This is a genomic window from Pseudomonas sp. FME51 (genome assembly GCF_014897305.1).
Genome location: NZ_JABUYN010000004.1, coordinates 286601 through 343761, shown reverse-complemented (window position 1 = coordinate 343761; position 57161 = coordinate 286601). Strand labels below are relative to the sequence as shown.

The 57161-nt window shown below is 59.2% G+C and carries 54 protein-coding genes and 1 other RNA gene (2 of these 55 running past the window's edge); 15 read left to right on the top strand and 40 right to left on the bottom strand.

Translation table 11 applies throughout. The annotated features are described in order from the left end of the window. The 3 genes from ileS to murJ form a co-directional block, all read right to left on the bottom strand. Nucleotides 1-2703: the 5' portion of an isoleucine--tRNA ligase gene (gene ileS / locus INT39_RS09905; RefSeq protein ID WP_193073732.1), read on the bottom strand. The gene continues 129 nt to the left of window position 1, outside the view; the window shows 2703 of its 2832 coding nt (coding positions 1-2703); the start codon lies at nucleotides 2701-2703; its stop codon lies beyond the left edge, outside the window. Nucleotides 2704-2714: 11 nt separating this feature from the next. Beyond that, nucleotides 2715-3653: a bifunctional riboflavin kinase/FAD synthetase gene (gene ribF, locus INT39_RS09900; protein ID WP_193073731.1), complete on the bottom strand. Its 939-nt coding sequence runs from the start codon at nucleotides 3651-3653 to the stop codon at nucleotides 2715-2717. 85 nt (nucleotides 3654-3738) lie between these two features. Beyond that, nucleotides 3739-5307 (bottom strand): murein biosynthesis integral membrane protein MurJ, encoded by a 1569-nt coding sequence (gene murJ, locus INT39_RS09895; RefSeq protein WP_193073730.1) that lies wholly within the window; start codon nucleotides 5305-5307, stop codon nucleotides 3739-3741. A 169-nt stretch (nucleotides 5308-5476) separates the two neighbouring features. On the opposite strand from murJ, the gene rpsT reads away from it, so the two are divergent. Further along, complete coding sequence (rpsT, locus tag INT39_RS09890; protein WP_193073729.1) at nucleotides 5477-5749, top strand: 30S ribosomal protein S20; 273 nt, start codon at nucleotides 5477-5479, stop codon at nucleotides 5747-5749. 104 nt (nucleotides 5750-5853) lie between these two features. On the opposite strand, the gene proB is transcribed toward rpsT, so the two are convergent. The 4 genes from proB to rplU form a co-directional block, all read right to left on the bottom strand. Continuing rightward, nucleotides 5854-6972: a glutamate 5-kinase gene (proB, locus tag INT39_RS09885; RefSeq protein ID WP_193073728.1), complete on the bottom strand. Its 1119-nt coding sequence runs from the start codon at nucleotides 6970-6972 to the stop codon at nucleotides 5854-5856. A gap of 20 nt (nucleotides 6973-6992) precedes the next feature. Continuing rightward, nucleotides 6993-8198, bottom strand: a complete 1206-nt coding sequence (gene cgtA / locus INT39_RS09880; protein ID WP_193073727.1) for an Obg family GTPase CgtA — start codon at nucleotides 8196-8198, stop codon at nucleotides 6993-6995. Between the two features lie 105 nt (nucleotides 8199-8303). Then, nucleotides 8304-8561, bottom strand: coding sequence for a 50S ribosomal protein L27 (gene rpmA, locus INT39_RS09875; RefSeq protein ID WP_090273807.1), 258 nt, complete (start codon nucleotides 8559-8561; stop codon nucleotides 8304-8306). Between the two features lie 20 nt (nucleotides 8562-8581). Continuing rightward, nucleotides 8582-8893 carry a 50S ribosomal protein L21 gene (gene rplU / locus INT39_RS09870; protein ID WP_193073726.1) on the bottom strand — a complete coding sequence of 104 codons (312 nt, stop codon included), beginning with the start codon at nucleotides 8891-8893 and terminating at the stop codon, nucleotides 8582-8584. A 294-nt stretch (nucleotides 8894-9187) separates the two neighbouring features. On the opposite strand from rplU, the gene INT39_RS09865 reads away from it, so the two are divergent. Continuing rightward, complete coding sequence (locus tag INT39_RS09865) at nucleotides 9188-10156, top strand: polyprenyl synthetase family protein (RefSeq protein ID WP_193073725.1); 969 nt, start codon at nucleotides 9188-9190, stop codon at nucleotides 10154-10156. Between the two features lie 58 nt (nucleotides 10157-10214). Here the strand turns inward: INT39_RS09865 and INT39_RS09860 are convergent, their stop codons facing one another. Next, nucleotides 10215-10829 carry an FKBP-type peptidyl-prolyl cis-trans isomerase gene (locus tag INT39_RS09860; protein WP_193073724.1) on the bottom strand — a complete coding sequence of 205 codons (615 nt, stop codon included), beginning with the start codon at nucleotides 10827-10829 and terminating at the stop codon, nucleotides 10215-10217. 165 nt (nucleotides 10830-10994) lie between these two features. Between INT39_RS09860 and INT39_RS09855 the strand changes: the two genes are divergently transcribed. Both INT39_RS09855 and trmA read left to right on the top strand, forming a co-directional pair. Beyond that, nucleotides 10995-12287, top strand: a complete 1293-nt coding sequence (locus tag INT39_RS09855) for an NCS2 family permease (RefSeq protein ID WP_193073723.1) — start codon at nucleotides 10995-10997, stop codon at nucleotides 12285-12287. After that, nucleotides 12287-13372 carry a tRNA (uridine(54)-C5)-methyltransferase TrmA gene (gene trmA / locus INT39_RS09850; RefSeq protein WP_193073722.1) on the top strand — a complete coding sequence of 362 codons (1086 nt, stop codon included), beginning with the start codon at nucleotides 12287-12289 and terminating at the stop codon, nucleotides 13370-13372. Before INT39_RS09855 ends, trmA begins: the two co-directional genes overlap by 1 nt. Before the next feature lies 1 nt (nucleotide 13373). Here the strand turns inward: trmA and INT39_RS09845 are convergent, their stop codons facing one another. Together INT39_RS09845 and INT39_RS09840 are read right to left on the bottom strand one after the other, a co-directional pair. Then, entirely contained in the window at nucleotides 13374-14246 is an 873-nt protein-coding gene (locus INT39_RS09845; protein ID WP_193073721.1) for a phosphate/phosphite/phosphonate ABC transporter substrate-binding protein, read from the bottom strand. Then, nucleotides 14243-16573, bottom strand: coding sequence for an EAL domain-containing protein (locus INT39_RS09840; RefSeq protein ID WP_193073720.1), 2331 nt, complete (start codon nucleotides 16571-16573; stop codon nucleotides 14243-14245). The genes INT39_RS09845 and INT39_RS09840 overlap by 4 nt, the downstream gene beginning before the upstream one ends. Nucleotides 16574-16881: 308 nt before the next feature. On the opposite strand from INT39_RS09840, the gene INT39_RS09835 reads away from it, so the two are divergent. Beyond that, nucleotides 16882-17412 (top strand): GspH/FimT family pseudopilin, encoded by a 531-nt coding sequence (locus tag INT39_RS09835; protein WP_193073799.1) that lies wholly within the window; start codon nucleotides 16882-16884, stop codon nucleotides 17410-17412. Between the two features lie 79 nt (nucleotides 17413-17491). Here INT39_RS09835 and argJ read toward each other — a convergent pair whose 3' ends face one another. The 3 genes from argJ to INT39_RS22810 all read right to left on the bottom strand — a co-directional run bounded on the left by argJ (nucleotide 17492) and on the right by INT39_RS22810 (nucleotide 22674). Beyond that, nucleotides 17492-18709: a bifunctional glutamate N-acetyltransferase/amino-acid acetyltransferase ArgJ gene (gene argJ / locus INT39_RS09830; RefSeq protein WP_193073719.1), complete on the bottom strand. Its 1218-nt coding sequence runs from the start codon at nucleotides 18707-18709 to the stop codon at nucleotides 17492-17494. A gap of 102 nt (nucleotides 18710-18811) precedes the next feature. Continuing rightward, nucleotides 18812-21553: a preprotein translocase subunit SecA gene (gene secA, locus INT39_RS09825; protein ID WP_193073718.1), complete on the bottom strand. Its 2742-nt coding sequence runs from the start codon at nucleotides 21551-21553 to the stop codon at nucleotides 18812-18814. Nucleotides 21554-21741: 188 nt separating this feature from the next. Continuing rightward, a complete protein-coding gene (locus INT39_RS22810) occupies nucleotides 21742-22674 on the bottom strand; it encodes a M23 family metallopeptidase (RefSeq protein WP_193073717.1) in 933 nt (310 codons plus the stop codon). A gap of 72 nt (nucleotides 22675-22746) precedes the next feature. Between INT39_RS22810 and INT39_RS09815 the strand changes: the two genes are divergently transcribed. Then, nucleotides 22747-23202 carry a DUF721 domain-containing protein gene (locus INT39_RS09815; RefSeq protein WP_193073716.1) on the top strand — a complete coding sequence of 152 codons (456 nt, stop codon included), beginning with the start codon at nucleotides 22747-22749 and terminating at the stop codon, nucleotides 23200-23202. 99 nt (nucleotides 23203-23301) lie between these two features. Here the strand turns inward: INT39_RS09815 and lpxC are convergent, their stop codons facing one another. The 18 genes from lpxC to rsmI all read right to left on the bottom strand — a co-directional run bounded on the left by lpxC (nucleotide 23302) and on the right by rsmI (nucleotide 42620). Beyond that, nucleotides 23302-24213, bottom strand: a complete 912-nt coding sequence (gene lpxC, locus INT39_RS09810; protein ID WP_193073715.1) for a UDP-3-O-acyl-N-acetylglucosamine deacetylase — start codon at nucleotides 24211-24213, stop codon at nucleotides 23302-23304. Between the two features lie 112 nt (nucleotides 24214-24325). Further along, nucleotides 24326-25495: a cell division protein FtsZ gene (ftsZ, locus tag INT39_RS09805; protein ID WP_193073714.1), complete on the bottom strand. Its 1170-nt coding sequence runs from the start codon at nucleotides 25493-25495 to the stop codon at nucleotides 24326-24328. A gap of 100 nt (nucleotides 25496-25595) precedes the next feature. Further along, a complete protein-coding gene (ftsA, locus tag INT39_RS09800; protein ID WP_193073713.1) occupies nucleotides 25596-26828 on the bottom strand; it encodes a cell division protein FtsA in 1233 nt (410 codons plus the stop codon). Nucleotides 26829-26830: 2 nt separating this feature from the next. After that, on the bottom strand, nucleotides 26831-27694 hold the full coding sequence (locus INT39_RS09795; protein WP_193073712.1) for a cell division protein FtsQ/DivIB: 864 nt from the start codon (nucleotides 27692-27694) through the stop codon (nucleotides 26831-26833). Between the two features lie 19 nt (nucleotides 27695-27713). After that, complete coding sequence (locus tag INT39_RS09790) at nucleotides 27714-28631, bottom strand: D-alanine--D-alanine ligase (protein ID WP_193073711.1); 918 nt, start codon at nucleotides 28629-28631, stop codon at nucleotides 27714-27716. After that, complete coding sequence (murC, locus tag INT39_RS09785) at nucleotides 28631-30049, bottom strand: UDP-N-acetylmuramate--L-alanine ligase (protein ID WP_226944686.1); 1419 nt, start codon at nucleotides 30047-30049, stop codon at nucleotides 28631-28633. The genes INT39_RS09790 and murC overlap by 1 nt, the downstream gene beginning before the upstream one ends. Before the next feature lie 22 nt (nucleotides 30050-30071). Next, nucleotides 30072-31145, bottom strand: coding sequence for an undecaprenyldiphospho-muramoylpentapeptide beta-N-acetylglucosaminyltransferase (murG, locus tag INT39_RS09780; protein WP_193073709.1), 1074 nt, complete (start codon nucleotides 31143-31145; stop codon nucleotides 30072-30074). Further along, nucleotides 31135-32313 (bottom strand): putative lipid II flippase FtsW, encoded by a 1179-nt coding sequence (gene ftsW, locus INT39_RS09775; protein ID WP_193073708.1) that lies wholly within the window; start codon nucleotides 32311-32313, stop codon nucleotides 31135-31137. Before ftsW ends, murG begins: the two co-directional genes overlap by 11 nt. Next, a complete protein-coding gene (gene murD / locus INT39_RS09770) occupies nucleotides 32310-33659 on the bottom strand; it encodes a UDP-N-acetylmuramoyl-L-alanine--D-glutamate ligase (RefSeq protein ID WP_193073707.1) in 1350 nt (449 codons plus the stop codon). The genes ftsW and murD overlap by 4 nt, the downstream gene beginning before the upstream one ends. Before the next feature lie 10 nt (nucleotides 33660-33669). Beyond that, complete coding sequence (gene mraY, locus INT39_RS09765; protein ID WP_193073706.1) at nucleotides 33670-34752, bottom strand: phospho-N-acetylmuramoyl-pentapeptide-transferase; 1083 nt, start codon at nucleotides 34750-34752, stop codon at nucleotides 33670-33672. A 5-nt stretch (nucleotides 34753-34757) separates the two neighbouring features. Then, nucleotides 34758-36131 (bottom strand): UDP-N-acetylmuramoyl-tripeptide--D-alanyl-D-alanine ligase, encoded by a 1374-nt coding sequence (locus INT39_RS09760; protein WP_193073705.1) that lies wholly within the window; start codon nucleotides 36129-36131, stop codon nucleotides 34758-34760. After that, a complete protein-coding gene (locus tag INT39_RS09755) occupies nucleotides 36124-37572 on the bottom strand; it encodes a UDP-N-acetylmuramoyl-L-alanyl-D-glutamate--2,6-diaminopimelate ligase (protein WP_193073704.1) in 1449 nt (482 codons plus the stop codon). The genes INT39_RS09760 and INT39_RS09755 overlap by 8 nt, the downstream gene beginning before the upstream one ends. After that, complete coding sequence (locus INT39_RS09750; RefSeq protein WP_193073703.1) at nucleotides 37572-39317, bottom strand: peptidoglycan D,D-transpeptidase FtsI family protein; 1746 nt, start codon at nucleotides 39315-39317, stop codon at nucleotides 37572-37574. Before INT39_RS09750 ends, INT39_RS09755 begins: the two co-directional genes overlap by 1 nt. After that, a complete protein-coding gene (ftsL, locus tag INT39_RS09745; RefSeq protein ID WP_193073702.1) occupies nucleotides 39314-39628 on the bottom strand; it encodes a cell division protein FtsL in 315 nt (104 codons plus the stop codon). The genes INT39_RS09750 and ftsL overlap by 4 nt, the downstream gene beginning before the upstream one ends. Next, entirely contained in the window at nucleotides 39625-40566 is a 942-nt protein-coding gene (rsmH, locus tag INT39_RS09740; RefSeq protein WP_193073701.1) for a 16S rRNA (cytosine(1402)-N(4))-methyltransferase RsmH, read from the bottom strand. Before rsmH ends, ftsL begins: the two co-directional genes overlap by 4 nt. Continuing rightward, nucleotides 40563-41018 (bottom strand): division/cell wall cluster transcriptional repressor MraZ, encoded by a 456-nt coding sequence (mraZ, locus tag INT39_RS09735; protein WP_193073700.1) that lies wholly within the window; start codon nucleotides 41016-41018, stop codon nucleotides 40563-40565. Before mraZ ends, rsmH begins: the two co-directional genes overlap by 4 nt. A gap of 307 nt (nucleotides 41019-41325) precedes the next feature. After that, nucleotides 41326-41676: RNase P RNA component class A (rnpB, locus tag INT39_RS09730), an RNA gene on the bottom strand. Between the two features lie 95 nt (nucleotides 41677-41771). Then, on the bottom strand, nucleotides 41772-42620 hold the full coding sequence (gene rsmI, locus INT39_RS09725) for a 16S rRNA (cytidine(1402)-2'-O)-methyltransferase (protein ID WP_193073699.1): 849 nt from the start codon (nucleotides 42618-42620) through the stop codon (nucleotides 41772-41774). 91 nt (nucleotides 42621-42711) lie between these two features. On the opposite strand from rsmI, the gene INT39_RS09720 reads away from it, so the two are divergent. The 4 genes from INT39_RS09720 to INT39_RS09705 are packed head-to-tail and all read left to right on the top strand — an operon-like array spanning nucleotide 42712 to nucleotide 46125. Next, a complete protein-coding gene (locus tag INT39_RS09720) occupies nucleotides 42712-44580 on the top strand; it encodes a penicillin-binding protein activator (protein ID WP_226944682.1) in 1869 nt (622 codons plus the stop codon). Between the two features lie 5 nt (nucleotides 44581-44585). Further along, nucleotides 44586-44951 (top strand): YraN family protein, encoded by a 366-nt coding sequence (locus INT39_RS09715; protein WP_413468917.1) that lies wholly within the window; start codon nucleotides 44586-44588, stop codon nucleotides 44949-44951. Nucleotides 44952-44965: 14 nt separating this feature from the next. Next, a complete protein-coding gene (locus INT39_RS09710) occupies nucleotides 44966-45559 on the top strand; it encodes a phosphoheptose isomerase (RefSeq protein WP_090273861.1) in 594 nt (197 codons plus the stop codon). Next, nucleotides 45556-46125: a BON domain-containing protein gene (locus INT39_RS09705; RefSeq protein ID WP_193073696.1), complete on the top strand. Its 570-nt coding sequence runs from the start codon at nucleotides 45556-45558 to the stop codon at nucleotides 46123-46125. Before INT39_RS09710 ends, INT39_RS09705 begins: the two co-directional genes overlap by 4 nt. Nucleotides 46126-46189: 64 nt before the next feature. On the opposite strand, the gene INT39_RS09700 is transcribed toward INT39_RS09705, so the two are convergent. From INT39_RS09700 to rplM, 7 genes are all read right to left on the bottom strand, one after another. Continuing rightward, the gene (locus tag INT39_RS09700) at nucleotides 46190-46582 is read right to left on the bottom strand and encodes a ClpXP protease specificity-enhancing factor (protein WP_193073798.1); all 393 of its coding nucleotides are present in this window, start codon (nucleotides 46580-46582) and stop codon (nucleotides 46190-46192) included. A gap of 42 nt (nucleotides 46583-46624) precedes the next feature. Continuing rightward, nucleotides 46625-47254: a glutathione S-transferase N-terminal domain-containing protein gene (locus INT39_RS09695; protein WP_193073695.1), complete on the bottom strand. Its 630-nt coding sequence runs from the start codon at nucleotides 47252-47254 to the stop codon at nucleotides 46625-46627. Between the two features lie 168 nt (nucleotides 47255-47422). Then, the gene (locus tag INT39_RS09690) at nucleotides 47423-48205 is read right to left on the bottom strand and encodes a cytochrome c1 (RefSeq protein WP_193073694.1); all 783 of its coding nucleotides are present in this window, start codon (nucleotides 48203-48205) and stop codon (nucleotides 47423-47425) included. Continuing rightward, a complete protein-coding gene (locus INT39_RS09685; protein ID WP_193073693.1) occupies nucleotides 48205-49428 on the bottom strand; it encodes a cytochrome b in 1224 nt (407 codons plus the stop codon). The genes INT39_RS09690 and INT39_RS09685 overlap by 1 nt, the downstream gene beginning before the upstream one ends. Then, entirely contained in the window at nucleotides 49428-50024 is a 597-nt protein-coding gene (gene petA, locus INT39_RS09680; protein WP_193073692.1) for a ubiquinol-cytochrome c reductase iron-sulfur subunit, read from the bottom strand. The genes INT39_RS09685 and petA overlap by 1 nt, the downstream gene beginning before the upstream one ends. A gap of 268 nt (nucleotides 50025-50292) precedes the next feature. Then, nucleotides 50293-50685, bottom strand: coding sequence for a 30S ribosomal protein S9 (gene rpsI / locus INT39_RS09675; protein WP_193073691.1), 393 nt, complete (start codon nucleotides 50683-50685; stop codon nucleotides 50293-50295). A 12-nt stretch (nucleotides 50686-50697) separates the two neighbouring features. Next, nucleotides 50698-51126: a 50S ribosomal protein L13 gene (gene rplM / locus INT39_RS09670; RefSeq protein WP_193073690.1), complete on the bottom strand. Its 429-nt coding sequence runs from the start codon at nucleotides 51124-51126 to the stop codon at nucleotides 50698-50700. Between the two features lie 312 nt (nucleotides 51127-51438). Here rplM and INT39_RS09665 point away from each other — a divergent pair, with 312 nt between their 5' ends. Then, the gene (locus INT39_RS09665) at nucleotides 51439-52482 is read left to right on the top strand and encodes an NADP(H)-dependent aldo-keto reductase (protein WP_193073689.1); all 1044 of its coding nucleotides are present in this window, start codon (nucleotides 51439-51441) and stop codon (nucleotides 52480-52482) included. Nucleotides 52483-52547: 65 nt separating this feature from the next. On the opposite strand, the gene zapE is transcribed toward INT39_RS09665, so the two are convergent. Then, nucleotides 52548-53642, bottom strand: a complete 1095-nt coding sequence (zapE, locus tag INT39_RS09660) for a cell division protein ZapE (protein ID WP_193073688.1) — start codon at nucleotides 53640-53642, stop codon at nucleotides 52548-52550. A 59-nt stretch (nucleotides 53643-53701) separates the two neighbouring features. Continuing rightward, nucleotides 53702-54334 carry an alpha/beta hydrolase gene (locus INT39_RS09655; protein WP_193073687.1) on the bottom strand — a complete coding sequence of 211 codons (633 nt, stop codon included), beginning with the start codon at nucleotides 54332-54334 and terminating at the stop codon, nucleotides 53702-53704. Between the two features lie 178 nt (nucleotides 54335-54512). On the opposite strand from INT39_RS09655, the gene INT39_RS09650 reads away from it, so the two are divergent. The 4 genes in view from INT39_RS09650 to INT39_RS09635 are tightly spaced (at most 43 nt apart) and all read left to right on the top strand, a layout consistent with a single transcriptional unit that may run on beyond the window. Continuing rightward, a complete protein-coding gene (locus tag INT39_RS09650; protein ID WP_193073686.1) occupies nucleotides 54513-54968 on the top strand; it encodes a YhcB family protein in 456 nt (151 codons plus the stop codon). Between the two features lie 43 nt (nucleotides 54969-55011). Continuing rightward, entirely contained in the window at nucleotides 55012-56148 is a 1137-nt protein-coding gene (locus INT39_RS09645; RefSeq protein ID WP_193073685.1) for an MlaE family ABC transporter permease, read from the top strand. Continuing rightward, nucleotides 56145-56954 (top strand): ABC transporter ATP-binding protein, encoded by an 810-nt coding sequence (locus INT39_RS09640; RefSeq protein ID WP_193073684.1) that lies wholly within the window; start codon nucleotides 56145-56147, stop codon nucleotides 56952-56954. The genes INT39_RS09645 and INT39_RS09640 overlap by 4 nt, the downstream gene beginning before the upstream one ends. Continuing rightward, nucleotides 56954-57161: the beginning of an MlaD family protein gene (locus INT39_RS09635; protein ID WP_193073683.1), read on the top strand. 710 nt of this gene lie beyond the right edge of the window; 208 of the gene's 918 nt are visible here — the first part of the coding sequence; the start codon lies at nucleotides 56954-56956; its stop codon lies beyond the right edge, outside the window. Before INT39_RS09640 ends, INT39_RS09635 begins: the two co-directional genes overlap by 1 nt.

Here is a 57161-nt window from a genome sequence, read left to right as displayed (position 1 = left end):
TGACTTGACGATGCTGAGCTTCAGCTCCGGCAGCTCGGTTGCCACAGCATCTTCACCGGCGTCGGCTAGCGGTGCGACCCGAGCGGCAGAAGTGATCAGAACAAAACGCAGCTCATCACCCAGCCTGCCCAAAGTGGCACTGAGCTGATCGTCCGCATACAGGGTCACTTCAGCCTGCAGGTTGCCACCCAGCACCTTGGCGTTGCGCAGGTTCTCCAGTTCCTTGTTGACGGCGATCTTCACCGCCAGCACCTGATCCCAGAAAGCACGATCCAGTTTGCTGTTATCTGGCAGCGCGGTCAGGCCGTCGTACCAGGTGTTGAGCATCACGGACTCGTTACGCTCGCCCGGCAGATACTGCCAGAGCTCTTCGGAAGTAAAGGCCAGGATCGGCGCGATCCAGCGCACCAGCGCCTCCGCAATGTGGTACATGGCGGTCTGACAGGAGCGCCGCGCAGTGCTGTTGGCACCGGTGGTGTACTGGCGGTCCTTGATGATATCCAGATAGAAGCCGCCCAGCTCCTGCACGCAGAAGTTATGCACCTTCTGGTAGACGTTCCAGAATTTGTAGGTGTCGTAGGCTTCGCTGATTTCCTGTTGCAACAACAGCGCACGATCCACTGCCCAGCGGTCCAGATCGAGCATCTGCTCGGGTGCCAGGGCGTGCTGCTTGGGGTCGAAACCGTTGAGATTGGAGAGCAGGAAGCGCGCGGTATTGCGGATACGACGATAGGCATCGGCGCTGCGCTGCAGAATCTGCTTGGAGACAGCCATCTCACCGGAGTAGTCGGTCGAGGACACCCACAAACGCAGAATGTCGGCGCCCAGGCTGTCGTTGACCTCCTGCGGAGCGACCACGTTGCCCAGCGACTTGGACATCTTGCGGCCATTCTCATCGACCACGAAGCCGTGGGTCAGCAGGCCCCGATAAGGCGCGTGCCCGTCGATCATACACCCAGTCAGCAGGGACGAATGGAACCAGCCACGATGCTGGTCGGAGCCTTCCAGATACAGGTCGGCACGCGGACCTTCATCGTGACCCATGGGGTGCGAGCCACGCATGACGTGCCAGTGGGTGGTACCAGAGTCGAACCAGACGTCCAACGTGTCACTGATCTTGTCGTATTGCGCCGCTTCATCACCCAGCAGCTCTGCAGCGTCGAGCTTGAACCAGGCTTCGATGCCCTCCTGCTCGACGCGTTGCGCCACCTCTTCCATCAGCTCGGTGGTACGCGGGTGCAGCTCGCCGCTTTCCTTGTGCAGGAAGAACGGGATAGGCACACCCCAGTTGCGCTGACGGGAGATACACCAGTCCGGGCGACCGGCAATCATGCCGTGCAGGCGCGCCTGACCCCAGGCGGGGACAAAGTGCGTGTTCTCGATAGCATCCAGAGCGCGACGACGCAGGGAACTGCCATCATGCGCAACCTTGTCCATACCGACGAACCACTGCGCTGTGGCGCGGTAGATCAGCGGCGTCTTGTGGCGCCAGCAATGCATGTAGCTGTGCTCGATCGGCTCATGCTTGAGCAGCGCACCGACTTCTTCCAGCTTGGCGACGATATTGGCGTTGGCTTTCCAGATAAACTGGCCGCCGAAGAACGGCAGGTCACTGACATAGACACCGTTGCTCTGCACCGGCGTGAGAATGTCATCATTTTCCATGCCGTACTGTTTGCAGGTACGGAAGTCTTCCTCGCCATAGGCCGGGGATGAGTGGACGATACCGGTACCAGCACCGGTCTCAACGTAATCCGCCAGGTTCACCGGCGAAAAGCGCTCATAGAACGGGTGGCGGAAGCGGATGCTCTCCAGCGCCACACCTTCACAACGGGCGATGATCTCACCGCTCAGACCGTAGCGCTGCAGGCTGGACTCAACCAGCTCTTCGGCCAGTACCAGCAGCTTGTCGCCGGTATCAACCAACGCATAGATGAATTCTGGATGAACGTTCAGCGCCTGGTTGGCCGGGATGGTCCAGGGGGTGGTGGTCCAGATGACGACGCTGGTGGCCTTGGGCAAACTGTCCAGACCAAAGGCGGCGGCCAGCTTATCGGCATCCTCGACGGCAAAAGCCACATCGATGGCGTCGGATTTCTTGTCCTGATATTCGACTTCCGCTTCGGCCAGCGCCGAGCCGCAATCAAAGCACCAGTTGACCGGTTTCAGCCCCTTGAACACATAGCCGCCTTCAACCATTTTCGCCAATGCACGGATTTCGCCCGCTTCATTGGAGAAGTCCATGGTCTTATAGGGATTGCTCCAGTCACCCAGCACGCCGAGGCGGATGAAGTCGTCCTTCTGCCCCTCGATCTGCTTGCTGGCGTATTCGCGGCTGCGTTCACGGGTCTTGTCCGCCGGCTGGTTCTTGCCGAAGGTGGTTTCAACCTTGTGCTCGATCGGCAGGCCGTGGCAATCCCAACCCGGGACGTAGGGCGCATCAAAACCGGACAGGGTCTTGGACCGGGTGATCATGTCCTTGATAATCTTGTTGACCGCGTGACCGATGTGAATGCTGCCGTTGGCATAGGGCGGGCCATCATGCAGCACAAACTGCGGGCGACCCTGGCTGACTTCCCGGATTCTCTGGTAGAGACCGAGACTGTCCAGACGTTTCAGGGTTTCCGGCTCGCGGACCGGCAGGCCGGCCTTCATCGGAAAGTCCGTGGCGGGCAGGTTCAGCGTCGCTTTGTAATCAGTCATCTTGTCCTGGCTCATTTGTTCAGTTCGGCGGCCCACTGGGCCCGTGCGGTGGCAAAATCGGCCTTGATGGCAGCTTGCAGATCATCCAGCGAGCCGAACTTCTGTTCGTCACGCAGTTTTTCATGGAATACCACGGTAATACGGCGCCCGTAGAGGTCACCATTGAAATCCAGCAGGTGGACTTCCAGATGCGCCTGACCATCCCCATTCACCGAGGGACGGGTACCAATATTGGCCACACCGATCTGGTTGATACCGTCCAGCTCGACGCTGACCCGATATACCCCGCTCAGCGGCGCACTGAGGCGCTTGAGCTGGACGTTGGCAGTCGGTGCGCCCAGAGTCCGACCCAGCTTCTGGCCATGCAACACCCGGCCGGTAATACTGAACGGGCGACCCAGCAGGCGCTCGGCCTGGGCAAAGTCACCTTCAGCCAACACCTGGCGTACACGACTGCTGCTGATACGCTCACCACTTTCGGCAACGGTATTGGCCGACTCGACGGTAAAGCCGCTGCGCTTGCCGCTGGCTTTCAGCAACTCGAAATCACCGGCGCGATCACAGCCAAAGCGAAAATCGTCACCGACTTCGAGGTGCTTGACGCCAAGACCTTCGATCAGCACCTGCTGGATGAATTCATCGGCGCTGAGCTCTCGCAAGCGACGGTTGAAGGCCAGACACAGCACCCGGTCGACGCCCTGCTCTTCCAACAGCGCGAGCTTGTCGCGCAAACGCGTCAGGCGTGGAGGCGCACCGTGCGGAGCGAAGTACTCTCTGGGTTGCGGCTCGAAAATCACCACGCAACCCGGCAACCCCAGGCGCGCAGCATGACGACTCAGGCGCTTGAGAATTGCCTGATGCCCGGCATGTACGCCGTCGAAATTACCAATTGTCGCCACGCACCCACGGTGACGGGGGCGCAGATTATGCAGGCCGCGGACCAGTTCCATAACACTCGTTATCGGCAGATGAGTCAAAGCCGTGAAGTATACAGGGTTACGAGGGCTGGCGTCATTGGGGAAGACTGGCAGTCTCCTAAGACCGCAGATGCCTCATTCGCAACCCACTCACTACAAGAGTGGCGACAAAGACGCCGATACCTGCCGCCACCAGAATGGTCATCTGCCAGACCTTCTGCTGCCAACCCCAAAGGAACCATTGCTCCACGGCCGGTGCCAACCACAGCACCACCACCGCCAACGCCATACAAGCCAGGACCAGCCGCAGCATGAACAGCGGCCAGCCGGGCTGAGCCTGATAGATACCCGCCTTGCGCAGCCCCCACCAAAGCAACCCGGCATTGAGCAGAGCCGACATCGACGTTGCCAGCGCCAGCCCGGCATGTGCCAGCGGCCAGACCAGAATCAGATTGAAGACCATATTTGCACCCATGCAGAAGATGGCAATTTTCACTGGGGTTTTCATATCCTGACGAGCGAAATAACCGGGCGCCAGCACCTTGATCAACATGAAGGTCATCACTCCCACCGCGTAGGCCCGCAGGGCGTTGGCCGACTGCACTACGTCACGCTCGGTCATGGCCCCGTAGTGAAACAGGGTTGCGATCAATGGCTCAGCCAACAGCAGCAATGCCAGGGCTGCGGGAACCCCCACTAACAAGACCATGCGCACAGCCCAATCCAGGGTGGCAGCAAAGGCCCTGGGGTCTTCCCCGGCATGCTGGCGGGACAGGGCCGGCAGAATCACCGTGCCGATGGCGATACCAAAGGCACCCAGTGGCAGCTCCGACAGCCGGTCGGCGTAGTACAACCAGGAAATACTGCCGGTCTGCAGAAATGACGCCAGAACCGTATCCAGCAGCAAGTTGATCTGGCTTACCGAGACACCGAACAACGCCGGCACCATCAGCGTCATGATGCGCTTCACACCTTCATGATGCCGGTCCGGACGCGGCACCGGCAGCAATTTGATCTGCGCCAGGAACGGCAGCTGGAACAACAGCTGCGCGACGCCAGCAATAAATACACCCCAGGCCAGCGCCATGATCGGCCGATCGAAATACGGCGTCATGAACAAAGTCGCGCCGATCATGCTCAGGTTAAGCAATACCGGCGTAAAGGCCGGCACCGCAAAACGGCCATAGCTGTTGAGAATGGAGCCACACAACGCCGTCAGCGAAATCAGAAACAGGTAAGGGAAGGTGATGCGCAGCATGTCCGTGGCCAGCGCGAGCTTTTCCGTCTGACCATGAAAACCGGGTGCAAACAGCATGATCAGCAGCGGCGCGCCGGCCACCCCGAGCAGCGTTATTCCCGCCAGCGTCATACCCAGGGTACCGCTCACCCGGTTCACCAGATTCTGCACTTCAGCAAGAGTGAAGCGGGTGCGGTACTCCGACAGCACAGGTACAAAGGCCTGGGCAAACGCACCCTCGGCAAATAAACGTCGAAGGAAGTTGGGAATCTTGAAAGCGATGAAAAAAGCGTCCGCTTCGGACTTTGAACCGAAGTACGCTGCCACCACCACATCACGCACCATTCCCAGCACGCGAGAGAGCATGGTCATGATGCTGACCACCATGCCGGATCGCAGCAGACTGGGCGCCTTGCGCTCTGGTGCGGCAGGGGGAGTTGTATCAGTCATGTATTTCGCCAGATAAAAGCGCGATGATAGCGCTAACCGGGTAGAATTGGACACTTCGACGGGGAGACCGATGTTTGATCACTCCGGCGCTTGACATTATCCGAGGTCTGCGGCACAGTACGCGACCTTATTTATACCCTAATTCACTGATTTTCTGAGGAGCACGACGGTGGCCAACTCACCTCAAGCCAAGAAACGCGCCAAGCAGGCCGAGAAGCGCCGCGATCACAATGCAAGCCTGCGCTCCATGGTTCGTACGTACATCAAAAACGTAGTCAAGGCGATTGACGCCAAAGACCTCGAAAAAGCACAGTCTGCCTACACCGCTGCCGTTCCGGTCATCGACCGCATGGCTGACAAAGGCATCATCAACAAGAACAAGGCCGCTCGCCACAAGAGCCGTCTGAACGCACACATCAAGGCCATGGCTACCGCCGCCTGATTCGCGTTCTGCGTTGATGCAAAAAAACCGACTCACTGAGTCGGTTTTTTTATGCCTGGGCCGTGGCGTGTCGAACTCCATCTCGACACAAAACATACCAGAAACTACACCAGCACCAGATTCTCCCGATGCACCAGCTCAGGCTCATCGACGTAACCCAGCACCCCGACGATCTCTTCACTGCACCGACCAATGATGCGCGCCGCCTCCTGGGCGCCATAATTGACCAGGCCGCGGGCAACCTCCCGCCCATCGAGCCCGACACAGACGACCATCTCGCCGCGACGAAAATTACCCTCCACCGCCTTGACGCCAACCGGCAGAAGACTGGAGCGCCCACCCTGCAGGGCACGCACCGCACCCTCATCGATCAGCAAGCGACCACGCGTCTGCAGATGACCAGCCAGCCACTGCTTACGCGCCGCCAACATACCTTTCTCGGGCAGCAACAGGGTCCCCAGCTGCTCTCCCACCTTCAGTCGGGCGATCACCTGATCGATGCGACCACCAACAATGATGCTGCTGGCACCCGAGCGGGCCGCCAGCCGGGCCGCACGCAACTTGGTCTGCATACCACCACGCCCCAGCGCACCAGAACTGCCACCCGCCATCGCATCCAACCTGGGATCATCAGCCATGGCCTGAGAGATCAGCTCGGCATCAGGATCGCTGCGCGGATCAGCAGTAAACAGCCCATCGCGATCAGTGAGAATCACCAACAGATCCGCCTCGACCAGATTAGCCACCAGCGCACCGAGAGTGTCGTTATCACCAAAGCGGATCTCGTCGGTGACCACAGTGTCGTTCTCATTGATCACCGGAATCACACCCAGATCCAGCAATCCGCGCAAGGTACTACGCGCATTGAGATAACGCTTGCGGTCTGACAGATCATCATGCGTGAGCAACACCTGAGCGGTCGTCAACCCATGGGCTTCAAAACTTGCCTCCCAGGCCTGAACCAACCCCATCTGACCCACCGCTGCCGCCGCCTGCAACCTGTGTATGCTTTTGGGCCGCTCGGTCCAGCCCAGCCGCGTCATGCCTGCGGCCACGGCGCCAGAGGAGACCAGCACCACGTCCACGCCACTGTCACGCAACGCAGCCAGCTGGCGAACCCAGACTGTCATGGCCTCACGATCCAGAGCGCGACCATCTCCCGTCAGCAATGCACTTCCGATCTTTACCACCCAACGCTGGGCAGCCACTACCTTGTCACGCATGCCTGTTCAGCTCCGCTGCTTCACTGCACGTAGATAATTTCCGGACCATCTTCATCATCGTCGTCGAAGTCATCGTCATCACCCTCTTCGGCAAGACCTGCCTTGCGGCGCGCCCGACGATCGTCCAGCTCCTGGATGTGCGCACGCGCCTCTTCTTCGATCTGCCGATCCAGTTCAGCCACCTGCGCAGCATACTCCTCATCTTCCTGCATCCGCAGTCCGCGCTCATCAAGCCAGTTCATGACCGCCTTGGCCAGCTCCTGAGTGCCCTGGCGCTCAGCTGCGGAAATGACGAACACCGGACCTTCCCACTCAAGGCGCTCGACCACGTCATCAAGAATTGCCTGCTGCTCATCTTCCAGCAGCTGGTCGCACTTGTTGAGCACCAGCCAGCGCTCACGCAAGGTCAACGCCGGACTGAACTTGCCCAACTCGTGAACGATGGTCTCGACCGCCTCAACCGGATCAGCCTGATCCAACGGAGCCATATCCACGAGGTGCAGCAACAGCCGGGTGCGCGACAAATGCTTCAGAAAGCGCGTTCCCAACCCTGCCCCCTCAGCAGCGCCGGCAATAACCCCCGGAATGTCAGCGATAACAAAGCTGCGCAGCTGGCCGACATCCACCACACCCAGGTTTGGCACCATGGTGGTGAAGGGGTAGTCAGCCACTTTGGGCTTGGCTGCAGAAACAGCACGAATAAACGTACTCTTGCCGGCATTGGGCAGTCCCAGCAGACCTACATCCGCCAGCACCTTCAACTCCAACTTGAGGTCACGCAGCTCACCAAGACTGCCGTTCGAGGTCTGCCGGGGAGCGCGATTGACACTGGATTTGTAACGGGTGTTGCCGAGACCATGAAAGCCACCCTGAGCCACCAGCAAACGCTGGCCCGGCTCAGTCAGATCACCGATGATCTCCTGGGTTCCGGCATCGACCACGGTGGTACCCACCGGCACTGCCAGGACCATCTCTTCGCCCTTGGCACCAGTACAATCGGAACCACGACCATTCTCACCACGCCTGGCGTTGAAACGCCGCGTATAGCGATAATCGACCAGGGTATTCAGATTCGGATCGGCTTCCAGAAAGATGGAACCGCCATCGCCGCCATCACCACCATCGGGACCACCTTTGGGAATGAACTTCTCCCGCCGAAAACTCATGCACCCGTTACCACCATCACCGGCCTTTACCGTAATGGATACTTCATCTACGAATTTCATTGCGCTCCCCCTGAAGGGGTTGATTGAGAGGCCATAGAGCCTGACCCTAAGCTACAAACAAAAAAGCCCCGTCGCAAGACAGGGCTTTCTGAAACCGGGAAACTATCAGCCGGCTACGACACTGACGTAGCGACGGTTGAACTCACCCTTGACTTCAAACTTGATCACGCCGCCCGCCTTAGCAAACAGAGTGTGATCCTTGCCCATACCAACGTTCTTGCCGGCGTGGAACTGAGTGCCACGCTGACGGACGATAATATTGCCGGGTACGATGGTCTGGCCGCCGTACATTTTCACGCCAAGGCGTTTGGCTTCTGAATCGCGACCGTTACGTGTGGAACCGCCTGCTTTTTTGTGTGCCATGAGTCTTTACTCCTCAATACTTAGGCAGAGATGCCGGTGATCTTGATTTCGGTGTACCACTGACGGTGGCCCATGCGCTTCATGTGGTGCTTGCGGCGACGGAACTTGATGATGCGGATCTTATCGCCACGGCCATGAGCGCTGACTTCAGCAGTCACCTTGGCACCTTCGACAACCGGCGCACCGATAGTGACGTCATCACCGTTACCGATCAGCAGTACGCGATCGAATTCAATGCTGGCGCCGGTTTCGGCTTCCAGCTTCTCTACTCTCAGGTATTCGCCTTCGGCTACCTTGTACTGCTTGCCACCAGTAACAATTACTGCGTACATGTTGCTTTCTCCGTAATCCTGCTCACCCGGCGCTTAGGTATAATCGTTAGTGGCCGGCATGGCTGCAAGTGAACCCGCCATCGGGCCCGAGCTTGCCATTGTCAAAACAGGGATGCTATAAATCGGGTTTTCAGGGGCGGGGATTCTACCGACAATTCATCTATAGCGCAATGCCGAACTTCGCTTTCAGAAAGGCCCATCGCACTTATTGCGCATGCAGATCCGCGCACTTCCTTGACAGCACGCAAGCCGCCGCCTAGCATGCCGCGCAACCCTTCTGAAAGCGTGCTGTAGATGACGACCCTGCCTTTTTACAATGCAGTCGCGGATGATTTCGAGGCTGTAAACCAGTTGATCATGCATCAACTGCACTCCCGCGTCCCTCTCGTCGAGAAAATCGGCAGCTATATCATCAGCGCCGGCGGAAAACGACTGCGCCCCCTGGTGGTGCTGCTGGGTGCTCGCGCCTGCGGCTTGACCGATGCTCGCCCACATACACTGGCCGCCATCATCGAATTCATGCACACCTCGACGCTACTGCACGACGACGTGGTCGACACTTCCGATCTGCGCCGGGGCCGCTCCACCGCCAACGCCCTGTGGGGTAACGCTGCCAGTGTGCTGGTCGGCGACTTTCTGTATTCACGCTCCTTCGAGATGATGGTCGCACTGAACGACATGCGTATCATGCAGGTACTGGCCAGCGCCACCAACGTGATCGCCGAAGGCGAAGTGCTGCAACTGTCCAAGATACGTGATGCCAGCACCGACGAAGCAATCTATATGGAAGTCATCCGCAGCAAGACCGCCATGCTGTTCGAAGCTTCGACCCACACCGCCGCCATCCTGGCCGGAGCACCGGCGGAGCAGGCCGAAGCCCTGCGCCGCTATGGCGACTCCCTGGGTATCGCCTTCCAGCTGGTGGACGACTTGCTGGACTACAGCGGCAACGCAGAAGCCATGGGCAAGAATGTCGGCGATGATCTGGCGGAGGGCAAACCTACCCTGCCGCTGATCTATACCATGCGCGAAGGTACAGCCGAACAAGCCGCCCTGGTACGCAAGGCCATCCAGAAAGGCGGCACTGATGATATCGCGCCGATCCGTGAGGCTGTGGAAAACAGCGGCGCGCTGGAATATACCGCCAATCTTGCCCGCCAGCACGCCGACGAGGCGATCAACCTGCTGCAGACTCTGCCGCCGTCGATCTATCGCGAAGCACTGGAACAGCTGGCCCGGTTTTCGGTAGACCGGTCGTTCTGATTCCGACTCTAATTGCTGTGACCAACCCGGGACGCCTTGGGCGCCCCGGGTAAATCATTTACAGAACCGCAATCAACTCGATATCGAAAATCAGCGTGCTGTGCGGCGGAATGCTGCCAGCTGCGCGTTCGCCGTAGGCCAGATTGGAAGGAATGTACAAGCGCCACTTGGCCCCTTCCTGCATCAGTTGCAGCGCCTCGGTCCAACCAGCGATAACACCACCCACCGGAAATTCAGCTGGCTGACCGCGCTTGTAGGAGCTGTCGAACACCTCGCCGCTGATCAGCGTGCCTTCGTAATGGGTACGTACGGTTGAGCTTGCGGTCGGCGTGGCACCGGTGCCGGCATTGACCACTTCGTACTGCAGACCCGATGGCAGCGTCACCACGCCGTCACGCGCTGCGTTGCGCTCGAGAAACTCCAGACCAGCCTTGCCGGCAGCACGGGCGGATTCTTCGCCAAGCGCCTGCATCTTCTCCTGCAGCGTCTGAAAAGCCGCCTGCATGGCCACTTCGTCAACCTGGCTGGGTTGCTGGGTATAGGCATCACGCAGACCAGCCATGACCAGATCAACGGCCAGATCGGGAATATTACTGGACAGCAGCTGGTCGCCCATCTGGCGGCCAATGCCGTAGCTGACGCGTTGCTCATCGGTGTCGAATGTAGTGCTCATGGCGGCTCTCCGCAAAAAAGGGGCGTAAAGCCTGACACAACAATTGCAAAAATTCACCCTCGGCGCGGCTTCGCCGACAACCACCTCCCCCAGCAATGCTGCGCCGGGCGCTCGAATAGGCTAAAATGCCGCGCTTTTCGGCCCCACCCTAACCGAGATTGCCCCATGCTGGATAAACTGTTCCAACTCAAAGCCCATGGCACCACTGTTCGCACCGAGATAATTGCCGGCGTCACCACCTTCCTGACGATGGCTTACATCATCTTTGTCAATCCGGTGATGATGGCGGATGCAGGCATTGATCCAGGCGCCGCGTTCGTCGCCACCTGTCTGGCAGCGGCCATCGGCTCACTGATCATGGGCTTGTGGGCCAACTACCCGATCGCGCTCGCACCGGGCATGGGCCTGAATGCCTTCTTCAGTTACACGGTGGTCGGCTCGATGGGCTACAGCTGGCAGGTGGCACTGGGTGCGGTGTTCATTTCCGGCCTGATATTTTTTCTGCTGAGCATTTTCAAGATCCGAGAGTGGGTGATCAACAGCATTCCCTTGCCGCTGCGCTCAGCAATTGCCGCAGGTATCGGCCTGTTTCTGGCGCTTATTGCCCTGAAAAGTGCCGGCATCGTGGTCGACAACCCCGCCACCTTGGTCGGCGCCGGTGATATGACCCAACCTGGCCCGATACTGGCCTCACTGGGCTTCGCTGTCATCGTTGCGCTGGCCTACCGCCGGGTGACTGGCGCAGTGATGATCGGCATTCTGCTGGTTACTCTGATCAGCCTGATGCTCGGCCTGACCACCGCCAGCGGCTTCGTCTCGGCGCCACCGAGCTTGACCCCTACCCTGTTGCAGCTGGATATCAAGGGCGCCATGGAAGTCGGTCTGATCAGCGTGATCTTTGCCTTCCTGTTTGTTGATCTGTTTGACACCTCCGGCACCTTGATCGGCGTCGCGCAGAAGGCCGGGCTGGTCGACAAAGACGGCAAGCTGCCACGTCTGGGTCGCGCGCTCATGGCGGACAGCACTGCCACCATGGCCGGCTCGCTGATGGGCACCTCCACTACGACCAGTTATGTTGAGTCCGCCGCCGGCACCGCTGCTGGTGGCCGTACAGGCCTCACCGCCTGTGTGGTTGCCGTGCTGTTCCTGCTTAGCCTGTTTCTTTCACCGCTGGCTGGGGCAGTACCTGCATTTGCCACCGCTCCGGCACTGTTTTTTGTTGCGGTACTGATGACCAGCGGCCTGGTGCAGGTTGACTGGGAGGACCTGACCGAGGCCGCCCCGGTCGTGGTGACGGCACTGGTCATGCCCCTCACTTTCTCCATCGCCAACGGTATCGCTCTGGGCTTCATTTCCTGGACCGCAATCAAGCTGCTGTCCGGCCGCTGGCGCGAACTCAACCCGAGCCTGTATGCGCTGTCAGCACTGTTCATCGTCAAGCTCGGGTTCTTCAGCTGATGGGCCTGGCATTCGATCCCGCCGGCTATGAACGCCAGCTCGAGGAAAAGCGCCAGCAGTTGATTGCACTGCTGCAGCCTTTCGCCGCACCCGCCCCCGAGGTGTTCACTTCACCGCTGGAGCACTTCCGGTTACGGGCGGAGTTCCGCCTGTGGTATGAACAGGGCCAACCGCATTACGCCATGTTCGAGCCGGGCAACAATCGCCAGCCGATTCTGATCGAACAACTGCCCATCGCCAGCAAGCGCATCAACGCGTTGATGATGCCGCTGCTGGAAGCCTGCAAAGCCGACCCGGTACTGGGTCGCAAACTGTTTCAGGTGGAGTTTCTCACCACGCTGTCCGGTGAGGCACTGGTTACCCTGTGCTATCACCGCCCTATCGATGAGCAGTGGGATATCGCCGCCCAGCAACTGGCCGATCAGCTGGATATCCTGCTGATCGGACGCAGCCGCGGCCGCAAGCGAGTACTGCAGCGTGATCACGTATTGGAAGAGCTGACCGTCAACGGGCGCACCTGGCGGTACCAGCAAGCCGAAGGCGGCTTCACCCAGCCCAATGGGCAGGTCAACCAGCATATGCTCGGCTGGGCACTGGATGCGGCCGGCGACAACCCTGATGACCTGCTGGAACTGTATTGCGGCAATGGCAATTTCACCCTGCCGCTGTCCACCCGTTTCCGCCGGGTACTGGCCACAGAGCTGTCCAAGAGCTCAGTGCGCTCCGCGCTAGAGAACATTGCCCTCAATCAGGTGGATAACGTCACTCTGGTACGCCTTTCCAGCGAAGAAGTCACCCAGGCATTGACCGGCGTACGCGAGTTCCGCCGCCTGCAAGGCGTCGATCTGAGCGGTTATGAGTTCGGCACCGTATTCGTCGACCCACCCCGCGCCGGGCTGGATCCGGCTACACTTGAGCTGGTCAAGGGTTACCGCCGCATACTCTACGTATCCTGCAATCCGCTGACCCTGGCGGCCAACCTCGACGAACTGCACAAGACTCACCGCATCGTCCGCTGCGCCCTGTTTGATCAGTTCCCCTACACCCATCACATGGAATCAGGGGTATTGCTGGAGCGCCGCTGATTCAGCGCGGCGTCATCAGCTGGAGTAGTGGCTCGTAGGCCTGATGGCTGACAGGAATGATCCGGACAGCGCGCCGCGAGCGCAGAAAGGCGCTCATCCGGGGTGATTGTTCGAGCAGCAGCTCACGAACCCGAGCCTTCAGCTGCGGGCATACTTCGCTGCTGAAGACAAAGGGGTCATAGTGAATAGGTGCCGAGCGCCAGAGCACCCGCAATGCATCAACGCTGATCAACCCACGTCTGAGATATTCATCGGCGCGCACGCTGGATACAAAAGCCGCATCAACCCGCCCCTCCAACAAGGCATCCAGCGTCTTGTCGTGAGACCCTGTATAGACCTGTCCGGCGAAATGCTGATTCAGCGGGATGCCCGCGCTTGCCGGAAACTCCTTGTTGGGTATCAGCGCGCCGGACGTACTGGCAGGGTCATTCAGCGCCACTCGTCCGCCGCGGGTATCGCCAAGACTCCGCATTGCGCTGTCGCCCCGCACCACCAGCAGGGCCTGGTAGTAGTCCCCGGCCGGGGAGAAGTGGCCACCCTGCAGCACCATGGAAGCAAAGGCCTCAACCCGGTTGTTCTGTTGATGTGCCATCAGATAGGAGGCAGGCCCGAGCAGGGCAATATCTGCACCACCGGATACGACGGCATCAATCACGGCTTCATAAGAGCTGGATCGAAGAATCTGTACCGGCATATTCAAGCCGTCACTGAGCAATTCGGCCAGGGGCTGATACTCCTTGATCAGCTCGTCGATATTCTTCACCGGCACCGCACTGATGCGCAGACCGCCCTCACCACACAGTGATGCCTCCGCCAGCATGACTGGCGAATAAAGGCAGAGCAGCATTTGCAGAATACGGATGAATATTCTCATGTTGTGACAACCCTGGCAGTCTGAAAATCGCGCTCGAAATCGCCAACCAGTTCGGCGGCCATCGGCCGGCTGAAGTGATAGCCCTGAACGATGTCGCAACCGGCGAGGCGCAGATACACCAATTGCTCCGGCGTTTCCACCCCTTCTGCCACGACGCGCAGCGACAGGCGTTTGGCCAGTGTGATGGTGGAAGATACGATGAGACTGTCATCAGGGCTGTTGGACAGTTGTGCGATCAGGCTGCGGTCGATTTTCAGCTTGTTCACCGGCAGCGATTGCAGGTGCGCGAAGCCAGCATACCCCTTGCCGAAATCATCCAGGCTGATATTCAGTCCGACCGCCCTGAGCGCTTCCAGGCTGGCTATGGCCAGGCTTTCATGCTCCAGAATGGCAGTCTCGGTAATCTCCAGCTCCAACCGCCATGGCTCAACTCCAGCTCGCTCCAGCTCGTCCAGCACCATGTCACCGAACTGCGGCTGGCTCAGTTGCAGCGCTGACACATTCACCGCGACCCGAGCAGTAATGTCGGTTTCGGTCCAGGCAGCCAGCTGGCGGCAGGCCATGGAGATGACTTCCACGCCCAGCCCAATGATGAAGCCACTGCGCTCGGCTATCGGGATGAAGCGATCCGGATAGATCAGCCCGAACTCCGGATGTTGCCAGCGTACCAAGGCTTCATAGCCCACAATCGACATCGAATACAGGTCAACCTGCGGCTGGTAGTGAAGAACAAATTGATGCGTGGACAGCGCCTCCCCTAAAGCCTGCTCGAGATAGAACTCCTGCACATCCGCGACGTTCAGCGATGGGTCGAAGAATCGATATTGGCCGCGGCCAGCCCGTTTGGCCGAATACATGGCCGCATCGGCATGTCGGATCAGGCTGTCGACATCCTGACTATCGCGCGGACAGATACTGATGCCTATGCTGGGGCTGGTATTGACCTCGCTGTCCTCCAATTGATAAGGGGCAGACAGATGCTGGCTCAGTCTGTCCACCCAGTCGACGATTTCCTGCTCGGAACGATTGCCGGCCAGCAACACAACGAACTCATCTCCGCCAAAGCGCGCAGCCTCATCACTGGGCTCAAGCATATGGGTGACTCGTCCAGCCACCGCCTGCAACAGCAAGTCACCCACCCGGTGTCCCAGGGTATCGTTGATCGACTTGAAACGATCCAGGTCAATGAACAGCATGGCCAGCAATCGCCTTTTGTTACGCTGCATTACCAATGACCGCTTGGCTACCTTGATGAATTGCCGACGGTTGAACAGGCCGCTCAGGTGATCGGTGGAAGCCGCCCGACTGCTGCGCTCATGTTCAGTTTCCAGGCGACTGATGAGCTGCTGATTTTCCTTCTGCGACCGCTGCAGGGTATTGAGTACAGCCTGCTGCCCCTGCAGCACTCTGAACATCCAGAAGACACCGGCCACCACCGTCAGCGTCATGATGCTGTTGAGCAGAAAATGACGTAGCTGCGCCGCATGGAATGGCTGCAGAATCTCGTCATATTCTTTACTGATCACCACCGTGAAGCCGTATTGCGGCATACTGTGGAAGGCGCTCTGGTAACGCACGCTGCCCGCTCGAGAGGTATATACCGCACTCTCCTCACCGTACCCGGGCAAAGGCTCCAGAGTCGGTCCGTCGATTATCACACCGGCAGAATCAGCGCGCATGCGTTCCACCCCATTGATATCCAACAGCTGGATGAAGCCAGTTTTCCCCAGATCGATGTAGTGATAGAGACTGACCAGATAGCCGATATCCATCTCGACCAGCATTGTTTGCATACCAAGCTCATCGTTACCCGGCATAGGCACGAGAAACGGCAGACGCCAATCCGGAAATGGCCCATGCACTTGATTGCGGCTCGGCGCCGGCGGGATAACCGGCTCGCTGCCGGTGCTGCCGGGGGCGTTCTGCATGCGCTCAAGCCACGTCGGCGGTAATGCAGCCAACGCACTCTTGTGGCTGGCGAACAACAACCTCCCCTCGGCATCAAAAACGCTCAGCCGGTTGAACACCGGATCACCAGCGAGGATAGGAGACAGCCTGTTAGCCAACTGCTCCCCGTCCTGGCCCAGCTCGCTACTGTATATGCCTCCGGCGGCCTTGGCTCGGTCAGCCATCTGCCGCAGGTTCTCCGCAATGATGACGGCAATATTCAGATGCCCGGCCGCCTCACCCTCCAAACGCTCATCGTATACCTGCTGGCTGTGGTAGTGGAACACCATCCAGAGGAACAGAACGATCAGCCCACCCAGCACAATAACTGCGCTCTGAATGAAGCCAACGGAAACGGGAAGACGGTGATGACTGATCATGGGCTACCGGGGGAGTAAAACAGACAAACAGAATGATAGCACTTGGACATTACAACGAGATGACCACCGGGGCAGGTGCGAGGGAAGGCGGTTGGAGTGAAGATGATGGTAATGATGACGCGGTTACACCGGGAATCGCTCAATTGACGTGGTCCGGATATCTTTAAGCGTGAACCCTCTCGCATATTTCAGCTGTACTGGGCCGATACCCACAGACTTGCAGTATGATTTCAACCTGGACGACCCGAATCGTTCATCATTCAACGGGCAGCATAGGCAGTAGCCCCTTTTCCAGGGAGGACTACGCCATGCGTTGTCGTGGATTTACCTTGATTGAAATCATGGTGGCTCTCGCCGTGCTGGCGATCCTGCTGGCGGTAGGCCTGCCCGCGTTCGGCGGTCTGATTGACGACCAGCGTATGGACAGCAGCGTCAGCAGCATGGTGCGCAGCATCAACCACACTCGCACCGAAGCCACTCGCCGCAATCGCTACGTCAGCATGGCGCCCCTCTCTGGGAACTGGAACAATGGCTGGACCATCTTCATCGACGCGAACAACAATGGCGCCCTTGATGCTGGCGAGACGTTGCTCCATGAAGAACAACCGCCCCGCGTTCACCACATACACACCAGTACCACGATCACACCCTATCTGCGCTATAACGCCCAGGGCGAGTCCGAGCTACTGAATGGCGGCTTCCAGTCCGGCACCATTGCTTTCTGTCCGCAACAGTCCGGGGCGCAGGGCCGCAAGGTCATCATCAACCGGATCGGGCGAGCGCGGGTGGAACGTGCGGTAATCGGAACGGATTGCGATCTTCCCACAGGGAGTCTGTGATTGCGGGCGGCCGGATCAAAGCCGGGCACAGAGTTGAAACCGAGTCGGTACACCTCGGTAGGCGTACCGACCTCCCCTTTCAGGTCCGGTATTCGGCGTTGATACGCACGTATTCGTGAGACAGGTCGGTGGTCCAGATAGTCTCACTGAACTCGCCCCGGCCCAACTCGATGCGGATGGTGATCTCGGCCTGCGCCATGACCTGAGCACCCTGCTCTTCTGTGTACTCCGCTGCCCGCCCACCATTGCGAGTAATGCAGACGTCATCGAGATAGACATCGATTTTTTCCACATCCAGATCCGGCACACCGGCATAGCCGACAGCGGCCAGAATACGCCCCCAGTTCGGATCGGAAGCGAACAGCGCAGTCTTTATCAGCGGCGAATGAGCAACGGCGTAGGCCACATCCAGGCAATCGTCAGGATTGCCACCGCCATTGACTTGCACGGTAACGAACTTAGTCGCGCCTTCGCCGTCACGCACAATCGCCTGGGCCAGCTCCAGCATGACGGCATTCACTGCCTCGGCCAGCTGTGCGTAGTCACTGCTGGCGGGGTCGGTGATTTCCTCCATCTGCGCCTGACCGGTGGCGATCAGCATGCAGGAGTCGTTGGTGCTGGTGTCACCGTCAATAGTGATGCGGTTGAAGGACAGATCGGCAGCCCGCTTCAGCATCTGCTGCAGCACTGGCTGAGCTACTCGCGCATCAGTCGCAATGTAACCCAGCATGGTTGCCATATTCGGGCGGATCATCCCCGCGCCTTTGGACATACCGGTGATGGTAACTGTCTGGCCATTCAGCGTAATCTGCCGGCTGGCACCCTTGGGCAGGGTATCTGTGGTCATGATGCCTTCGGCAGCAGTAGCCCAGTTGTTCTCGTCCAGGTCAGCCAATGCCTGCGGCAATACCGCGATGATCTTGCCTGCTGGCAGAATCTCACCAATGACGCCAGTACTGAACGGCAGAATCTGATCCGGCTCGACCTCGGTCAACTGCGCCAATGCCTCACAGGTGGTCAGTGCGGCCTGCATACCGGGCTTGCCGCTGCCCGCGTTGGCATTGCCGGTGTTGACCAACAGATAACGCGGTGCATTGCCCAGATGCTGCTTGCACAAGGTAACTGGCGCAGCGCAGAAAGCATTGGTGGTAAACACACCGGCGATTCGTGCAGCCGGGGCAGCTTCCATGACCACTACATCCTTGCGTCCCGCCTTCTTGATGCCGGCAGAAGCAATACCAAGACGAAAACCTGGAACCGGGTGAAGAGTCGGGAGAGGACCGAGTCCGACGGGCATGATGTCACTCCAATAAATAGGGTTCTGAATGAAAAAACGACAAGCAACCCTTGAGTCACTTGCCGTTCTGCTACTTGAGACCTGACGCTGAAACCTGTCGGTTCAGCTGATCTTGCCGTGGCATTGCTTGTATTTCTTGCCCGACCCGCAAGGGCAAGGATCATTGCGACCGATCTTCGGACCGTCACGGGTAACCGGCGTGCTGGGCGCTGCTGGAGCCGGCTCGGCGGGCTGTGTTCGCTCTTCCTCACCGACACCAGGCATCTCTTCATGCTTGAACTGCATTCGCTTGGCCAGCTCTTCAGCTTGCTGGCGCAGACGCGCTTCCTCCTCGGCCGGATCTTCGCGACGTACCTGCACGTGACTCAGCACGCGGATGGTATCGTTCTTGATCGAATCGAGCATTTCCTCGAACAGATTGAAGGCTTCGCGCTTGTATTCCTGCTTTGGGTTCTTCTGAGCGTAGCCGCGCAGGTGGATGCCCTGACGCAGATGATCCATGGTCGCCAGATGCTCTTTCCAGAGGTCATCGAGTACTCGCAACAGCATCTGTTTCTCGAAGGAACGCAGCGCTTCCGGCCCGGTCAGCGCCTCTTTTTCCGCATAGGCATTGATCAGTGCTTCCTGTACCCGCTGACGCACACCCTCTTCATGCAGAGTGTCGTCTTCATCCAGCCACTGCTGAATCGGCAGGTCCAGTGCGAACTCGGTACGCAGATGGGTTTCCAGACCGGCAATATCCCACTGCTCCGGTACGCTTTGCGGCGGCATGTACTGGCTGATAGCGCTCTGCACCACATCCTCACGGATGGCCTTTATGGTGTCTTCCACTGATTCGGCAGCGAGTATCTCGTTGCGCTGGGTATAGATCACCTTGCGCTGCTCGTTGGCGACGTCGTCGTATTCCAGCAACTGTTTACGAATATCGAAGTTGCGGCCTTCGACCTTGCGCTGAGCCTTCTCGATGGCGTTGGTAACCATGCGATGTTCGATGGCCTCGCCCTTCTCCATCCCCAGCGCCTTCATGAAGTTCTTCACCCGATCAGAGGCGAAAATACGCATGAGGTTGTCTTCCAGCGACAGGTAGAAACGGCTGGACCCCGGGTCACCCTGACGGCCGGAACGACCACGTAGCTGGTTGTCGATACGGCGAGATTCGTGGCGCTCGCAGGCGATAATCTGCAGCCCGCCGGCATCCAGTACTTGCTGGTGGCGCTCCTGCCATTCGGCCTTGATCTGGGCAATCTGTTCTTCGGTGGGGTTTTCCAGGCTCGCTATTTCAGCTTCCCAGCTACCACCGAGGATGATATCGGTGCCACGACCCGCCATATTGGTGGCGATGGTCACTGCGCCAGGACGGCCCGCCTGAGCGATGATCTCAGCTTCCTTCTCGTGGTACTTGGCGTTCAGAACCTTGTGCGCGATACCTTCCTTTTTCAGCAGTTGCGACACCACCTCGGAAGAATCGATCGACGCAGTACCGACCAGAACCGGCCTGCCGGCTTGCATGCAATCCTTGATATCGGCAGCAATCGCTGCGAATTTCTCACCGATGGTCAGATAGACCAGATCGTTGTAATCCTTGCGGATCATCGGCTTGTTGGTCGGGATCACTACCACATCGAGACCATAAATCTGATGGAACTCGAAGGCTTCCGTATCTGCGGTACCGGTCATGCCGGCCAGCTTGTTGTACAAGCGGAAGTAGTTCTGGAAGGTGGTGGAAGCCAACGTCTGGCTCTCGGCCTGGATGTTCAATCCTTCCTTGGCCTCGATGGCTTGGTGCAGCCCCTCGGAGAGACGACGACCGGGCATGGTACGGCCGGTATGCTCGTCTACCAGCAATACCTGATCATCCTGGACAATGTATTCGACGTCCCGATGGAACAGGGTATGCGCGCGCAAGCCCGAGTGCACATGGTGCAACAGGTTCAGGTTCTGCGCCTGGTACAGACTGTCGCCCTCGGCCAGCAGACCTTCCTGGGTGAGCAGCTCCTCGACATATTGATGGCCATCTTCGTTGAGCTCGACCTGACGGGTCTTCTCATCGATGAAGTAATGACCGTCGACACCTTCCTCGCCCTCCTCTGCCTTCACTCCGCGCTTGAGCAACGGGATCAGCTTGTTGATGGCAGTGTAGAGCTTGGAGCTGTCCTGCGCGGGTCCGGAGATGATCAGCGGGGTGCGTGCCTCGTCAATCAGGATGGAGTCCACTTCGTCGACAATGGCAAAATTCAGTTCACGCTGGAACTTGTCTTCCAGGCGGAAAGCCATGTTGTCACGCAGGTAATCAAAGCCAAATTCGTTGTTGGTGCCGTAGGTGATATCGCAGCGGTAGGCGGCGCGCTTTTCTTCCGGGTCCTGAAAAGGCACCACCACACCGACGCTGAGCCCCAGAAACTCATGCAGCGGGCGCATCAGATTGGCGTCCCGGCGGGCCAGATAATCGTTGACCGTGACCACGTGCACGCCCTTGCCGGACAAGGCATTCAGATAGGCAGGCAAAGTGGAGACCAGGGTCTTGCCTTCACCGGTCTTCATTTCAGCAATCCTGCCTTCATGCAGGACCAGACCACCGATGAGCTGCACGTCGAAGTGCCGCATGCCCATCACCCGCTTGCTGGCCTCACGTACCAGCGCAAAGGCCTCCGGCAGAATGGCATCGAGGCTTTCGCCTTTGCTTACGCGCTCCTTGTACTCAATGGTTCTGGCTTTGAGCTCATCGTCACTCAGACCATTCAAGCCTTCTTCGAGGGCGTTGATTGCTTGTACAAGCTTGGCCATGCGTTTCAATTCACGCTCGTTCTTGCTTCCAAACATTTTCTTCAATAAAGGCGCAAACATAATCGACTTCGATATCCATTTGATGATGGCAAGGCTGGCCTATGCACAGGCCATTCACCGAAAAAACCATTCTACTCTGAAAGTCTCGAGACAATAAACCGTCGCGATGGCAGAACGAGTGGAGGAGCGGGAAGAGAGAGGGCTCCCAACGCCCGAGCGAGGCCGGGCGTTGGGTCAGCGTCGAGCGCTTATTTCAATGCGAGGAAACGGGCCGGGTTGATTGCCATGTCATTGTGATAGACCTCAAGATGCAGATGCGGCCCGGTGGAGCGTCCGGTGGAGCCTACCGTCGCGATCTGCTGCCCCTTCTTCACCAGGTCACCCTTCTTGGCCTGCAGCTCCTGGGCATGGGCGTAGCGGGTCTTGTAACCTCCGGCATGACTGATCTCAATCATGTTGCCATAGGCACCACGCCGACCGGAGAAGGTCACCACACCTGCCCCCAGTGCATGAATCGCCGTACCCCGTGGCGCCGCGAAATCCAGTCCCGCATGCATCGCTGAACGCCCGGTGATGGGATCGGTGCGCCGACCGAAACTGGAGGAGATATGACCAACCTGGACCGGGGTGAAGTCCAGCAAGGCATTGGCATCGAGCTGCCGGTTGCGCATGAGCTCTTCGAGCACACGTAGCTGACGGGTGCGGTTATCGATACGGGCGGACAACTGATCAAGTACTGTCTGTACGTCCGCACCTTCGTAAAGCTCGCTGTGCGTCGGCAGCTCAGGGCCGCCCATACCAGCGTCGGTATTGAAATCGAATTCGCCGTCGGATAGATCGGCCAGTTCGGTGAGACGCTCGCCAAGCGCATCAAGACGGGACAGGCGGGTCTGCAACCGACTGAGCTGCTGGGTCATGTGTTCCAGCTGAACCTGGGACTCTTCCTTTATATAGTCGGCCCCCAGCTCGTATTCCTGCAGGGACTGTTCCCATATATGGTCGTAATCCACCACCTCGCTGGGACTGTCAGCGGCTTTGCCTGCCCCACTGAGCTGCCAGGTCAACAGGGCGGCAGCGATCGGCATCGCGATGATGGACACCAGCCCAGCGATCACCCAGGGCGAGCCCAGCGTCAACGCTTTGGTAGCGCCCTGGCGCCCGGTAAGAATAATGATGTTCACTGTCTAGATCCCCAAAAACCTTTTCCGCGGTTCTGTTACGATGACCGCTGTTCAGTCACTCCGGACGACACTATGTCATTTCATCCTCTGGATGCCCGTCGCCCGGGCGACCTGCTAAGAACCCATTCCACCCTGAAGGGCTTGTTCAATCAGGCTCGGGCTGTCGAGCGATTGCAGTCTCTGTTCGAATCCGTGCTCGAACCTGCTGCTCGCGAACACTGCCACGTAGCCTCCTATCGTGACGGCCTTCTTCGGCTGCTGATATCCGATAGCCAATGGGCAACTCGAATCCGTTATCAGCAAAAACGCCTCATTCGACAGCTACAGGCCTACGCGGAGTTCGCAACCTTAACGAAAATACACTGCAAGGTACAACCACCATTGGTCAAAAAACCACCACTGGTTCGCAAAATGAGACGGTCGGAGGTAGCCGCGGAGAGTTTGACCGAGACCGCCAACCATATAAGCGACCCCGACTTGCGCTCTGCTCTGGAACGATTGGCCAGACATCACCGGGGCGAACCCTGAACAGCTGACAGAGCCGCTCAGTTATAGAAAAATCCCGCACTGCATCCGCACAATAAAAAAACGGCCACCGAGGTGGCCGTCAAACGAAACGAGAAAATATCAGACCGCAGCGGCCGGGCGCATGAAGGAGATGGGCGCGGTTCCAGCATCTTCAAAGGTGACGACTTCCCAGGCGTCAGCATTGGCCAACAGCGCGCGCAACAGCTTGTTGTTGAGCGCATGTCCCGACTTGAAGCCGCGGAACTCGCCAACCAGACTCTTGCCCAGTAGATAAAGGTCGCCGATAGCATCAAGAATCTTGTGCTTGACGAATTCGTCCTCGTAACGCAGGCCGTCCTCGTTGAGTACACGATACTCATCTACCACGATGGCGTTATCCACACTGCCACCCAGCGCCAGGTTCTGCGAACGCAGATACTCGATGTCCCGCATGAACCCGAAGGTCCGGGCGCGACTCACTTCCTTGACGAAGGAGGTGCTGGAGAAATCCACGCTGGCAAACTGGCTCCGGCCCCGGAAGACCGGATGATCGAAGTCGATGCCGAACGATACCTTGAAGCCCTCGAAGGGGACGAAGGTAGCTGTTTTGCCATCTTCTTCAACCGTGATTTCACGCTTGATACGAATGAATTGTTTCGGCGCGTCCTGTTCCTCGATGCCCGCTGATTGAATCAGGAACACAAAGGGACCGGCACTGCCGTCCATGATCGGCACCTCGGGTGCGCTGAGTTCGACTACGGCGTTGTCGATACCCAGACCCGCCATGGCGGACAGCAGGTGTTCGACCGTATCCACCTTGATTCCATCCTTGATCAGGGTGGTGGACATGGTGGTTTCACCCACGAACTCCGCACGCGCCGGGATCTCGGCCACAGGGTCGAGATCGGTCCGGAGGAACACGATGCCGGAATCCACCGGCGCCGGTTTCAGTGTGAGGTAAACCTTCTCACCCGAATGCAGGCCAACACCGGTGGCCCGGATGATGTTCTTCAGTGTGCGTTGTCTGATCATGCTTGAACTGGCTTCCGCTCTAGTTGCGAATAATTTTCAACAAGTGGCGCACAGCATAGCAAATTACGCCTTTGTTGAACACCAATCAGCCTTATCTACCCGATTGAATCAATCAATCGGCCTGCCGCCGCAGGAACGCTGGAATATCCAGATAATCCAGATCTTCCACCGGCTGAGTGAAGCTCGCCTGCGCCGCCTGAGCGCCGCCGGAGTTGCGCATGACCGTCGGACGATCCAGGTCGCGGTAATTCGGCGCGGTCGCTTCCGGCTTCCGAGCAGGCTGTGGAGCAGCAGTGTTATCCACTACCTTGACCGGCTTCTCCATACGCGCACCCAAACCGGTGGCGACGACGGTGACACGCAGCTCGTCGCGCAGTTCCGGATCGATGACGGTACCGACAACAACGGTTGCAGTTTCCGAGGCGAACTCTTCCACTGTGTTGCCCACTTCCGTGAACTCACCCAGCGACAGATCCGGACCGGCGGTGATGTTGACCAGGATACCGCGAGCGCCCATCAGGTTGACGTCTTCCAGCAGCGGACTGCGGATCGCTGCTTCTGCCGCTTCACGGGCACGGTTGGCACCACTGGCATGACCGGTTCCCATCATCGCCATACCCATTTCGCTCATCACGGTCTTCACGTCAGCGAAGTCGACGTTGATCATGCCGGGACGCATGATCAGATCAGCAATACCCTGAACCGCGCCAAGCAGCACATCGTTGGCCTTGCTGAAGGCTGACAGCAGACTGGCATCCTTACCCAGTACAGTGAGCAGCTTTTCGTTGGGGATAGTGATCAGCGAGTCGACATGCTGGCCCAGCTCACGGATGCCCTCTTCGGCGATCTGCATACGCTTGCGGCCTTCGAACGGGAATGGCTTGGTGACTACAGCCACGGTCAGGATGCCCATTTCCCGTGCCACTTCGGCAATGATAGGTGCAGCGCCGGTACCGGTGCCACCACCCATGCCGGCGGTGATGAATACCATATCCGAGCCTTGCAGCACTTCAGCAATACGCTCGCGGTCTTCGATAGCGGCTTCACGGCCGATCAGCGGGTTGGCGCCGGCACCCAGCCCCTTGGTCACTGCGGAGCCTAGCTGCAACACGGTACGCGCCGTCATGTTCTTCAATGCCTGAGCATCGGTATTGGCGCAGATAAAATCCACACCTTCGACGTTATTGATCACCATGTGCTGCAGGGCGTTGCCACCACCACCGCCGACACCGACGACCTTGATCACTGCATTTTGCGGAAGGTTATCAATCAGTTCAAACATGGTTCCATCTCCTCGAGTTTGACACTCGTCTTGTTGCGTCTGGTTTCGTTTCGTTTTGTTGCCGCTCCGGATTACCCGGATGCCCGCTTATGCGGGTCTGTTAAAAATTCCCCTTGAACCACCGCTTCACTTTTATCAGCGGTGACTCCCTGCTCTGCTCCGAACTGTTGTGATTGCCGTCGGCATGGTGTTTCATGCCGTAGTGCAACAACCCGACTCCGGTGGAGTAGATGGGGTTGCGCACCACGTCAGCCAGTCCCTTGAATTCCTGCGGTACGCCCAGGCGCACCGGCATGTGGAATATCTCTTCAGCCAGCTCGACGGCACCTTCCATCTTCGCGGTGCCGCCGGTCAGTACGATGCCGGCTGGAATCATGTCTTCGTAACCTGACCGGCGCAGTTCCGCCTGGATCAGGGTGAACAACTCGTCGTAACGTGGCTCGACTACTTCCGCCAGTGCCTGTCGTGACAGGTCGCGCGGCGGACGTTCGCCCACGCTGGGAACCTTGATGGTCTCCTCCGGGCCAGCCAGTTTCGCCAGCGCACAGGCGTAGCGGATCTTGATTTCCTCTGCATACTGGGTCGGCGTGCGCAGCGCCATAGCGATGTCATTGGTAACCTGATCACCGGCAATCGGAATGACCGCGGTGTGGCGGATGGCGCCCTCGGTGAAAATGGCGATATCAGTGGTGCCGCCACCGACATCGACCATGCATACACCCAGCTCCTTCTCGTCCTCGGTCAACACCGAATAGCTGGAGGCCAGCTGCTCGAGAATCACGTCTTCGACTTCCAGCCCGCAGCGGCGGATGCATTTCTCGATGTTCTGCACTGCATTCATGGCGCAGGTGACCAGGTGCACCTTGGCTTCCAGACGTACACCGGACATGCCACGGGGTTCGCGCACGCCCTCCTGGTTATCGATAACGTATTCCTGCGGCAGGATGTGCAATACCTTCTGGTCAGCAGGAATGGCGACCGCCTGCGCAGCATCCAGTACGCGCTCGATATCGGCCTGCACCACTTCACCTTCGCGAATGGCGACGATGCCATGGGAGTTCAGGCTGCGGATATGGTTGCCAGCGATGCCGGCGAACACCGAGTGGATCTGGCAGCCAGCCATCAGCTCAGCTTCTTCGATGGCACGCTGAATGGATTGCACGGTGGATTCGATATTCACCACCACGCCCTTCTTCATGCCGCGGGATGGATGCGAGCCGATACCGACAATCTCGAGTTGACCGTCTGCACCTATCTCGCCGACCAGAGCGACCACCTTGGAGGTGCCGATGTCCAGCCCGACGATCATCCTGCTACCCAGCTTGCTTGCCATGATTACTCGTTACTCCCCGTTTGAACCGTTGCAGGCTCGCGCCATGCCACTGCCATGCCATTGCTGTAGCGCAGGTCGACCCGCGCTATGAGTTCACGGCGCTCCGACAACATCAGTTTGTCGATGGTCAGAAACCGCTGCATTTTTTCCACTACGTCGCCCTGTCCCAGCAGAATCTCGATACCGTCACGGGTGGTCAGAAACCAGCTGCCACGATCACGCAGCTCCAGCTGCGCCACGCCATGCCCGTATGGTCGCAGTAGCCGATTGAACTGCTGATAGGTCTGCATTACCCGGTGTTTGGTGCGCTCCGGCCCATTCAGCAGGGGCAGGCCTTCGAACCGATTGACCTGATCCGGGGCAAACGCAAAACCGGCGTTGTTCAGCAGCGCCGAATCGCCCCAGCGCGCCACCGGCATATGCTCGTCCAGAGTGATGACCAACTGATCTGGCCAGACGCGGGTGACAGCCGCGCTGGCTACCCAGGGCATAGCCAGCAGATCGGCGCGCAAAGCTTGCAGGTCGAGGGTCAGCAAGCTGTCATTCAGATAAGGCTCTACGCGCTGATGCACGGAATCACGGTCTATGTACTGCAGGTCACCTTCGACACTGATCAGACTGATAGGCCGCTGCGCCAATGGCTGCAGGCGGTTCGCCAACTCGTACAGCCCCATACCCAGCATTACCAGCAACAGTGGCCAGAGCAAATGCTGCATTCGGCGCCGAGCATCACTCAGCGATGGCAACGTCAGGCGTGACCAGCTGCGCGGAGCCGCTGGGGTCACGCGTACGGCGCCACGGTTCGGCGTGTTACGCCGTCCCGCAGTCTTACCTGCGCGTTGATCCCGAATCAGCACTCCCAGCATGCTCGTCAGCTCCCGTAGATCAGTAACGGGCACTGGCGAGGATCGCCAGTACCAGATCGGTGAATGTCAGTCCTGCGGCAGCCGCAGCCATGGGCACCAGACTATGGTCGGTCATCCCTGGCGAGGTATTGACCTCCAGCAGGTAGAAATTGCCATCGCTGTCCTGCATCAGGTCGACCCGACCCCAGCCATGGCAGCCGACGGCATTGAATGCCTGCAGGCACAGCTCGGCGAGCTCGGCCTCGCGCTCCGGTGGTAGGCCGCAGGGGCACTGATACTGGGTGTCGGACGCCAGGTACTTGGCCTGGTAGTCGTAGAAGATGTTCGGTGTGCTCAGGCGAATGGCCGGCAACACCTTGCCATCCAGGATCGCTACGGTGAACTCGGCGCCGGTGACCCACTGTTCGACCAGTGCGACATCGTCGTACTTGCGCGCTTCCTGCCATGCCTGTTGCAACTCGGCGAGGCTGTTCACCTTGGCCATGCCGATGCTCGAGCCTTCATGGATCGGCTTGATGATCAACGGCGTGCCGAGCCGCTCGACCACAGCGGCACACTCCTGCTCGTCGCGCAGGACCGCATAAGCCGGTGTCGGCAAGCCGAGGCTCTGCCACACCTGCTTGGTGCGCAGCTTATCCATGCCCAGGGCCGATGCCATCACACCACTACCGGTGTAAGGCAGTTTCAGACATCCCAGCATCCCCTGCAGGCTGCCGTCTTCGCCGCCACGTCCATGCAGCGCAATGAATACGCGGTCTGGACGATCGGCAATCAGTCGCTCAGCCAGATCTTCGCCGGCATCGACCCCAAAGGCATCCACACCGGCAGCCTGCAGCGCCGACAGCACTGCAGCACCGGATTTCAACGACACCTCCCGCTCGGCAGAAGTGCCGCCGTACAGGACAGCTACGCGCCCAAAGGCTTTAACGTCGACCATTACGCCTGATCTCCTTTCTGTTCGTTGCCCAACCTGGTCAGCGCCTGCGCCAGCTGCGATGCCAGGCCGCCGATATCACCCGCGCCTTGCGTCAGCAGAATGTCGCCCGGCTGCAGTACGGCCTTGAGCAGGGGCATGAGGTCCGCATCACGCTCGACATACAGCGGGTCGATCTGCCCACGCAGACGGATGCTGCGGCACAGGTGCTTGCTGTCCGCACCCGGCACCGGCTCCTCGCCAGCGGGGTAGACTTCCATCAGCAGCAGCACGTTGGTTTCGCCCAGCACCTGCACGAAGTCCTCGTACAGATCACGGGTGCGCGAATAGCGATGCGGCTGATAGACCATCACCAGCCGGCGTTCCGGCCAGCCCCCGCGCACCGCCTTGATCACCGCAGCGACTTCACGGGGATGATGGCCGTAGTCATCCACCAGCATGACATCGCCGTCATCGCCCAGCGGGAAGTTGCCATGCACCTGGAAGCGACGGCCAACACCCTCGAAACCGGTCAGGCCCTTGACGATGGCAGCATCACTGACACCTTCATCTGCGGTGACGGCAATGGTCGCCAGCGCATTCAACACGTTATGTACGCCCGGCATGTTGACGAACACGCGCAATGGCTCGCGGTCTTCGCGCAGCACGGTGAAATGCGTCTGCATACCCTGCTGTTTGATATCCACAGCACGAATATCGGCGTCTTCGGACTGTCCGTAGGTGATCACCTGGCGGTTGATCTGCGGCAGGATCTCTCGCACTACCGGATCATCGATGCACAGTACGGCCAGGCCGTAGAACGGCAGGTTGTGCAGGAATTCCACAAAGGTGCGCTTGAGGCGGTTGAAGTCGCCCTCGTAGGTCGCCATGTGATCGAAGTCGATATTGGTGACGATGGCCGCCATCGGCTGTAGATGCAGGAAGGAAGCATCGCTTTCATCCGCTTCAGCAACCAGATAACGGCTCTCACCCAGCTGCGCGTTGGTGCCGGCGCTGGTCAGTCGCCCCCCGATGACAAAGGTCGGACTCAGACCTTCGGCTGCCAGCACCGACGCAATCAGGCTGGTGGTGGTGGTTTTGCCATGGGTCCCGGCTACCGCGATACCGTGGCGATAGCGCATCAGTTCGGCGAGCATCTGGGCGCGCGGCACCACTGGAATGCGTTTTTCCATCGCCGCAGCCACTTCCGGATTGCTGGTATTGATCGCACTGGAGACCACCAGCACATCGGCGCTTTGCACGTTTTCTGCACGATGGCCGATGTCCACCCGCGCGCCGAAGCTTTCCAGACGCTCGGTCACGGCCGAGCGTTTCAGGTCGGAGCCGGAAACCTCGTAACCCAGATTCAGCAGCACTTCAGCAATGCCGCACATGCCTGCACCACCGATGCCGACGAAGTGAATGCAACGGATACGGCGCATTGCCGGGAGGCTGTAGGTGGCCTTAGTGTTCACGGGCAACCTCCAGGCAAGCGCGGACCACATCCGCTGTAGCGTCGGGTTTGGCCTGCTTGCGGGCATGTTCTGCCATCTGTCGTAACGTCTCCGGTTGGGTAAACAGGGTATTCAGCCGCTGCGCCAGTTGCGCAGCAGTCAATGTCTTCTGGGGCAGCAGCTCGGCTGCGCCGCGATCAGCCAGGTAACGTGCGTTGGCGCTCTGGTGATCATCAATGGCATGCGGCAGCGGGATCAGCAGTGCCGGGCGACCGGCCGCAGCCAGTTCGGCCACCGTCAGGGCACCGGCGCGACATACCACCAGATCCGCCCAGGCGTAGGCCTCGGCCATATCGGCAATAAAAGGCTCCACTTCGGCCCGGATGCCGGACTCGACGTACGCCTGTTCGGCTGCTGCCACGTGTTGTTTGCCGCACTGATGACGTACCTGCGGCCGCTGTTCTGCAGGCAACAGCGCCAGCGCCTCGGGCAACAGCTTGTTCAACGGCAACGCACCGAGGCTGCCGCCGAGCACCAGCAGGCGCGGGGCACGACTGCCGTCCCAGGTCATCGGCGGCACGGAAAAAATGTCATTGCGCACCGGATTGCCGGTACTGCGCCGCTCAGCGCCATTGGCGAAACTGCCATCGAAACCTTCGCAGCGGCGTACCGCCAGCTTCGCCAACAGCCGGTTGGTGGTGCCGACCACCGCGTTCTGCTCGTGAATCACCAGCGGAACGCGACGCAGCCAGGCTGCCAGGCCGCCCGGGCCGGTGACATAGCCACCCGCACCCAGCACACAGACCGGCTGCAGTTCGCGCACCACCGTCAGTGACTGCCACAGCGCACGCAGCAGGCGTACCGGTGTTTTCAGCAGGCCCGCCTTGCCCTTGCCACGCAGGCCCTGAATATCGATGTAATGCACGGGAATGCCGGCCGCCGGAATCAGTTCCGCCTCGATGCCACGGCGTGTACCCAGCCAGTGCACCTGATAACCCTGCTCCTGCAGCAGTCGAGCACAGGCCAGCGCCGGGAAAACGTGACCGCCGGTACCGCCCGCCATGATCAGTACGTTACTGGCCATCGGCAGCCTCCCGCAGCGCCTGGCGGCGCTCCCAGTCGATACGCAATAGCAGGCCCAGACTGATACAGCAGACCACCAGTGAGCTGCCGCCATAGCTGAGGAATGGCAGGGTCAGGCCCTTGGTCGGCAACAGACCGATATTTACACCGACATTGATCAACACCTGACCGCACCACATGATCGCCAGACCGTAAGCCAGATAGGCGGAGAAATAGCGTCCGGCCTTCTCAGCCCAGAGGCCGATATACAATGCGCGTACTGCGACGAAGATCAGCAGGGCAAAGGCCGCCAGAGCGCCAATCAGGCCCAGCTCCTCGGCCAGTACGGCAAACACAAAGTCGGTGTGAGCTTCCGGCAGGTAATACTGCTTCTGAATACTGTTGCCCAGACCGGTCCCCAGCCATTCGCCACGGCCAAAGGCGATCAACGCCTGCGTCAGCTGATAACCGGTGCCATAGGGATCGTTCCACGGGTTGAGGAAGCTGGTCAGGCGCTGCAGTCGATAGGGTTCGAACAACACCAGCAACGCCGCCAGACCGCCGAGCGAACCGAACAGCAGGGTGAAGCGGAACAGCCCGACGCCACCGAGAAACAACATGCCGGTGGCTGCGCCCATGAGCACCACGGTGGCGCCAAAATCCGGCTCGATGATCAGCAGCCAGGCCATCGGGCCCAATACCATGAAAGGTTTGATGAAGCCGAACCACTGCTCCTTGACCTCGTCCCGGCGGTGCACCAGATACCCGGCCAGGAAGACCACGGCAAACAGCTTGGCCAGCTCGGACGGCTGCACATTAATCGGCCCAACGGCAATCCAGCGCCAACTGCCGTTGACTTCACGGCCAATACCCGGGATCAGTACAGCAATCAACAGGGCAAAACCCAGAAATAGCAGCGGAAAGCGGAACTGTTCCCACAATCCGACCGGCACCGCCAGAGTAGCCAGTGCCGCGAGGATGCCAATCAGCATGTATACCAGCTGGCGGTTCATATAATAGAGGGGGTTGCCCAGCTGCCCGGCGGCCACTTCCATCGACGCGGAAGTCACCATCACCAGACCGAGACCAAGCAGGGCCAGACCGCCTACCAGCAACGGCAGGTCCAGATCGAAGCGGCGTTCGCCAATCAGCGGTGCCAGCGAGCGTTGCACTGCGTCGGTGAAAATCATGCCGGCAACCTCCCGACCGCATCGGCAAACAGCCGGCCACGCTCTTCAAAATTGCGGAACATATCCAGACTCGCGCAGGCCGGTGACAGCAACACCACATCACCCGGCTCAGCAGCTGCGGCCGCGGCGACCACCGCCTCATCCAGGGTCGCTACACGCTGCACCGAAACATGACCAGCAAACAATTTCTCCAATAGCGGCGCATCACGCCCGAGCAGAATCACCGCGCGGCAATGACGCGCAACCGGGCCGAGCAGCGCTGCGAAATCGGCACCCTTGCCATCGCCGCCGGCAATCAACACCTGCTTGCCCTGCAGGTCGGCAGCAAAACCTTGGATGGCGGCCAGCGCTGCGCCAACGTTGGTCGCCTTGGAGTCGTCGTAATAGTCCACTCCAGCATATTGGCCGAGCCACTGGCAACGGTGCGGCAGGCCGGCGAACTCGCGAAGTGCCTCCAGCATTGCCGGCATCGGCAAGCCAACTGCATGCCCCAGCGCCAGGGCTGCAAGGGCATTGGCCTGATTATGCGCGCCGCGAATCTTCAGTTCAGCGGTGGGCATCAGCGCCTTGAATTCGAATGCGAGCCAGCTCTGGCCGTCCTTCTCGATCAGGCCGAAACCCTTGAAGTCGGGACGGGACAGGCCGAAGCTCCAGCACGGCAGCTGATCCGCCACCAACGCTCGGGTCAAGGCGTCATCCCGGTTGAACACCACCTGTTGCGCGCCACGGAAGATCCGATGCTTGGCCAGATGGTAGGCGGCCAGACCGGCGTAGCGGTCCATATGATCTTCGCTGACATTCAGCACCACAGCCACCGCCGCATTCAGCATCTGAGTGGTTTCAAGCTGGAAGCTGGACAACTCCAATACATACAGATCGGCTTTTTCGTCCAGCAGATCCAGAGCCGGCGTACCGATATTGCCACCCACGGCAACACGTTTGCCCGCCTGTTCAGCCATGGCAGCCACCAGCGTGGTGACCGTGGTCTTGGCATTGGAGCCGGTGATCGCGATGATCGGCGCATCCGCTTCACGGGCGAACAGCTCGATATCGCCAACTACACTGACACCTGCGTCAATCGCAGCCTTGATCGCCGGCGTGGACAGCGCGATACCGGGACTGACGATCAGCTCCCCGGCGCTGCTCAACAGCTCGGCATCCAGCTCACCCAGATACAGGTCTGCCATGGGCGCAAACCGCTTGAGCTTATCCAGACCCGGCGGCTCGGCGCGCGTATCACAGACCGCAAACGGCAGATCACGGCCAGCCAGATACCGGGCAACCGATAAACCGGTGGCCCCGAGTCCGACGATAATCCGTTGTTTGTCCGTAGTGATCAGTGACACCTTGTATTCCTCAACGCAACTTGAGCGTGGATAGTCCGATCAGCACCAGTACCACGGTGATGATCCAGAAACGTACGATGACCCGCGGCTCGGGCCAGCCCTTCAATTCAAAATGGTGATGTATGGGTGCCATGCGGAACACCCGGCGCCCGGTCAGCTTGAACGAGGCCACCTGGACAATCACTGACAGGGTCTCCACCACGAAGATGCCGCCCATGATGAACAACACGATTTCCTGGCGGACGATGACCGCGATCACTCCCAGCGCCGCGCCCAGTGCCAGCGCACCCACGTCACCCATGAACACCTGCGCCGGGTAGGTGTTGAACCACAGGAAACCGAGGCCCGCGCCGATCAGCGCGCCACAGAAGATCAACAGTTCGCCCGACCCCTCTACATAGGGAATCAGCAGATATTGGGAGAACTGGAAGTTGCCCGACAGGTAAGCAAAGATGCCCAGCGCACCACCGACCATCACCGTCGGCAGGATTGCCAGACCATCCAGGCCGTCAGTCAGGTTGACCGCGTTGCTGGAGCCGACGATGACGAAGTAGGTCAGCACCACAAAGAAGATACCCAGCTGGAACTCGACATTCTTGAAGAAAGGCACGATCAGTGTGGTATCCACCGGCGTATCGGCAGCCATGTACAGCACCACAGCCGCCACCAGACCGAACACCGATTGCCAGAAATACTTCCAGCGCGATGCCAGACCGCGGGAATTCTTCTCTACCACCTTGCGATAATCATCGACCCAGCCGATGGCCCCGAAGCTGACCGTAACGCCCAGCACCACCCAGACATACAGATTGCTCAGATCAGCCCACAGCAGCGTACTGACGGTGATCGCCATCAGGATCAGCGCACCGCCCATGGTCGGCGTGCCGGCCTTGGATAGATGCGACTGGGGACCATCGTTGCGGACCGACTGGCCAATCTGGCGGAAGCTCAGGGTACGGATCATCCACGGCCCGAGAAACAGCGCCAGGCCCAGCGCGGTGAGCACACCGAAAATGCCCCGTAGCGTCAGATATTGGAAAACCCCGAATCCGGTGTGAAACTGTTGTAGATATTGCGCAAGTATCAGCAGCATGTCGGCTAGCCCTCTTCCGTAATTTGCGAGCCTGCCACCAGCGCGGCGACGACTTCTTCCATTCCCGCACTACGCGAGCCCTTGACCAGCACCCGCGTCTGCGAGTCCAGTCGTGCCTTGAGTGCCGCAGCCAGCTCGGCACGGTCAGCGAATACCTGCCCGCCTTTACCGAATTTCATGGCTGCCAGGGCCGACAAGCGTCCCGTGGCGTACAGTCCGTCCAGCCCCTTCGCCTTGGCGTAATCACCTATTTCGGCATGTGCCTGGTCTTCCCGTTGACCCAGCTCACCCATGTCGCCGAGCACCAGCAATCGCTGGCCATCCAGCCCGGCCAGCAGGTCTATTGCAGCGCAAACCGATATGGGATTGGCGTTGTAACTGTCATCAATAATCACCGCCCCCTTGTATCCCGGCAGACTCTGACCACGACCGGCCATCGGCTGCAGTGTGGCAAGACCGCGACTGATGGCCTCCAGCGGAATATTCAGCGCCAGCGCCGCACCCGTTGCAGCCAAGGCATTGGCGACGTTGTGCCGTCCCAGCAGGCCGAGCTGGATATGGACTGCTCCGACCGGCGTAATCAATTCAAAGCCCGCACAGCCACGCTCATCAAGGCGAATACCCTCGGCGCGCAACTCAGCGGTTGGGTTGTCAGTGCTGAAAACGTGCGCCTTGCGATTACCCAGCGTCTGATACCAGTTCTCGAACCAAGGGCTATCAAGATTGATTACCCCCTGACCCTGACTGTCCAGACCGGCAAAGATTTCGCCCTTGGCCTCGGCAATGGCCTGCTCGCTGCCGAAACGGCCAAGATGGGCTACCCCCGCATTGGTCAGCACGCTCACGCTGGGCTTGGTCAGACGCATGCTGTAGGCGATATCGCCCAACGCAGCGGCACCCATTTCCACTACCGCATATTGATGTTCCGGCGCCAGCTCCAGCAACGTCAGAGGCACACCCAGTTCGTTGTTGAGGTTGCCACGGGTCGCCAATACCGAACCGCATTCGCCCAGTATCGACGCCAGCATTTCCTTGACGGTGGTTTTGCCACTGGAGCCGGTGATCGCCACTACCGGGCCAGTGAAGGCCGCGCGGTTCAAGGCGCCGAGTTGACCCAACGCGTGGGCGCAATCATGTACGACCAATTGCGGCAAGGGGTCCTCCACTGGGTGTTCGACCAGCGCGGCGGCAGCGCCGTTGGCACGTGCCTGGGCAACAAAATCATGCCCGTCGACGCGCGTGCCCGGCAGTGCCACAAACAGGCCACCGGGCTGAATATGACGAGCGTCGATGCTGACGCTGTCGAAACTGGCGTCGTCGCCATTCAGACTCGCATTGAGCGGCTTGATCAGACCCGACAGGCGCATGGCTTCAAGCATGATGCTCCTCCCGGTACTTCAAGGCGCAGTCGGCCTGTTCAATATCACTGAAAGGATGACGCACCCCATCAATCTCCTGGTATGTTTCGTGGCCCTTGCCGGCCAGCAGAATGATGTCTCCTGCGTCGGCACTGGCAATGGTTTGGCCGATAGCCTCGGCACGGTTGGCTATGACTGCGACCCGCTGTGGATGTTCAAAACCTGCGCTGATTTCGCCGATGATCGCCGCCGAAGACTCGGTGCGTGGGTTGTCATCAGTCACCACCACCTGATCTGCACCCTGTTCGGCAATACGACCCATCAAGGGACGCTTGCCGCGATCACGGTCGCCACCGCAACCGACCACACAGATCAGGCGCCCGGCAACGTGGGCACGCAGGGCGGCAAGCGCCTTTTCCAAGGCGTCCGGGGTATGTGCATAGTCGATCACCACCAAGGGTTGACCATTACCGCCCAGTCGCTGCATGCGACCGGGCGGCGGCAGCAGTTCGCTGATCAGAGTGGCGATCCGCTCCAGCGGCACTTCCAATGCCAGCAAGGCGGCCGCGACGGCAAGCACGTTCGACAGGTTAAAAGTGCCCAGCAGCGGGCTGCGCAGCTCGACTGCCCCAGCCGAAGTGTGCAGGCGCGCCTTGATTCCTTCGGCATCGAAGCGGATATCAGTGCAGTACAGGTCCGCACTGCTGTCGCTGACACTGTAAGTCGAGACCGGCACCGGACAACCGGTTGCCAACTGGCGGCCGAAGGCGTCATCCAGGTTGACCACAGCGGTGCGGGATTGCGTTAACAAACGGGCTTTCGCAGCACCGTAACTAGCCATATCGCCGTGATAGTCCAGATGGTCGCGGCTGAGGTTGGTGAATATCCCCACCTCGAACTGCAGTGCGGCAACACGTCCTTGATTCAGTGCATGGGATGAGACTTCCATACTCACCCGCTGCGCTCCCTGGTCACGCAATTGAGCCAGCTGCTGCTGAACGGCCAGCGCATCCGGCGTGGTCATTCCGTGATCAAGCAGCGTACCGGGCATGCCGCTGCCCAGGGTACCGATGACGCCGCACGGCTGGTTCAGGCTATTCAACGCCTGGGCCAACATCTGGCTGACGCTGGTCTTGCCGTTGGTTCCGGTGATACCGATCAGCCCGAGGCTGCTGGCGGGCTCGCCATGGAAACGTCCGGCCATAGCCGACAGTTGAGTGGACAGTTGCCGTATGGCCAACAACGGCACCGTCGCGCTGCAGGTAAACCCATCGTCTGCTTCATAAGCCACTGCCGCGGCACCCGCAGCAATGGCCTGTTGAATATGTTTGCGCCCATCGTGGCGCTGACCGGGCACAGCCAGAAACAGAAAGCCCGGCGCAACCTTGCGGCTGTCCAGGGTCAGACCGCTGATCTGTACCGGTGCACCCTGCCACTGGGGAATGATCTGTTGGAGCTGCATTATCCGCGCTCCTCTTCTGTATCCACTGACGGCAATTCGACCTGCTGCATATCCACCAGATTGTCTGGCGTGACATTCAGCAGACGCAGGGCGTTGGACATCAGGCCGCTGAACACTGGCGCAGCCACCAGACCGCCGTAATAGCCGCCCTTGGTAGGCTCATCGATGACCACCGCGATGGCAATACGCGGATTGCTGCTCGGTGCGAATCCAGCGAACAGTGAACGATAGGAATCTTCCGCGTAGCCCTTACTGCCGGCGCTGGTCTTGCGCGCTGTGCCGCTCTTGCCGGAGACGTGATAGCCGGGCACCTGTGCGCGGAAGGTACCGCCGGGCGCCTCGATGACCTGCTGCAGCATGCCCTGTACGGTCAGGGCGACATTCTCGGGAATGACCTGTTCGGCATCCGGGCGGTCGTTGATGCGCAGCAGTGACATGGGGGCCTTGCGACCATCGTTAGCCAGAATCGCATAGGCCTGAGCCATCTGCATGGTGGTCACGGACAGACCGTAGCCGTAGGACAATGCTGCGGTCTCGGCTTGGCGCCATTCGCGATAGCTCGGCAGATTGCCGACCCGCTCGCCGGGGAATCCGAGACCGGTATATTGACCGAAGCCGACATTCTGCATGGTCTCACGCAGCGCCGGACCACCGATATCGAAGGCAATCTTGCTCATGCCGACGTTGCTCGACTTGAGCAGGATACCGGTCAGGTCGAGCACTCCACCCGGGGCGCGGGAAACGTCACGAATAGTGTAGCGGCCGATCCGCAGCGTTCCCGGATAGACATTGACCTTGTCCGCCGGTTTCCAGCGACCAGACGCCAGCGCCGCGCTCATGGAGATCGGTTTGACGGTAGAACCGGGCTCGAAGACATCGATCAAGGCACGGTTGCGCATCATGTCCGGCTTGAGATTGGCACGGTTGTTCGGGTTGTAGGTGGGATGATTGACCATCGCCAGCACTTCGCCGGTGCGCACATCCAGCATCACGATGGAGCCGGCCCGGGCCTCGAACTCCTGCAGCGCTTCGCGCAACTGGCGGTGCGCCAGATACTGCAGGCGCAGGTCAATGGAAAGCGCCAGATCATTACCCGGGCGGGCGTTGCTGATGACCTGCACATCCTTGATCAGTCGTCCACGCCGGTCCTGCAGCACCTGCCGCTTGCCCGGCACACCTTCCAGCCAATGATCATAGGACAGCTCGACACCTTCCTGCCCTTTTTCATCGACGTTGGTGAAGCCGACCAGATGCGCCGACACCTCGCCCGCCGGGTAAAAGCGCCGGTACTCCTCGATGCTGTATACGCCAGGCACCTTCAATGCCATGACCGCTTCACCGTCGGCTGGTACCATGCGCCGGCGCAGATAGATGAATTCCTTGTCAGCGTTGCTCTGCAGGCGCTGGCTGAAGGTAGACAGGTCGGTACCCAACGCCTTGGCCAGGCTGGGCCAATGGGTCTGCTGATGGATCAGTTGCGACGGGTTGGCCCAGATGGTCAGCACCGGTGTGCTCACCGCCAGCGGCTCGCCATTGCGATCCGTGATCTGTCCACGGTGAGCAGGAATCGGTACATGCCGCACACTGCGCTTGTCGCCCTGATTCTTCAGGAAGCCCTCGTCCAATACATGCAGTTCGACAATGCGCCAGGTCACCGCCACGCAGCACAGTCCGAGCAACGCGATGACCAGCCGGAAACGCCAGGGGTAGAGACTGCCATTGGGCTTGAGGGCGAATTTCTTCATGGCTGCACCAGTATCACTTCGCCAGGCTCAGGCACGCGCATGTCCAGCTGACGCGTGGCAATCGCCTCGACCCGGCTATGCGCCGTCCAGGTGCTCTGCTCCAGAATCAGCCGTCCCCACTCCGCCTGCGCCTTCTCCCGCTGAGTCATCTCGGCGGCCAGTTCGTTGAGCAACTGGCGACTCCAGTGCGCGCTGTAGGGTACCGCCAGCGCGCTACCCAGGATCACTACCCAGACCACCAGCAGCCAGCCGCTGCCGGCGGGAAGGCCGGAACGGACATTATTGGCTGCAGCTGGGGTCTGCTCGCTCATCTATGTTTCTCCGCCACGCGCAAGACCGCGCTGCGGGCACGAGGGTTGACGGCGACTTCTTCAGCGGAGGGTTTGATGGCCTTGCCGACGAGCTTCAGGCTGGTTTGGATATCCGCATCACGTATCGGCAGTCCACGGGGCAGTGGTGCCCCCTTGGCTTCGCGACGCATGAATTGTTTGACCTGCCGATCCTCCAGCGAATGAAAGCTGATGACCGCCAGCCGACCGCCGGGCGCCAACACATCAAGTGCCGCGCGCAAACCGTCGGTCAAGTCTTCCAGTTCACGATTGATGAAGATGCGGATGCCCTGAAACGCGCGCGTGGCAGGGTGCTTGTGCTTCTCCCAGGCAGGGTTGGCAACCTTGATCACTTCAGCCAGATCCCCGGTGCGAGTAAACGGCTGTTCAGCACGACGGTTGACGATGGCGCGCGCCATGCGACGGGAGAAACGTTCCTCGCCATACTCCCAGAGCACAGTGGCGATATCGGCCTCATCAGCGGTATTGATCCACTCGGCGGCGCTCTGCCCCACATCAGGGTTCATGCGCATATCAAGCGGGCCGTCGTTGAGGAAGCTGAAGCCGCGCTGCGGGTCGTCCAACTGCGGTGAAGACACGCCCAGGTCCAGCAACACGCCATCGACCTGACCATGCAGGCCGCGCTGACGCAGCTCTTCGGCCATGTCGGCAAACGAACGCTGCACAACGACAAAGCGGCCATCTTCGGCCGCCAGCTGATTTCCGACCCGAATCGCCTCCGGGTCCTTATCGAAGCCCAGCAACCTCCCCCCTTCGTTCAAACACTGAAGGATCGCCCGGCTATGTCCGCCGCGGCCGAAAGTGCCGTCTATATAAATGCCGTCCGGCCGCACTGCCAGGCCTTCCAGCGCTTCGTTCAGCAGTACACTGACATGTTTCAATTCGGGCTGCTGATTCATAGGCTCAATGAGTGCAGTTCCGCCGGCAGCTCGCCGACGTCCTGCTCTTCTTCCAGATAAGCTGCGGTGGTGGCCTGCCAGGCCTCTTCACTCCACAGCTCGAATTTACTCAATTGACCCACCAGCATGACTTTCTTGTCGAGGCCGGCGTGGTCGCGTAACAGCGGCGGTACGACAAAGCGGCCATGGCTGTCCATTTCTATTTCATTGGCATTACCGATCAACAGGCGGTTGAGTCGCTTGACCCCCGGATGCATGTTCGGCGCCCTGCGCAGCTGCTGCTCCACAGCCTCCCATTCATGCAACGGGTAGATCCACAGACAGCGTTCTTCCAGGGCAATGGTCGCTACAAGCTGGCCGCCACAAGACTCCAGCAGACGGTCACGATGCCGGGCAGGCATCGCGAGTCGCCCCTTGGCGTCCAGATTGATGGCGTTCGCTCCACGAAACACTTTTTGTTATTCCCCTGATGAGACCACTGCTGTGACAACGAAAAACCCAGAAAAGTCCACTTTCGCCCACTTCAACCCACTTTGGCACACTATAGAAAGGCGCCCAAACAGCGTCAAGTAAGCAATTCACAGAAAAAGCCTTATGTGACGTGGGTTTACAGACAAATAGCGGAGAAACCCCCAGGATCGGGCCTGGAGCTGGCGGGAGAATCACAGTGTTAACAAGGGGATGCCCATGCAACTTAAAGTTAAACATGAACTAGGAATTATTTTTCTCACGGGAGGGGAATAAATCGGCAGCGGAAAAAATAGGAGTTGGCCTGTAAGCCGGGTTCTGTCGTGAACAGTCATTCCTCTGCGACAGCCATCACTGACTGCCTGTAGCAACCTACCCGAACCCAGCGCGGGCCGCACCATTGGGTTCCTATTTGGTCTTGCTCCGAGTGGGGTTTACCATGCCACGAACTGTTGCCAGTCGCGCGGTGCGCTCTTACCGCACCCTTTCACCCTTACCGGCGCTTACGCGCTTAGGCGGTCTACTCTCTGCTGCACTTTCCGTAGGCTCACGCCTCCCAGGCGTTACCTGGCACTCTGCCCTGTGGAGCCCGGACTTTCCTCCATACCACTGATGCGATACAGCGACTGTCCAGCCAACTCCTGAGCGCAAGAGTAGCCGGATTGCCCCCCTACAGCAAGCTTTGATCGCTCAAGAACGGGATATTGCCAAGACCGTATTAAAGGACAACTCAAAGCTCAGGCGGTTTTCTGCAGAGCCAGCTGATACAGGCGATTCTTCTTCAGCCCGGTAATCTGCGCCGCCAGTGCTGCAGCCTGCTTGACCGGCAATTCCGTCAGCAGAATATCGAGTACCCGCTCCGCGGCAGGATCAAGTGCATCACCGTCCACCCGCTGCGCAGCACCCTCGACAATCAGTACGCACTCGCCCCGCTGCTGGTCAGCGTCCGCACGAACCCATTCGACCAGCTCGCCCAGTGGTGCACCCTTGATGGTTTCAAAGGTCTTGGTCAGCTCTCGGGCCAGCACCACCTGACGCTCCGCCCCCAGCAGATCAAACAGATCCTCAAGACACTCCAGCAGGCGGTGCGGCGCCTCATAGATCATCCAGGTACGTTGCTCCGCGGCCAATTCCTGAATGCGCTGCCGCCGACCATGCGCCTTGGCTGGCAAAAACCCCTCAAAGGCAAAACGATCCGATGGCAGGCCGGCCGCACTCAACCCGGCAATCAACGCACAGGCGCCCGGCACCGGACAGACCCGCACCCCGGCCTCGCGCGCCATACGCACCAAATGGAAGCCAGGATCGGAGATTAGCGGTGTTCCAGCATCCGAAATCAGCGCCAGATCTTCTCCGGCGAGCATCCGCTCCACCAGGCGCAGGCTCTTGCCTCGCTCGTTATGGTCATGGCAAGCGGTCGTCGGCGTCTGCACACCAAAATGCTGCAGCAGGCGACCGCTGTGGCGGGTATCTTCAGCGGCAATCAGACTGACCGCGTTGAGCACCTCGAGCGCTCGGGGTGTCAGGTCCTGCAGATTGCCGATCGGCGTGGCGACGACATACAAGGTACCGGTGGTGGCGGCCATAGCAAATCCTGTGACAAGTTTGCCGCTCATTGTACAGGACGTGAACCGGTTACCGCGAAGCACATGGCGAGGACTCCGCCCCTTGGTTACAATGCAGGTCAATTGCTCACGCGCCAACAAGGTACCCTGCCTGATGCTCCGCATGATTCGCCTGCCGCTTGCCGGCCTGCTGCTGGCCTCGCTGATCGCCGGCTGCTCCTCGACGCCCCGCCACCTGTCGGAGCTGCCAACCACCACAACCACTCCTATTGAGGAGATCCTCAACCAGGCTGAGCGCCGCTCTGGTGCCGAGGCTCATCTGCTGCGGCTGCACGCAGCTCAGACCGCCTGGAGTCGCAATCAACCGGAGCAGGTGCGCAGCATCCTCGGAATGATCCCGCAAAGCGACCTGCCACTGGATCAGCAACAGCGTTTCAGTGAGCTGCAGGCACGCAGCGAATTGGCGTTGAACCAGCCAGATGCGGCCCTGCGCGCCCTGCGCCACCCGTCACTGGAGCAGCTGGACGGGCTGACGCCCGAAGCCCAGCTTGATATCCAATTGCTGCGCGCAGAAACCATGGCTGCCGCGGGCGAGCACCTCAGCGCCGTGCAGGAACGTGTATTCATCCACAACCTGCTGCCCGACGACGCCCAACCGGACAACCTCGCCGCCATCTGGAGCAGCCTGAACCAAGCGCCCGCTGAAAAACTCCGCGAAGCTTCCCACTCCGCCACCGGCGATCTGGCCGGCTGGCTGAGCCTGGCATTGATTACGCGCGACCATAGCAACCTGGATCTTCAGGTCTATGCCATGCAGCAATGGAAAGACAAGCATCCCAACCACCCGGCTGCCCTCATGCCACCGGAGGGCATCAGCCGACTACAGGAGCTGCATGCCCAGCGCCCGCAACACGTCGCCCTGCTTCTGCCTTTTGATGGCGGGCTGGCAGCGGCTGCCGACGCCCTGCGTGACGGCTTCCTTTCAGCCCAGTACCGAGCTCACAGCGAAGGCCTCACCCAGCCTCGCATCAGCCTTTATGACAGCAGCGCCTACAGCAATCTGTTGCAGTTCTATCAGCAGGCCCAGGCGGATGGCGTGCAATGGGTCATCGGGCCGCTGGATCGACAGCAGGTTGCCCGTCTGGCTCAACTACCCGAACTGCCGCTGCCGACTCTGGCATTGAATTATGCAGATACCTCTGCCACCCCGCCGGCGGGTTTGTTTCAGTTTGGCCTGGCGCCCGAAGATGAGGCTCGCTCGGCTGCCCTGCGCGCATGGCAGGACGGCCACCGGCAAATGGCAATTCTGGCCAACCGCGACGATTGGGGGGCACGTTCTGCCCAGGCGTTTGCGGCACAGTGGCAAGAACTGGGCGGCATACTGACCGGCCAGCAGAACATCGATGAGCCTGCGAAGATTTCCGGACAGATCGCCGACCTGCTACGCGTACGTGAGAGCGAGCAACGCAACCAAGATCTGCAGAGCACCCTAGGCAGCGACGTCATGGTTCAGCCCACGCCGCGCCCGGGCCTTGACGCCCTGTACCTGGCCGCCGATCCGCTGCAGGCCCGCCAGATCAAGCCGACCCTGGTATTCCAGTATGCCGGTGAGCTGCCAGTGTATGCCGCCTCGCGCGCTTATCGCCTGTCGTTGAATGGTGAACCGAATCCGGATATCGACGGCATCATGGTTGCCGAGATACCCTGGCTGTTGACCCGCTCCGACCCGCTCTATGACACCATTGTCGACAGCTGGCCGACCGCTGCCGGCCCCATGGGCCGCCTGTACGCCATGGGCGTGGACGCGCAGCGGATCTTCAGCCGCCTGCTGCAGATGCAGGAACAGCCCGAGACCCGCATCGATGGCGCCACCGGCACCCTGTCACTGGACAACAACAACCGCATACACAGGGAGCTGTCCTGGGGCGAAATCATTAACGGCCAATTGCAACCACTGGCTGAAGCCTCGCTGATACAATGAATCAGCTGACCGACAAGCAGATTACCGGCAATCAGGCCGAGCGCACCACAGAGCAGATCCTGACGCAGGCCGGCCTGCGCCTGCTCGCCCGTAACTACCGCTGCAAACAGGGCGAGCTGGATCTGGTCATGCGTGATGCGGATACAGTAGTATTTATCGAAGTACGCTACCGACGACGGAACCAGTGGGGTGATGCGGTGGAAACTGTGGACTGGCGCAAGCAGAAACGCTTGATCGCCGCCGCCCACCACTATCTGCTGACACACCCCCATCTGGTCAACCAGTCCTGCCGCTTCGATGTTGTCGCGGCCACCGGCGATCCGGCGGACCCAGCCTCATTCCGATGGATCCGAGAAGCCTTCACCTGCTAGCGAGTTCTTTACTTATGGACATGCAACACCGTATCAGACAGCTGTTCACCGACAGCATTGAAACCAAGACCCGCGCCATGGACGTGCTGGGCCCCAGCATCGAGCAGGCCAGCCAGCTGATGGTCAGCAGCCTGCTGAGCGAGCGCAAGATTCTCACCTGCGGCAATGGCGGCTCTGCCGGCGATGCACAGCATTTCTCCTCGGAACTGCTCAACCGCTTCGAACGTGAGCGTCCCAGCCTGCCGGCCATCGCGCTCACTACTGACAGCTCGACCATCACCTCGATCGCCAACGATTACAGCTACGACGAAGTCTTTTCCAAGCAGATTCGCGCGCTGGGGCAGCCCGGCGATGTGCTGCTGGCAATCTCCACCAGCGGCAACTCCGGCAACGTCCTGCAAGCCATTCAGGCCGCTCACGACCGGGATATGCTGGTCGTGGCACTGACGGGCCGCGACGGGGGCGGCATGGCCTCCCTGCTGCTACCAGAGGATGTGGAAATCCGCGTCCCGGCCCGCTCCACTGCACGCATCCAGGAAGTTCATCTGCTGGCTATCCACTGCCTGTGCGACCTGATCGATCGTCAGCTGTTCGGGAGCGAGGAATGATTCGCCTGACTACCGCCGTCCTGCTGACCCTTACACTGGCCGGCTGCAGCGGCGTGATGACGGCAACCCGTGAAAACCCGATCGATCACAACTACGGCACCCGGACGCTGGGCAGCAGCATTGACGACCAGCTGATCGAAACCAAGGCCAGCGTCAACGTCGCCAAGGCGCACGCCGACCTGGAAAGCCAGGCCCGCTATGATGTGGTCAGCTACAACGGCGTGGTACTACTCACCGGACAAGTGCCGCGCGCCGAGCTGCGAGAGATTGCCGGCAATGCGGTCAAGCAGGTACAGCGGGTCAAGGTGGTGCACAACGAACTGACAGTGGGCCCTAAACTGTCCCTGCTGGCTCGTAACAACGACACCCTGATCACCTCCAGCAGCAAGACGCGCATGCTGGCAGACAGCAGCATACCTGGCCGCCGCGTCAAGGTAGTCACCGAGGCTGGCGCGGTCTATCTGATGGGCCTGGTAACCCATGCCGAAGCCAATGCCGCCGTTGCCGCCGTGCAGCAGGTTGGCGGAGTACAACGCATTGTGAAGCTGTTCGAATACATCGATTGAATTGCGAGCAAAAAAAACGGCGATCACCTTTCAGGGATCGCCGTTTTTCTTTTCCACCAGTGATCTACTTGACCACCTTCAATGCAGGCCGCCCACTTGGCTTGGGTGCCTCGTCCGCAGGAGTAAAGTCATCCGGTGACGGGGTTTCGGTTTCAATCTCGAATACCATACCCTGCCCCGTCTCCCGCGCATAAATTGCCATGACCGCACCAGCGGGGATCCATACCTGCTGCGCGACACCGCCGAAGCGACCATCGAAGCAGACTCGTTCGTTATCCATTTCCAGATGCCGGATAGCGCTCGGGGACAGGTTCAGAACGATCTGACCATCCTCAACGAAACCATCAGGCACCACTGTGCCCGGATAACCCGCGTTAACCAGCACATAGGGCGTGCTGTCGTTATCCAGAATCCACTCATACAACGCCCGGATCAGATAGGGACGGCTTGAGCTCATTTGCATCGTGCTCAGCTCCTTTTGCTGGGAAATGAAAGGCGGTTACTGCATATCTCGTTCAGCAGCAGACAGACTGCCGATAAAACCATCACGAGCGAAAATGCGATCCATATAGTCCTGCATGGGCTTGGCCTGACGCGGAAGCTCGATACCCAGTTTCGGCAGTCGCCACAGAATCGGCGCCAGGCAGCAGTCGACCAGGCTGAATTCGTCGCTCATGAAAAATGGCATTTCGGTAAATACCGGCGCTACACCCACCAGGCTCTCACGCAGCTCCTTGCGCGCCTTGGTGACGGCAGCAGCAGGGCTTTTCGGATTGGTGAGAATATCCACCAGAACACTCCAGTCACGCTGAATGCGGTACATCAGCAAGCGGCTGTTGGCACGCGCTACCGGATATACAGGCAGCAGAGGCGGATGCGGAAAACGCTCATCAAGATATTCCATCATGATGTTCGGCTCGTACAACACGAGATCCCGATCGAGCAATGTCGGCACGGTATTGTAAGGATTGGCCTCGGCCAACTCCTGCGGGTGGTTATCCTGCTCGACGTTGACAATGTCGACGGTCACGCCCTTTTCTGCCAGCACAATGCGCACCCGATGACAGTACTGGTCAGTCGGATCGGAAAAGAAAGCCATCGAAGAACGCTTGTTGGCGGTAACACTCATAGATCAACCCTCATCCTGTGGCGGATTACGGTAAAGCACCTGCGCACGGGCTAACGTCGTAAAACGCTGGCCTGCCGTGAGTTCGGCCTTTATCGAAAGCGGGCATTATACCTCAGAAACAAGAACGCGCCCGAAAGGGCGCGTTTATTTGATCCGGACAGCCCGGAATCAGTGCACATCTCTCCAGTATTCGCGCTTCAACAGATAGGCGAAGACGAAGAAGAAGGCCAGATACAGCAGGACATAAACACCCATGCGATGACGTGTTTCCTTGATCGGGTCGGCCGAATAGCTGAGGAAGGCCACCAGGTTACGCACAGTGGTATCAAACTCTTCTTCACTTTGCGTACCAGTACCCTCAACAACGGTCAGCACATCACACTGCTCTTCCAGCATTGGCTCACCGGTCAGCGTGTCGCGTACGACCTTGCTGCCATCCTTGACCGGCATAGGCTTGCACCCCTTGATCTGACGACCCTGCAACTCAGCCAGGACGTTCGGCATGCCGACGTTATCAAAGACCGTATTGTTCGCACCCAGCGGGCGAGACAGATCTTCGTAGAAGCTACGCAGATAGGTATACAACCAGTCATCGCCACGAACACGGGCAACCATGGTCAGATCCGGCGGCGCAGCACCAAACCACACCTTGGAATCTTCCTGGCGCATACCGATGGTCATGTGCTCCCCGATCAGCGTACCTTCGCTGAAGATCAGGTTGTCCACCATCACCTGCTCAGGAATACCCAAGTCAGTCGCGACGCGCTCGTAGCGCTGATACTGAGCCGAGTGACAGCCCATGCAGTAGTTGACGAAAGTACGCGCGCCATCCTGCAGGGAAGCCTTGTCGGAAAGGTCAATATTGGCCTCATCCAGTGGCACGCCTGGGCCGGCTGCCATTGCAAAACCCGGCAGCAGCGCAAACATCAGAGCAATCAATTGTTTTTTCATCAGCCAGTAACCCTCTCCGGAACCGGTTTGGTCTTCTCCATTCGGGTGTAGAACGGCATCAGGATGAAGAAGGCAAAATACAGAATGGTGCAGACCTGCGACAGCAAGGTACGTCCAGGCGTCGCCGGAATTGCACCCAGCACACCCAGAATCACGAAGCTGATACAGAAGATCACCAACCACAGCTTGCTCATCCAACCCTTGTAGCGGATGGATTTGACCGGGCTGCGATCAAGCCAGGGCAATACGAACAGAACGGCAATCGCACCACCCATCGCCAGTACACCTGGGAACGCGGAGCCAGCGATGGCAGGCACGGCGCGCAAAATGGCGTAGAAAGGCGTGAAGTACCAGACCGGCGCGATATGATCAGGGGTCTTCAGCTGGTTGGCCATCTCGAAGTTCGGTCCTTCAAGGAAGTAGCCGCCCATCTCAGGGAAGAAGAACACCACGGTGCAGAACACGAACAGGAACACCACCACGCCGACAATATCCTTGACGGTGTAGTAGGGATGGAAGGGGATACCGTCCAGCGGCACACCATTTTCATCCTTCAGCTTCTTGATCTCGATGCCGTCCGGGTTGTTGGAACCCACTTCATGCAGCGCAATGATATGCAGCACCACCAGACCCAACAGAACGATCGGTACAGCAATAACGTGCAGAGCGAAGAAGCGGTTCAGGGTAATTCCAGAAATCAGGTAATCACCACGCACCCATTGGGCCAGATCCGGACCAATCAGCGGAATCGCACCAAACAGCGAGATGATCACCTGAGCGCCCCAGTAGGACATCTGCCCCCAAGGCAGCAGATAACCCATGAAGGCCTCGGCCATCAGCGCCAGGTAGATCAGCATGCCGAAAGTCCAGACCAGCTCACGTGGCTTCTGGTACGAACCGTACATGATGCCGCGCAGCATATGCAGGTAGATGACCACAAAGAAGGCGGAAGCGCCGGTGGAGTGCAGGTAGCGCAGCAGCCAGCCATATTCCACGTCGCGCATGATGTATTCCACCGAGGCGAAAGCGCCCGCGCCGGAAGGCTCATAGCTCATGGTCAGCCAGATACCGGTGATGATCTGGTTAACCAGAACCAGCATCGCCAGCGAGCCGAAGAAATAGAAGAAGTTGAAGTTCTTCGGTGCGTAATACTTACTCAGATGGTCTTCCCATACCTGAGTGACGGCCATACGTTCGTTGACCCAGTTGAGTAGCTTGCTCATCAGGCATTCTCCTCCTGATCCACGCCGACGATGATGACGTCATCGGTCTCGTAAGTATGCGGGGGTACGGGGAGGTTGAGCGGCGCCGGCATGCCCTTGAATACGCGACCGGACATATCGTAGAAGGAGCCATGGCAAGGACAGAAGTAACCACCCTTCCAATCGGCACCCATATCAGCAGCAGCCACTTCCGGCTTGAACAGCGGCGAGCAACCAAGATGCGTGCAGATACCCATCACCACCAGAACTTCTGCCTTGATGGCCCGGGTCTTGCCGTCCACGTAGTCAGGCTGATCGGAGGCTTCGGATTGCGGGTCAGCAACAACCTTGTCCATTTCATCAAGAAGGGCCAGTGCTTCCGGCGTTCTGCGCGAGATAAATACCGGTTGACCACGCCATTCAGCAACAATCTGCTGACCTGGCTCGATCTTGCTGATATTCACCTTAACCGGCGCACCTGCCGCCTTGGCTCTTGCGCTTGGGAACCATGACCCCACAAAGGGCACAGCAACCCCCACTACACCAGCAGCACCCACCACACTCGTGGCTGCTACCAGGAAGCGACGCCGGCCGTTATTTACGCCGTCATTACTCATCCAGTCGTCTCCCATCAGCTAATCAGACCTTTGAACAAGGCCTTTTCAAGTTTTTAACTGCCTGCACAAAATGAAACAGATGGTAATGAAAAAGCCCTTTGATGACAAGGCGATATCCATTAACCAGGCATCCGCAAAGTTTACCTCAAGCGAGGCTTCACGGGCGCTGCGGATGCAGCTATGACTACGCGACACCTTGTCGCAGACGCAAAAACGCCCGGGTTCCTGAGAAGGAAACCGGGCGTTTTGAAAGCGTGCGCCTGTCGGCTTAACGCTTGGAGTACTGCGGACGCTTACGCGCTTTGCGCAGACCCACTTTCTTACGCTCAACTTCACGAGCATCACGAGTCACGAAGCCCGCTTTGCGCAGCTCGCCACGCAGAGTCTCGTCGTATTCCATCAGGGCACGGGTGATACCGTGACGGATGGCACCGGCTTGACCGGAAATACCACCACCCTGAACAGTCACGTAGACATCGAACTTCTCGGTGTTTTCGGTCAGCTCAAGCGGCTGACGAACGACCATGCGCGCAGTTTCGCGACCGAAGAAAACATCGATGTTGCGATTGTTGATGGAGATATTGCCAGTACCCGGACGCAGGAAGACCCGAGCGGTGGCGGTTTTACGGCGGCCAGTGCCGTAGTTTTGTGTAACCGACATAGTGAGCTCCTGTTAGATCTTGAGATCTTGGGGTTGCTGAGCAGCATGCGGATGAGCTGCACCTTTGTACACCTTCATCTTGCGATACATCGCACGACCCAAGGGATTCCTGGGCAACATGCCCTTGACTGCTAACTCGATGATACGCTCAGGAGCACGCAGGTTAAGCTTTTCGAAGTTGATCGACTTGAGTCCGCCCGGAAAACCGGTGTGGCTGTAGTAGATCTTGTCCTGAACCTTGTTACCGGTCACGTGGATTTTTTCGGCATTGATGACCACGATGTAGTCACCAGTGTCCACGTGCGGAGTGTACTCAGGCTTGTGCTTGCCGCGCAGACGGGAAGCAATCTCGGTAGCCAGACGACCAAGGGTCAGACCAGTGGCATCTACTACGTACCAGTCGCGTTTTACTGTTTCTGGTTTGGCGCTGAAGGTTTTCATTAAATCCTAGCCTCAGAGGCCGCTCTATATTGAAGAGGGCGAATCTTACAGAATGATATGTGTTTTTACAAGTCAACAAAGCCTAGACAGACACTCAGTGGGGGCTCTGTGGGTCTGGTGGCATCTGTGCTGTAACAACAACGACAAGCTAGGCATCCTGTCGAAAGTGGCGGGCATTATGCCAACGTGGTAAAAAATTACAACCTTTATTTAGGCGGCGCCGGTTCACCGCAGACCGATAAGGCGCTGTCTCTGGCATTATCCGTCACATAGCCAATAATGGCTGTTCATTTCCTCATCGGGAGCCACAAGATGCTATACCGCCCCCTCGGCCGCAGCCCTCTCAAAGTCAGTGCCCTGTGCCTCGGCACCATGACCTGGGGTGAACAGAACAGCCAGCGCGACGCCTTTGCCCAGATTGACCGGGCGCACGATGCCGGCGTGAATTTCATTGATGCCGCCGAAATGTACCCGGTCCCGCCACGGGGCGAAACCTACGGCGCCACTGAACGCATCCTCGGTCAATACCTGCATGAGCGCGGTGGCCGCCGCGATCGCTGGATCCTGACCAGCAAGGTGGCCGGCCCGAACCGCGACATGAAACATATTCGAGGTGGTCAGACGCGCTTCAATCGCGAACATATCACCGCCGCCCTGGATGCGAGTCTGGAGCGCCTGCAGACGGATTACATCGACCTGTACCAACTGCACTGGCCGGACCGCAACACCAATGTCTTCGGCACTCTCGGCTATCAGCATGACACGGAAGAGCAGATCACCCCGATCGAGGACACGCTCGAGGTGCTGGACGAGCTGGTGCGTTCAGGCAAAATCCGTTACATCGGCTTGTCCAATGAGACACCCTGGGGTACCAACCGCTTTCTGCAGCTGGCCGAAGCCCGTGGCTGGCCACGGATCGTTTCGGTCCAGAATCCCTACAACCTGCTCAACCGCAGCTACGAAGTCGGCATGGCAGAGATATCCATACGTGAACAGGTTGGCTTGCTGGCCTATTCGCCGCTGGCCTTCGGAACTCTGACGGGAAAATACCTGAACGGCCTGCTCCCTGAGAAGGCTCGCCTGACGCTGTTCAGCCGCTTCAGTCGCTATACCAATCCGCAGGCGCAGAAGGCCTGTGCCCGCTACGTGCAACTAGCGCGAGATCACGGCATGGATCCGGCGCAGATGGCGCTGGCTTTTGTCACCCGGCAACCCTTCGTGACCAGCAACATCATCGGCGCAACCAACATGGACCAGTTGAACCGCAACCTCAGCAGCATCAACATGGGTCTGACAGACAAGGTGCTGGAAGCGATAGCAGACATTCACCGCAGTCAACCCAACCCAGCACCATAGACGACAGAGGGCAGCCGCAATGGCTGCCCTCCTCTGATGCGCACAACTCTTCCGCTAAGCGGCAATCAAGGCTTGTGCGGCCGCGCAAGGAAGTCATGCGACTGCATTTCCAGCAGACGACTCAGGGTACGCTGAAATTCGAATTCCAACCGCCCGCCGACATACAGATCCTTGAGCGCCACCTCGGCCGATACGATCAGTTTGACGTTGCGATCATAGAACTCATCCACCAGATTGATGAAACGCCGCGCCATATCGTCCTTGGACAGATCCATCTGCTCCACATTGGAGATCAGCACCGCCTGGAAGATCTTCGCCAGGGCGATGTAGTCGTTCTGGCTGCGCGGACCATCACACAACTCGCGGAACTCGAACCAGGCAACGTTTTCGTACAAACGCACCGATTTCACCGTCCGGTTCTCGATGTCCAGATCCGCATTCAGTTGCACATGCTCCGGCTCCAGCACCAAGCTGTCGAAGCTGCGCTGCAGGCTGGCATCCGCTTCCAGACCCAGCGGCCAGTGATACAGATCAGCCTGCTCGAGGGCACGCAGGCGATAGTCAACACCGTTATCGACGTTGACCACCTCGGTATGCTCTTTCAGCAGCGCAATGGCAGGCAGGAAGCGCGCCCGCTGCAAGCCATCCTTGTACAGTCCGTCCGGCACGATATTGGACGTGGCGACCAGAATCACACCGTTGGCAAACAACTCTTCCATCAGCGTGCCGAGAATCATCGCATCAGTGATATCGGTGACGAAAAACTCATCGAAGCAAATCACCCGCGCCTCGTCGGCAAAGGTCCGTGCGATAAGTTTCAGCGGATTCTTCTCACCTTTCAGCTCACGCAGCTCGTGGTGCACGCGCTGCATGAATCGGTGGAAGTGGGTGCGCACCTTGCGCTTGATCGGCAATGCATCGAAGAAGGTATCGACCAGGTAGGTCTTGCCGCGACCGACCCCACCCCAGAAGTACAACCCCTTGACCGGCACGCTGCGTTTGGGACGAAACTTGCCCAACAGGCCGACGCTGCGCGGCGGCCCCGCTTCGAGAATGTTGTCGTACAACCGCTGCAGATGCTTTACCGCATTTTCCTGCGCAGGATCGTGGAAAAAGTCCGGACGCTTGAGGTCCGCCTGATAGCGTTCAAGGGGCGTCATGCTGGGGTCCAGTGAAAAACAGGGGCCAGTACTCTACCCGCCACACGATCCGTTGGCAATCAATGCACCTCGCCCAGCGCCTCCTCGGTCGCCGTCTTCAGCTCTACCAGCTTGCCGTGGAAAAAGTGACTGGTATCGGCAAAGCGCACCATATCGATACCCTGCTGCCCTTCCAGCAGATCAAAGACCGCCTGCGGTGCAACCACTTCATCCGCTTCGCCCATCATGACCACTGCAGCCCCTGGCAATGGCAGCATGTCAGCAAACGGCATACGCTCGACAGAGGGTGCTACCAGGATCAACCGCGCAGGCCATTCAGCCTGGGCACGCGCCGCTGCCGCAGCCACATAGCCCCCAAAGGAAAAGCCCATGAGCCACAACGGCAGATTGCCGAACTCGCTGGCAGCCCAATCGATGACCGCCTTGCAGTCCTCGGTCTCGCCGACGCCCTCTGCATGCTCACCAGCACTCTTCCCCACACCGCGGAAATTGAAACGCACGGTATTGGCACCCAAATCCCGCGCGGCACGCATGAGCGTGGATACCACCTTGTTCTGCAGGGTGCCGCCATGCAATGGATGGGGGTGACAGATGACCGCCACCGCGCGGGCATTCTCGGCACGCGTCAGCACGACCTCAAGCACACCGGCCGGGCCGTCGATCAGCAATTTCTCTTCAGTATTCTGTTTCATTCAGTTTTCTCCGTGACCGCTGTATTCCCACCCGCGTCGCATATCCTACACTGACAGCTCGTCGGTTCAGGCTTTAGGGTCAGCAGACCCTAGCCTTGTTTGCAAAATGCCGTTACCGTAGCAACAGACCCAAGCGACGCGTTTGCGTCGCACGTTTCAGATCAATGAGGGACCCAAGGTGGAAACAAGCGAAAATCTGTGGATTGCAGTAGCCATCGCCCTGGCTGTGGGCTTCATCGTGGGTATTATTGTAGCCCGGCTCGCGCCACGTATCAGTGGCGGACAATCATCCAGCACTCAGACACAGCTGGAAAGCCTGCAGCTGCGCTTTGAAGAATACCAACAGGAAGTGGCCAGCCACTTCAATACCACTGCCAATCTGGTAACACGGCTGAATCGCAGCTACCAGGACATCCAGGAGCACCTGGGCCAGGCAGCGGTTGAACTCGCCCCCGATGACATGACCCGTCAACGTCTGCTCGCCGCCCTGGAGCAGGATAACGCTCCGATTTCATCATCCCGTGAGCGCGTCGAGCCGGTATTCGACACCCTTGAGCCGCCCCGTGATTACGCCACCCAATCTGGAGACGGCCCCGGCATGCTTTCGGAAGAGTTCGGTGTAAAACGCAAATAGCCCCTGGCCTCCGCCGGTTCGGCGGAGCACAACGGACCTCTCCATGCCGGACGTAGCAGAGAACCGCTTTGTCAGCCGCTCACCGGACAACCCGACTCAGCTGGTCATCCGGGGCGACTGGGTACTGGGGCATTACGCCGAGTTGCGCCAACTGACCAAACGGCTGCGCAACGACGACACCCCGTATGACCAAGCGGACCTGCAGCACATCGGCAAACTGGATACCGCTGGCGGCCAGCTACTCACTGAGCTGCTCGGCAGCGAGCTGATGCAGACCCTGGCGGATGACGCCGATGCCCTACCGGCCGAACGCCGAGTATTGCTCGCCAGGATCGCCGCCAGCCTGGACAGTGAAGCTCCACCCCCGTCCCAACAGGGTGCGCTGTTCGAACTGCTGGGCAATGTCGGCAAGCATACGGTTGCCCTCTATGATCATGTACGCACCTTGCTGGGCTTTGCCGGTTTGACCCTCGCAGGCATGGCTGGCGGACTGCTGCGTCCTGCGACCTGGCGAGTGACATCGATTGTCGCTCAGATCGAACAGATTGCTCTGAACGCCGTCGCCATTGTTGCCCTGCTGACCTTCATGGTCGGCGCCGTGATCGCTTTCCTCGGCGCCACTGTGCTGTCCGATTTCGGCGCAACCATTTATACCGTCGACCTGATCGCCTTCTCTTTCCTGCGTGAGTTCGCCGTACTGCTCACGGCGATTCTCATGGCGGGCCGCACCGCCAGCGCCTTCACCGCCCAGATCGGCTCGATGAAAGCCAACGAGGAGATCGATGCCATTCGCACCCTCGGGCTCAACCCGCTGCACATTCTGGTCATCCCTCGGGTAATAGCGATGATCGTCTCGCTGCCCGCGCTGACGTTCATCGGCATGCTCTCGGGCATGTTCGGTGGCGCCGTGGTCTGCTCGCTGGCACTGGATATTTCGCCGACCATGTTCCTCACCATCCTCCAGCAGAATGTGGCGGTACAGCATTTCTATCTGGGCATGGCCAAGGCACCGCTGTTCGCCTTCCTGATCGCCATCATCGGGTGCATGGAAGGCTTCAAGGTCAGTGGCAGCGCCGAGTCCGTCGGCGAACACACCACTTCTGCCGTGGTGCAGTCGATCTTCGTGGTGATTCTCATGGACGCGCTGGCAGCGCTGTTCTTCATGGAGATGAACTGGTGAGCGAGCTCAGACAGACACCGCTGGTGGAAATACGTGGCTTGGTCAACCGCTTCGGCAGCCAGACAGTGCACGATAACCTGGATCTGGACATCCATCCCGGCGAGATTCTCGGCGTGGTCGGCGGTTCGGGCACCGGCAAGTCGGTCTTGCTGCGTTCCATCGTCGGCTTGCGCCGGCCAAATGCCGGCAGTGTGCGCGTATTTGGTGAGGATCTGCAGCAACTGGATGAACAGCATCGCTCGCAGGTCGAACGGCGTTTTGGCGTCCTGTTTCAGCGCGGCGCACTGTTTTCCTCGCTGACCGTAACCGAGAACGTCGCCCTGCCATTGATCGAACATGCCGGACTGAATCGTGACGATGCCGAACATCTGGCATGCATGAAGCTGGCCTTGTCCGGTCTGCCACGTGGTGCGGGCGACAAGTTTCCCTCCGAGCTGTCCGGCGGCATGGTCAAGCGCGCAGCGCTGGCCCGTGCTCTGGCGCTGGATCCGGACATCCTGTTTCTGGATGAACCCACCGCCGGTCTCGACCCGATCGGCGCTGCCGCCTTCGATCAACTGATTCTGGCCCTGCGTGACGCACTCGGACTGAGCGTGTTCCTTGTCACCCACGACCTGGACACGCTGTATGCCATCTGCGACCGGGTTGCCGTGCTGGCCGAAAAGCGCGTACTGGTTGCCGATAGCCTCGAGCGCGTCGCCGCCGCGGATAACGACTGGATTCAGGAGTATTTCCACGGCCCACGAGGACGTGCCGCAGCGACTGCCGCCACCTCACACAGCGATCAGCCGGAGTTGAACCGCTAATGGAAACACGCGCCCATCACGTTATCATTGGACTGTTTACGCTGCTGGCTGGGGCCAGTGCGATCTTCTTTGCCATCTGGATCAGCAACGCCAACACCAGCAAGGATTACCGAAACTACACCGTGGTGTTCCGCGAAGCGGTGACCGGCCTGTCGCGCGGCAGTGCGGTGCAATACAGCGGCATACCCGTGGGCGATATCACCGAAC

What these genes read in the sequence shown, in the direction of transcription:
- murC (WP_226944686.1), bottom strand. Translation starts at nt 30,049, where the DNA reads ATGCGCCGTATCCGTTGCATTCACTTCGTCGGCATCGGTGGTGCAGGC.
- rplM (WP_193073690.1), bottom strand. Translation starts at nt 51,126, where the DNA reads ATGAAAACCTTCAGCGCCAAACCAGAAACAGTAAAACGCGACTGGTAC.
- INT39_RS09645 (WP_193073685.1), top strand. Translation starts at nt 55,012, where the DNA reads ATGCCGGACGTAGCAGAGAACCGCTTTGTCAGCCGCTCACCGGACAAC.
- INT39_RS09755 (WP_193073704.1), bottom strand. Translation starts at nt 37,572, where the DNA reads ATGCAGCTCCAACAGATCATTCCCCAGTGGCAGGGTGCACCGGTACAG.
- mraY (WP_193073706.1), bottom strand. Translation starts at nt 34,752, where the DNA reads ATGCTGCTGATACTTGCGCAATATCTACAACAGTTTCACACCGGATTC.
- trmA (WP_193073722.1), top strand. Translation starts at nt 12,287, where the DNA reads ATGGGCCTGGCATTCGATCCCGCCGGCTATGAACGCCAGCTCGAGGAA.
- ribF (WP_193073731.1), bottom strand. Translation starts at nt 3,653, where the DNA reads ATGGAACTGGTCCGCGGCCTGCATAATCTGCGCCCCCGTCACCGTGGG.
- INT39_RS09750 (WP_193073703.1), bottom strand. Translation starts at nt 39,317, where the DNA reads ATGAAGAAATTCGCCCTCAAGCCCAATGGCAGTCTCTACCCCTGGCGT.
- rplU (WP_193073726.1), bottom strand. Translation starts at nt 8,893, where the DNA reads ATGTACGCAGTAATTGTTACTGGTGGCAAGCAGTACAAGGTAGCCGAA.
- INT39_RS09795 (WP_193073712.1), bottom strand. Translation starts at nt 27,694, where the DNA reads ATGCTGGGAGTGCTGATTCGGGATCAACGCGCAGGTAAGACTGCGGGA.
- INT39_RS09665 (WP_193073689.1), top strand. Translation starts at nt 51,439, where the DNA reads ATGCTATACCGCCCCCTCGGCCGCAGCCCTCTCAAAGTCAGTGCCCTG.
- INT39_RS09705 (WP_193073696.1), top strand. Translation starts at nt 45,556, where the DNA reads ATGATTCGCCTGACTACCGCCGTCCTGCTGACCCTTACACTGGCCGGC.
- ftsL (WP_193073702.1), bottom strand. Translation starts at nt 39,628, where the DNA reads ATGAGCGAGCAGACCCCAGCTGCAGCCAATAATGTCCGTTCCGGCCTT.
- INT39_RS09690 (WP_193073694.1), bottom strand. Translation starts at nt 48,205, where the DNA reads ATGAAAAAACAATTGATTGCTCTGATGTTTGCGCTGCTGCCGGGTTTT.
- INT39_RS09865 (WP_193073725.1), top strand. Translation starts at nt 9,188, where the DNA reads ATGACGACCCTGCCTTTTTACAATGCAGTCGCGGATGATTTCGAGGCT.
- ftsZ (WP_193073714.1), bottom strand. Translation starts at nt 25,495, where the DNA reads ATGTTTGAACTGATTGATAACCTTCCGCAAAATGCAGTGATCAAGGTC.
- secA (WP_193073718.1), bottom strand. Translation starts at nt 21,553, where the DNA reads ATGTTTGCGCCTTTATTGAAGAAAATGTTTGGAAGCAAGAACGAGCGT.
- proB (WP_193073728.1), bottom strand. Translation starts at nt 6,972, where the DNA reads ATGCGTGACAAGGTAGTGGCTGCCCAGCGTTGGGTGGTAAAGATCGGA.
- INT39_RS09685 (WP_193073693.1), bottom strand. Translation starts at nt 49,428, where the DNA reads ATGAGCAAGCTACTCAACTGGGTCAACGAACGTATGGCCGTCACTCAG.
- argJ (WP_193073719.1), bottom strand. Translation starts at nt 18,709, where the DNA reads ATGCCCGTCGGACTCGGTCCTCTCCCGACTCTTCACCCGGTTCCAGGT.
- INT39_RS09860 (WP_193073724.1), bottom strand. Translation starts at nt 10,829, where the DNA reads ATGAGCACTACATTCGACACCGATGAGCAACGCGTCAGCTACGGCATT.
- murG (WP_193073709.1), bottom strand. Translation starts at nt 31,145, where the DNA reads ATGGCCAGTAACGTACTGATCATGGCGGGCGGTACCGGCGGTCACGTT.
- rsmH (WP_193073701.1), bottom strand. Translation starts at nt 40,566, where the DNA reads ATGAATCAGCAGCCCGAATTGAAACATGTCAGTGTACTGCTGAACGAA.
- ftsA (WP_193073713.1), bottom strand. Translation starts at nt 26,828, where the DNA reads ATGGCAAGCAAGCTGGGTAGCAGGATGATCGTCGGGCTGGACATCGGC.
- ftsW (WP_193073708.1), bottom strand. Translation starts at nt 32,313, where the DNA reads ATGATTTTCACCGACGCAGTGCAACGCTCGCTGGCACCGCTGATTGGC.
- petA (WP_193073692.1), bottom strand. Translation starts at nt 50,024, where the DNA reads ATGAGTAATGACGGCGTAAATAACGGCCGGCGTCGCTTCCTGGTAGCA.
- INT39_RS09760 (WP_193073705.1), bottom strand. Translation starts at nt 36,131, where the DNA reads ATGCTTGAAGCCATGCGCCTGTCGGGTCTGATCAAGCCGCTCAATGCG.
- murJ (WP_193073730.1), bottom strand. Translation starts at nt 5,307, where the DNA reads ATGACTGATACAACTCCCCCTGCCGCACCAGAGCGCAAGGCGCCCAGT.
- lpxC (WP_193073715.1), bottom strand. Translation starts at nt 24,213, where the DNA reads ATGATCAGACAACGCACACTGAAGAACATCATCCGGGCCACCGGTGTT.
- rpmA (WP_090273807.1), bottom strand. Translation starts at nt 8,561, where the DNA reads ATGGCACACAAAAAAGCAGGCGGTTCCACACGTAACGGTCGCGATTCA.
- INT39_RS09695 (WP_193073695.1), bottom strand. Translation starts at nt 47,254, where the DNA reads ATGAGTGTTACCGCCAACAAGCGTTCTTCGATGGCTTTCTTTTCCGAT.
- INT39_RS09655 (WP_193073687.1), bottom strand. Translation starts at nt 54,334, where the DNA reads ATGAAACAGAATACTGAAGAGAAATTGCTGATCGACGGCCCGGCCGGT.
- INT39_RS09835 (WP_193073799.1), top strand. Translation starts at nt 16,882, where the DNA reads ATGCGTTGTCGTGGATTTACCTTGATTGAAATCATGGTGGCTCTCGCC.
- INT39_RS09845 (WP_193073721.1), bottom strand. Translation starts at nt 14,246, where the DNA reads ATGAGAATATTCATCCGTATTCTGCAAATGCTGCTCTGCCTTTATTCG.
- INT39_RS09700 (WP_193073798.1), bottom strand. Translation starts at nt 46,582, where the DNA reads ATGAGCTCAAGCCGTCCCTATCTGATCCGGGCGTTGTATGAGTGGATT.
- INT39_RS09710 (WP_090273861.1), top strand. Translation starts at nt 44,966, where the DNA reads ATGGACATGCAACACCGTATCAGACAGCTGTTCACCGACAGCATTGAA.
- INT39_RS09790 (WP_193073711.1), bottom strand. Translation starts at nt 28,631, where the DNA reads ATGGTCGACGTTAAAGCCTTTGGGCGCGTAGCTGTCCTGTACGGCGGC.
- rsmI (WP_193073699.1), bottom strand. Translation starts at nt 42,620, where the DNA reads ATGGCCGCCACCACCGGTACCTTGTATGTCGTCGCCACGCCGATCGGC.
- INT39_RS09720 (WP_226944682.1), top strand. Translation starts at nt 42,712, where the DNA reads ATGCAGGTCAATTGCTCACGCGCCAACAAGGTACCCTGCCTGATGCTC.
- rpsI (WP_193073691.1), bottom strand. Translation starts at nt 50,685, where the DNA reads ATGTCGGTTACACAAAACTACGGCACTGGCCGCCGTAAAACCGCCACC.
- zapE (WP_193073688.1), bottom strand. Translation starts at nt 53,642, where the DNA reads ATGACGCCCCTTGAACGCTATCAGGCGGACCTCAAGCGTCCGGACTTT.
- INT39_RS09840 (WP_193073720.1), bottom strand. Translation starts at nt 16,573, where the DNA reads ATGATCAGTCATCACCGTCTTCCCGTTTCCGTTGGCTTCATTCAGAGC.
- INT39_RS09855 (WP_193073723.1), top strand. Translation starts at nt 10,995, where the DNA reads ATGCTGGATAAACTGTTCCAACTCAAAGCCCATGGCACCACTGTTCGC.
- INT39_RS09815 (WP_193073716.1), top strand. Translation starts at nt 22,747, where the DNA reads ATGTCATTTCATCCTCTGGATGCCCGTCGCCCGGGCGACCTGCTAAGA.
- cgtA (WP_193073727.1), bottom strand. Translation starts at nt 8,198, where the DNA reads ATGAAATTCGTAGATGAAGTATCCATTACGGTAAAGGCCGGTGATGGT.